Consider the following 55,815-nt stretch of genomic DNA (forward strand, 5'->3'; position numbering starts at 1 on the left):
TTCGTGGGGGTTTTTTGGCACGACGAATTTTTTGGGGGGGGTGCTGTTTCTCTTCGAGAGAATTCCGCCCCCCCTGGTGAGTTTTTTTCTGTGTTGGGAGCGAGCCTGCTCGCGAAGACGGCATCCCTGCCACCACAAAAGCTCTGGCTACCCTTTGCCTTTGGTCCGCGTCATATTCGGCCCGCCATTCTTCTCCAGGTGCTCAATGATGATTCCCGCCACGTTCTTGCCGGTGGTGGTCTCGATGCCTTCCAAACCTGGTGACGAGTTCACCTCCATCACCAGCGGCCCGTGATTGGAGCGCAGGATATCCACACCTGCGACCGCCAGTCCCATGACTTTCGCGGCGCGCAAGGCCGTCATGCGCTCCTCCGGGGTGATCTTGATCAGGCTGGCGCTGCCACCGCGATGCAGGTTGGAGCGGAACTCGCCGGGTTTGGCCTGGCGTTTCATCGCCGCAATCACCTTGTCGCCCACCACGAAGCAGCGGATGTCCGCTCCGCCGGCCTCCTTGATGTACTCCTGAACCATGATGTTTTGTTTGAGGCCCATGAACGCCTCGATCACCGACTCCGCCGCCGTGGCGGTTTCGCACAGCACCACGCCGATGCCCTGGGTACCTTCCAGCACCTTGATCACCAGGGGCGCACCGTTGACCATTTCGATCAGGTCGGGAATGTCGTCCGGTGAGTGGGCAAAACCGGTAACCGGCAAACCGATGCCGCGACGCGACAACAATTGCAGCGAACGCAGTTTGTCCCGCGAGCGGGCGATGGCCACCGATTCGTTGAGCGGAAATACCCCCATCATTTCGAACTGGCGCAAGACTGCGCAGCCATAAAACGTGACCGACGCACCGATTCGCGGGATCACCGCGTCAAAACCTTCCAGCGGCTTGCCGCGATAGTGGATCTGCGGTTTGTGGCTGGCGATGTTCATGTAGGCGCGCAAGGTATCGACCACCACCATTTCATGGCCGCGTTCGGTACCGGCTTCGACCAGGCGACGGGTGGAATACAGACGCGGGTTCCGCGACAGCACAGCGATCTTCATGCAACACCTGTGGAGAGGGTAGATACCGGGAACACCGGCTTGTCTTGTACATACTTGATGCCCGGGTTGACCACCAGCTGGCCATCAATCAGGGCTTTGGAACCGAGCAGCAGGCGATAACGCATGGACTTGCGGCAGGCAAGCGTGAACTGGACACGCCAGACCCGATCACCGAGGGCCAGGGTCGTGCTGATCACGTATCGCACCTGCGCGTGACCGTTCGAGCTTTTAATGGTTTTCATCGTCACCAGCGGCGCTTCACAGCGACGGTGACGCAGTTGCACCACCGTTCCCAAGTGCGCCGTGAAACGCACCCATTGCTCGCCATCGCGGTCGAATACTTCGATGTCGGTAGCATGCAGGCTGGAGGTGCTGGCGCCGGTGTCGATTTTTGCCCGAAGGCCCGCGACTCCCAAGTCCGGGAGCGCCACCCACTCGCGCAGACCGACAACGGTCAAATGATCAAATGTCTTCAAAATTGTTCAACCGGTAGAAACCACGGTGGCCGCAGGCGGCCGAATTCGCGGTATTCACGCAGAATAATGGTTAAAAGGCGACAGATATCTACGGCCCGGATTTCCAGCCTCACTGGGAGGTTATGGAATGTCAGCATTTTAATCCTGGGCGGTGGAATTCTTGGCACGACAGAAACGGTAGTACAGTTCACCAATATTTCAGAACGAGGAAATCCCATGGCACAAAAAAACGAAGAGGACGACAAAGTCCGTCTCGATAAATGGTTATGGGCCGCACGTTTTTACAAGACACGAGCCCTGGCCAAGGCGGCGATTGAAAGCGGTAAGGTGCATTGCCGGGGCGAGCGCTGCAAGCCAGGCAAAGAGCCACACATTGGCGATGAATTCGTGATTCGCACTGGTTTCGATGAGCGTACGGTGGTGGTCCAGGCGCTGTCGATCGTGCGCCGTGGTGCCCCGGAGGCACAGACGCTGTACGCCGAAACCGATGCCAGCATCGCCAAGCGCGAAAATGCCGCGGCTCAGCGCAAGGCAGGCGCCCTGGGCGTGAGCACCGATGGCAAACCGAGCAAAAAGGAGCGACGGGATCTGTTCAAGTTTCGTGGCAGCAACGAGTAACTATCCCAGACCGACTTGCAATTGTCCGGATGAGTAACCATATCGGGGGATTCCCCGACAGTGCAGCGAGCTGATAAATAGCCGCTCGTCGAAAATCACTACAGCATCCGACCCCATGGGCCATAAAGAGGGCCTATGGCGTTAGAGGCGTTGAAGCCCATTTTTTACAATTCAGATACCTAGACTTATGACCGACCTACCGGATACCGACTTCACCCAACGCTTCATCTTCGATGACAGCGACACCCGTGGCGAGATGGTCTCGCTGGAGCTCAGCTATGCCGAAGTCCTGGCCAAGCACGCCTATCCGGAGCCGGTTGCGCAATTGCTCGGTGAACTGATGGCGGCTGCGGCGTTGCTGGTTGGCACCTTGAAGTTCGATGGATTGCTGATCCTTCAGGCCCGTTCCGAAGGCCCGATTCCGCTGCTGATGATCGAGTGCTCCAGCGAGCGCGACATTCGTGGTCTGGCCCGTTACGAGGCGGACCGGATCGCTGCCGACGCGACACTGTCCGACCTGATGCCGGAAGGCTCGTTGACATTGACCATCGACCCTCGGCAGGGCCAGCGCTATCAGGGCGTCGTCGATCTCGACGGCGAAAACCTGTCCGAGTGCTTTACCAACTACTTCGTCATGTCCCAGCAGATAGGCACGCGAATCAAGCTCTGCGCCGATGGCCGCCGTGCCCGTGGCATGCTGCTGCAGCAATTGCCTGCCGATCGCTTGAAAGACGAAGAAGAACGCGCCGCCAACTGGCAGCACCTCACCGCGCTGGCCGGGACGTTGAGCGCCGATGAACTGCTGAGCCTGGACAATGAAACCGTACTCCATCGTCTCTATCACGAAGAGCAGGTGCGGCTGTTCGATGTGCAAAAACTGCGCTTCCGTTGCAGCTGCTCGCGCGAACGTTCGGCCAATGCACTGGTCAGTCTGGGTAAGGAAGATGCACAACAACTGGTGGTTGAACACGGTGGCCACATCGAGATCGACTGCCAGTTCTGCAACCAGCAGTACCTGTTTGACGCCGCCGATGTCGCTCAATTGTTCGCCGGCGCGGGTGTCGATTCGCCGTCAGATACCCGTCACTAAAACGATTCAGCGCAGGTAAATTCACTGGTAAGTGCCGGAATAACGCCGTTACGACGGGAGGGCCCTACTCTTTTTGGGCTTTTCTGGCATAATCCGGCCCACTTTTTTCGCGGTAGTAGTGCACGACTTTCTACTACAAAACGTTTGGAGCACACTCGGCCACTGGCCGACGGGGAACCTCATGACGCAAGCCAATAACGCCGTGTACACCGATCTGAGTGTTGATGATCTGGTTAAAGAAGCCTTGAACCGCGGTGAAGGCGAGCTTGCCGATACCGGCGCACTGGTTGTTCGCACCGGTCACCGTACCGGCCGTTCGCCAGTCGATCGTTTCATCGTTGAAGAGCCGACCACTCAGGCTGCTATCGCCTGGGGCCCGATCAACCGCAAGTTCCCGGCCGACAAGTTCGATGCCCTGTGGGCTCGCGTTGAGGCATTCAACAACGCGCAAGAGCATTTCGTTTCCCACGTGCATGTAGGTGCGGCTGCCGACCACTACCTGGCCGTGAAGATGACCACCCAGACCGCCTGGCAGAACCTGTTCGGCCGTTGCCTGTTCATCAACCCTGAACAGTACAACCCGGCGGGTCGTGAAGAGTGGCAGGTCCTGAACGTTGCTAACTTCGAGTGCGTGCCAGAGCGTGACGGCACTAACTCCGACGGTTGCGTGATCATCAACTTCGCCCAGAAGAAAGTGCTGATCGCTGGCATGCGTTACGCCGGTGAAATGAAGAAAGCCATGTTCTCGGTGCAGAACTTCCTGCTGCCGGCCGCCGATGTGCTGCCAATGCACTGCGCTGCCAACATCGGCGAAGCAGGCGACGTGACCCTGTTCTTCGGTCTGTCAGGCACTGGCAAGACCACTCTGTCCGCCGATGAAAGCCGTTACCTGATCGGTGACGATGAACACGGTTGGGGCGAAGGCGTTGTCTTCAACATGGAAGGCGGCTGCTACGCCAAGTGCATCGACCTGTCCGAGAAGAACGAGCCGGTCATCTGGAAAGCCATCAAGCACGGCGCGGTCCTGGAAAACGTCGTGATCGACGAAGCCAAGCACGCCGACTACGCCGATGTCAGCCTGACCCAGAACAGCCGCGCCGCGTACCCGCTGGAGCACGTTGCCAAGCGTTCCGAAGCGAACCTCGGTGGCGAGCCGAACGCTGTGATCTTCCTGACCTGCGACCTGACCGGCGTACTGCCGCCAGTGTCGATCCTGAACAACGAACAGGCGGCCTACCACTTCCTGTCCGGCTACACCGCGCTGGTCGGTTCGACCGAAATGGGCTCGGGCAGCGGCATCAAGTCGACCTTCTCCACCTGCTTCGGCGCACCGTTCTTCCCGCGTCCGGCCGGCGAATACGCTGAGCTGCTGATCAAACGTATCAATGGCTTCGGTTCCAAGGTCTACCTGGTTAACACCGGCTGGACCGGCGGTGGCTACGGCGTTGGCAAGCGCTTCAACATCCCGACCACCCGTGGCGTGATCGCCGCGATCCAGAGCGGCGCTCTGATCGGTGCCGAGACCGAGCACCTGGACACCATCAACCTCGACGTGCCGAAGGCCGTACCGGGCGTTGAGACTGGCCTGCTGAACCCACGCAACACCTGGGGCGACAAAGTCGCCTACGACGAAGCCGCCAAAGCACTGGCCGGCCTGTTCATCGAGAACTTCAAGAAGTTCGACGTGAGCGACGCGATCAAGGCTGCTGGTCCAAAGTTGTAAGTGTTAGTTTGAAGCAATGAAAAGGCCGCCCTCAGGGGCGGCTTTTTTGTGGGCGAGATTCAGGTTTTCAGATGCAGGACAAACGCCCCGATCAGCACCAACACCACCCCCAATACCTGCACCTTGCCCAACCGCTCCTTGAAAAACACAAACCCTAGAGTCGCCGCAATGGCACCGGACAACGTGCTGATCACCGTCACCACCGAAACCGATCCGGCCACTGCGCCCCAGGCGAATGCAGAAAAGCCGCCGAGATTCATCAAGCTTGCGCCGGTCAACGTCAGGCAGTTTTTCAACGGTGGGATTTTCAGTCCGTCGTCGATCCTGAGGACGATCGCTACCAATACGATCAGGCCTACCAGGTAGGCCAGCCATAGCATCGTCACCGGGCCAAGTTTTGGCAGGACGAATTGGCCTTGCAGCCAGAAACTGGTGCCGTAGAACATGGCCGCCAGCAGCGCAAAGGCAATGGAGGTGCTTGCCGAAGTGGTGTGTGGCACCTTCGGGTCGGAGTGAATGCTGGAGAGCACTACGCCAATCACGCACAGCGCAATGCACGACAACTGGAGCAGGCTGATGTGCTCGCCACTTGCCCAGGACAGCAGCGTGGTCACCACGCCGTAAGAGGTCACCAGCGGCGCCACAATCGAGGCTTTTCCGAGGGCGAAGGCCTTGGACAATGCCAGGGCGCCGGACACGGTCAGTGCTGCTGCCGCAACCCCGAAGAGCCAGGTTTCGAGTGGAGCGGCCATGGATCGGAGAATGGATGCAGGGAAGGCGATCAGCAACAGGCTCATGATGGTAAAACCCAGCGCCTGACCGAAGTAAACGGCGCGCTTGACACCGACAGCGCGGGCATTCAGGCCCACCAGAAAATCCGTGCCACCCCACAGCAAGGCGGCCAGCAAACCCATCAGAACGTCCACGCAATATCCTTATCGTGATGCGCCGGGGACGTTACAGGTCTTCAAGCGCCTGGGTGTCCCAGCGTTGGGCCTTGATAGCCCGGTAGAGCATGCCGATGGTCAATGGTTCCTTCTCGCCGCGACCCTTGGCTTTACGCTTTAAATACACATCGTAGCCGTCGGGCTGGAAATAGCGATAACTGTCGTAATCCACAAAATCGATGGCGAACTGCTCTTCCAGGGTTTCGATCAAATGCTGCGCGTCGGCGCCGTTGCAGCCGAGGTCGAAATTGATCGAGGTGGTGAGGTGGATGGTTTTGCGTTCGGGGAGGCCGATTTCTTCGTGGAGCAGCTGCAGGAGCTGGTGCATGGTGGGATCGTTGGGGAAGTTTGGGGCGAGCTGCATTGCGGGGTGTCCGAGGTTGGAGCGGAATGGGTTAATTCAGGAGAGTGGAGCGTTCAAAGGGTCACCAATGCAATGCTCGAAAATAGCTTCGAGAGCTCGGTAGTCGCAGGCCACCGCAGCTATGTTCGCAGGAACCCAGGCGGAATCTTTTATCAACCACCAATCAACTGCAAACCCAGCGTTAATGATGATTTGTTCGAACAGAATTCGCTGAGCGCGACCATTGCCTTCACGAAACGGGTGAACGACATTGAGGTCACCATACGACTCAGCAACTTTCTCGACCAATTCTGCTTTATTGGTTCCGACAAACCAGGACGCACGCTCCATGACCTTAAAAATTTTCTCGGCTTCAGGGGCGATACGCTCTGCGGTACAAAAGAGAGTGTCACCTTTACGGATGTTGACCGTTCTCAGCAATCCCGCCCATTCGTAGACATCTGAAAACAGCGTCTTATGAATATGTTGTAAAAGGTTAAGGTCGTATGGAGGAGGGAGAAGGCGAAAATTGCTTACGGCGATTTCAGAGAGTTCTCGCTCCGCTTTTTGTAGCTGTTCTTCGTCTTGAATATTCAACAGGTTGCGCAGAACGTCGCTACTTGGATAGCAATATGGGTCTTGTCCAACCCCATACTTATCCACCATTAACGCGGATTCTGACGGTATTTTTCGAGCACCGACTCCCGAGTCGGAAGCGGTTTTTCCGCGTCGGCACGGGAGGTGTCGAAGCCTTCAAGGCGCAAGCTCGCCAGATAGTTTGAGCGGCGCACCTTGTCGTAGTAATCCTGCTTTTGCTGAAAAGTCAGTTCGCTCATTACCGCTGCCTCTTTGTGCAATGTCCAAGTGTAGCGTAAAGGATCTGATCGATAGGTTGGTATTTCTGATGCAACGTGGGCGAGGAATGCTCCCGATTGGAGCTTGGGGGCCCTGATCGGGCGTGGTTTGTCCGCCTGGCATATTGTTTTTCATCAGGTGCACCGCGCTATCATTTTTTTCGCGAGCAGGCTCGCTCCCACACGGGGGGATAGCGGTCAACAGGTGGTTTTGGGCAGGCGTTGCCGGGCGATGTCGAGCAGGTCGTTGCCGTCCTGGGTGAGTAGGTACAGTGCGCTGACGATGTTGGGGATGTCGCTGGCGTCGGCTTGTTTGAAGCACAGGCAGTACAGGGTTTCGAGCAGGTTGCTGGCGGCGCGGATGCGTTGGCGGGCGGCGTCGAGGATTTCGAAGGGGTCGGCTTCGGTGTCGATGAGCAGCACCGGCGTTTCGCTGTAACTGGATTTGAGTGGATGGTAGCGCTTGGTTAGTGGATCGGTATTGTTCATCGAGTGCGTCCTGAGCGAAATCGGCAAGCGTTCCCGGCAGGCCGAGACGCTGTTTTCAGCTGCGGCGGAGACTATAGAAGGGTGTGTTCCGCTGCGACAAGACGGCAGTGATGGACAAGTTTTGTAGGGCTTTTGTCGGTTTTTGAGGACGGGGACTACGCATTATTGGCGGTTTTTTACTGCGTAACTGCCAAGGGTAAGAATACCTACGGGGTTGTCAGATAAGGCGCGGTGAGGCTCAGTCGAAGGTGCCTCAGAAATCGTAGGGCATTTCATTTCTTGCGGTGAAAGTACCGACGTCTTCGCGAGCAGGCTCGCTCCCACTGGAGGTATGCATCGCACACAATTCTTGTATTGAGTGAAGGTAATTTGTGGGAGCGAGCCTGCTCGCGAATGCAATCTGCCAGTCAGCCCATCTCCCAAGCCTTGCGATGCTGTCAGGCCATCCGCTGTATCATCCCGTATCGTTTTTACCCCCGACCTTTTCTCGACTCGCTGCCATCGCCATCTAGGCTTTGCCCATCGCAGCGGTCAACGGAGTGACAGCTTATGCACAACACCCTGGAACAGGTTTTCGGTTATCCACAGTTTCGACCTGGACAGGAGGCGACAGTTAGCGCAGTGCTGGCGGGGCGTTCGGCGGCGGCGATTTTTCCTACCGGTTCCGGCAAGTCCCTGTGCTACCAGTTATCGGCGGTCATGCTGCCGCACCTGACGCTGGTGGTTTCGCCATTGTTGGCGTTGATGCAGGATCAGTTGGCGTTCCTGCAACGCCACGGCATTGCAGCAGGCAGTATCGATTCGGCCCAGAGCCGGGATGACACCAGCGATGTCATGGCACGCGCCAGGTCCGGCGAATTGAAGATTTTGATGATTTCCGTGGAACGCTTGAAAAACGAGCGCTTTCGCAATTTTTTGCAGCAGGTGCCCATCTCCCTGTTGGTGGTGGACGAGGCGCACTGTATTTCGGAGTGGGGGCACAACTTCCGTCCGGACTATCTCAAGCTTCCGGACTACCAACACCAGTTCAACATCCCTCAGGTCCTGCTGCTAACGGCCACCGCAACTCCCAAGGTGATCGCCGACATGCAGGCCAAATTCGCCATCGCCTCCGCGGACGTGGTGACCACCGGCTTCTATCGGCCGAACCTCAATCTATGGGTAGAACCTGTGCGTGGGCAGGACAAGCGTCGCCGCCTCGTCGAGTGGATGAGCAGGCGTCCGGGCCAGCCGAGCATCGTCTACGTCACCCTGCAAAAAACCGCCGAACAGATTGCCGAACACCTGAGCCGCAGCGGCATTCAGGCCGAGGCTTATCACGCCGGTTTGCCCCACGATCAGCGCGAGGCTATCCAGACTCGGTTCATGGGCGGGCAGTCCAATTGCATCGTGGCCACCATTGCGTTTGGCATGGGTATCGACAAGAGCGACATCCGCAACGTGGTGCATTTCGACCTGCCCAAATCCATCGAAAATTACAGCCAGGAAATCGGCCGCGCCGGACGAGACGGGCAACCGTCCGATTGCCTGGTTCTGGCTAACCGCGACAGCCTCAACGTGCTGGAAAACTTCGTCTATGGCGATACGCCGGAGTGCGATGGCATACGCCGTGTACTCGACGAGTTGCAAGCCTGCGCGCCCGAAGGGCAGTGGGAGTTTCTGTTGGGGCCGCTGGCGGACAACAGCAACATTCGCCAGCTTCCGCTCAAGACCTTGCTGGTGCAGCTGGAGTTGCGTGGAGTCATCACCCCGCGCTACGCCTACTACGCTGAGTACCGTTTCAAATACCTTGAAGAGCCCGAGGCACTGCTGGCCCGTTTCGAAGGCGAGCGCAGGGATTTCGTTGCTGCGATCATCCAGACTTCCAGCCGCGCACGCACCTGGGCCACGGTGAATTTCGAGGCGTTGTACGAGCAGTATCAGGCGGAACGCGAAAGGGTGGTCAGGGCGCTGGATTACTTCCAGGAGAAGGGGGGGGTGGAGCTTGAAAGCAAGCTGATGACCGAGGTCTACAGCCTGCTGCAAACGGACTTTGATAGCGCCGCATTGAGTGAAAACCTGCATGCCTACTTTGTTCGGCATGAGCAAACCGAAATCGCGCGAATTCACGCCATGCTGGATCTATTCGCCACCGACCGCTGCTTGGGCTATCGTCTGGCCGAGTATTTCGGTGACCGAAATGCCCCCCGGCAGTGCGGGCACTGTTCAGTGTGCCATGGACAAGTGGCACGTTTGCCAGAACCACCGGTATTGCTCGCCCTTGTGGATAAAAATTTCGAGGCGCAGTGCGGTGGTTTTATCCACAGGCATGAACAGCACACGGGCAGTGTGCCGTCCGCCGAGCGCGTGACACGGTTTCTGTGCGGGATCAGTGTGCCGTTATTCACCAAACTCAAGGTTCGTTCGATTTCCGGGTATGCGAGCCTGGAGGATTATCCCTATGCCGAGGTGCGCGCGTGGGCTGAACAACATTTGTTGAATTGAATGTGGGAGCGAGCCTGCTCGCGAAGAACGATTACACGGTTTTCGCAATTAACCGGCCAATTACTACAGGAACCGTAGCCAATGTCCAACCCGATGCCTCAACGCACCGACTACCCGCACTTCCAACCCATTACCACCCGATGGCACGACAACGACGCCTATGGTCACGTCAACAACGTCACCTACTACAGCTTTTTCGATACGGCAGTGAATACCTACCTGATCGACGTCGGTGGGCTGGACATACATGATGGCGAGGTGGTGGGCTTCGTGGTGAGTTCGGCGTGCGATTACTTTGCTTCCATTGCCTTCCCGGACCGGATCGAAATCGGTTTGCGGGTCGGCAAATTAGGCAACAGTTCGGTGCAGTATGAGTTGGCGGTGTTCAAGCAGGGGGAAGACGAGGCCCGTGCAGCGGGGCGCTTTGTCCATGTGTTTGTCGACCGTGCATCAAACCAGCCGGTGACAATTCCAGCTGGATTGCGCAACGCCATGGAGCGTCTGGTGGTTTAGCCAGGGCAAAAAAAATCGCAGCCCTCGGGCTGCGATTTTTCACCTGCCAGCGAAACCGTTCCGGTCTCAGTGGCGATGACGGTAGTACTTGTGATGCTTGCGATGGCCGTAGTGGTGGCCACGATCGTGACGATAGTCATCACGGTAGTAGCGGCGACCACCGCGATGATCATCATCATCGTCGTCATCATCGGCCTTGTTGCCCATGTAGTTACCCAGCGCACCGCCAGCGCCGCCGCCTGCTGCGGAGCCGATCAGGCTGCCGGTGGTGCCGCCCATGCTGCGGCCGACCACGTTACCACCTGCCGCGCCCAACGCACCGCCAATGGCCGCTTCGCCACGGCTGTGTTTGTCTGCGCCGACGGCGCTACCGCCCGCGCCACCCAGGGCCGCGCCGATAGTGGAACCTGTGCTACCGCCAAGCGACTGGCCGACGACCGAGCCTAGAACCCCGCCCAATGCGCCGCCCACACCTGCTTCGGTGGTGCCGCCAGCAGAGGCAATGCCACTGACAAGGCCAAGGGACAACAAGAGAATCGAGGAGAACTTCATGGGGGAACCTCAAGGGGATGACGTCGCGATCCTGAGGCTGTGGCATGGGCGTGACAATCGAAATCCGACGAGTAACACGACTTGAGCACATTTCTATAAGTTGCTGTTTTTTAGACGGAACTTAATGGTTTTTCGCCGGTCTTTAGCTACTTCGGAATGGCCGTTTTTGTGAAAAAACGGCCTTTTTTGTGGGCGTTTGAAAAGTGTTCGGCTTGGATGATTTGTTGAATGTTCCAACGCTTTCGCGAGCAGGCTCGCTCCCACAATGGATTTTGGTCGAACACAAAAGTTGTGACTACTGAAGATCAAATGTGGGAGCGAGCCTGCTCGCGAAGAGGCCGGATCAGGCGACACTTTAAGCCGATCTGGCCAGGATCAACCCACTTTCGCTCGCGGCCTCCAAGCGGATCGCCACGAACTTCGAAGTCGGTGTATGGCTGCCATCCCCAGTACTTTCCAGCGGCACCAGCGGGTTCACTTCCGGATAGTACGCCGCCGCCTGCCCAGCCGGGATATCGAACGCCAGCAGTGTAAAGCCTTTTACCCGGCGCTCAACGCCATCGTCCCAGAGCGAAACAATGTCGGCTTTCTGCCCAGGCTTGAAGCCCAGGCGAATAATGTCGGCTTCATTGACGAACAACACATCACGTTGACCTTTCACTCCGCGATAGCGGTCATTGAGGCCATAGATCGTCGTGTTGTACTGATCGTGGGAGCGCATCGATTGCAGGATCAAGTCCGGCAATTTGCCCGTGGCGCGGGTGCGTTCGTGCACCAGGTCCTTGGGTAATACGTTCGGGCGGAAATTGGCCCGGCCTGAAGCGGTATTCCACTTGCGTGCACCGGCGCTATTGCCCAGGTAAAAGCCGCCCGGATTCTTGATCTTCTCGTTGAAGTCTTTGAAGTTGGGGATGGTGTCGGCGATCAGGTCGCGGATGCGCCTGTAGTCCGCCACCAGCCAGTTCCAGTCCACCGGGTGGTTGCCCAGGGTCGCTGCCGCGATACCGGCAAGAATCGCCGGCTCCGAGCGCATCTGGTTCGACAGCGGTTCCAACTGGCCATTGGAGGCGTGGACCATACTGAACGAGTCCTCGACGGTCACCGCTTGTGGCCCTTCGGTTTGCCGGTCGATATCGGTACGGCCCAGGCACGGCAGGATCAGCGCCTCTTTACCGTGCATCAGATGGCTGCGGTTGAGCTTGGTGCTGATCTGCACGGTCAGGTCGCAGTTGCGCAGGGCCTGGAACGTGCGTGGGCTGTCAGGGGTGGCTTGGGCGAAGTTACCGCCCAGGGCCATAAACACTTTGGCTCGACCTTCGGCCATGGCGTGAATCGCCTCAACCACGTTGTGGCCGTTCCCGCGGGGCACCTTGAACTGGAAACGACGCTCCAGCGCATCGAGGAACGCCACGGGTGGGCGCTCGTTGATGCCCATGGTCCGGTCGCCCTGCACGTTACTGTGGCCACGCACCGGGCACAGGCCAGCACCCGGTCGGCCAATGTTGCCACGCAGCATTTGTAGATTGGCGATTTCCTGGATGGTCGCCACCGAATGGCGATGCTGGGTGATGCCCATGGCCCAGCACATGATGACGCTCTTGCCTTTGGCGTACATGCGCGCCGCTTGCTCGATTTCAACGAGGGACAGGCCTGACTGCTCGACGATCTGCTCCCACGGCGTATCGTCAATGACGGTCAGGTAGTCCAGCACGTTGACGCTGTGTTCATTGAGAAAGGCGTGATCGAACACCGCCGGTGCACCAGCCTTCTGTGCATCGCGCTCCCATTGCAGCAGGAACTTGGCCATGCCGCGCATGATCGCCATGTCGCCACCCAGCGCCGGACGGAAATACGCGGTGTTGGTTGGCCTGTCGCCGTTGGTGAGCATTTCGATCGGGTGTTGCGGGTGCTGGAAGCGTTCCAGGCCCCGTTCTTTGAGCGGGTTGATGCACACCACTTGCGCACCGCGTTTCACCGCCTCACGCAGTGGTTCGAGCATCCGAGGGTGGTTGGTGCCAGGGTTCTGGCCCCAGACGAAAATCGCATCGGCGTGTTCGAAGTCGTCGAAGGTCACAGTGCCTTTGCCGACGCCAACACTCTGCGACAACGCGACACCGCTGGCCTCATGGCACATGTTCGAGCAATCGGGGAAGTTGTTGGTGCCATAGGCGCGCACGAACAATTGATAGAGAAATGCTGCTTCGTTACTGGCGCGCCCCGAGGTGTAGAACTCGGCCTGGTCCGGGCTCGACAGAGCGCGCAGGTGCTTGGCGATCAAGGCAAAGGCATCGTCCCAACTGATGGGGCGGTAGCGGTCGGTTTCGGCGTTGTACACCAACGGCTCGGTCAGGCGGCCTTGGTACTCAAGCCAATAGTCGCTCTGCTCCAACAGCGAGGTGACGCTGTGTTTGGCGAAGAACTTGCCATCGACACGGCGTTTGGTCGCTTCCCAGTTCACCGCTTTGGCGCCGTTCTCGCAGAACGCCACCATGCCGCCTTCCAAAGAATCGCCCCAGGCGCAACCGGGGCAATCGAAGCCGCCGTTCTTGTTGGTCTTGAGCATCATGCGCAGGTTTTTCAGCGCGTTGTCGCTGGTCAACCAGGCCTGGGCGACGCTGATCAGCGCGCCCCAACCGCCGGCCGGGCCTTTGTAGGGTTTATAACGGGGAATGGGTGTCTGGTCGGCTTGACGGTGTTGACTCACGCGTGGTTCTCCAACGCTGGGCTGTAGACCCGCGGCGCATTCTTTTGTGGCAGATGGATGAGATTGAGGTTGTGGCGACGAGCCCATTGCACGGCAAGGCCCGTGGGCGACGACAGGCTGACCAGGGTCTGGATGCCGGCGCGCAACACTTTCTGGATCAATTCGAGACTGCAACGGCTGGTGACAATCACCAGGCCGCCCTCGGTGGGGATGTTGCGACGGATCAAGCCGCCGATCAGCTTGTCGAGGGCGTTATGCCGGCCGATGTCTTCACGTCCGAGCAACAGCTCGCCTTTGTCGTTCATGAACACCGCGGCATGTACTGCGCCGCTGTACTGACCCAGCGGCTGGAACGCGCCGATTCGCTGGCGCAGGCCGTCGAGCCATTCGGCCGGCGGAAGTGGCGCGCCGGGCAGCACGTTGAGCTCTGGCAATGCCTGCTCTACCGCTTCGACACCGCAGAGCCCGCAGCCACTGGTGCCGGCCAGTTGTCGGCGCTGCTGCTTGAGGTTCCAGAAGGCACGGTTGGCGATGGTGACCTGCGCGTATTGCGCGGACCCCGAGCCGCTGAGTTGCAAGTCATAGATGTCGGTGGCGTCCTGGATAATGCCGCTGCCCAGGCTGAATCCGACGATGAAGTCTTCCAGGTCCGTGGGGGTGATCAGCATGACCGCCTGATTGATGCCGTTATAGGAAATCGCCAACGCCACTTCCTCGGCCAACGCAGTGCTGTCCGATTCGCAGGATTCAATATTGCTGTAGCTGTAGGTCTGGCTGGCAGCAGGCGCTGGCGTTTCGGGGGCAGGCGCCGCGCAGGCCGGGCGCTTGTCGTTCATGGCATCACCGACGGTTTTGATCAGCTTTAAGACTAGGCGCGGCAAAGTGTCGCGTCTAATCGCTAATACTGATCTACCGATAGATGCCGTCGATCAACTGCCCGCGAGCGATTGCTGATAAATCGCGAAGCACGCCTCTGCCAATGCTGAACGCGGCGCGCTGCGACGCATGATCAGTCCCAACCGACCGAGCGTCTGGGCGTTTTCGATCGGTTGCAGGCGTAAATCCTCCGTCAGGCCTTCCAGGCTACTGTCCAATGGCATGACGGCGCAGCACAAACCGCCGTGCACGGCTTGTAACAGTTGATGCACGGCATCGGTCTGCAATAAAGGCTGTGGGGTCAAGCCACGACTGTGGAAGTTATGGTCGATGGATTGGCGGAAGTGCATGCCGCTGGTGAGCATGCCCAGTGGCAGCTCGATCAAGGATTCCCAGCTCAACGGCGCCTCGCCGAAAGTGAAGAAGCGCTGATCGTAGAGCAGGCCCATGCGGGTTTCGCTGAAGGTGAGCGATTCGAAGTGGTCGGCGTCCAGGCGTTCCAGGTAAGACACACCAAGGTCCAGGCGATTGTTCGCCAGCTGTTCGAGGATTTGCTCCGAGCTCAGCGAGGAGAGCTCGAAGCGAAGGTTGGGATGCTGTGCGTGCAAGCGTTGCAGCAGTGGCAGTGGGTCGAAGCTCGACAGTGGCACCACCCCCAGACGCAAGGTGCCGACGAGATTGCCTCGACAGGCTGCCGCTTCGGCGTACAAGCCGTCATAAGCCGCCAGCACGGTGCGTGCCCAGGCCAGTACGCGCTCGCCCGGTGCGGTGAATCCTTCGAAGCGCTGACCGCGATTGACCAGTGGTAGATCGAGTTCTTCTTCGAGGCTGCGCAGGCGCATGGACAAGGTCGGTTGAGTGATGTGGCAACGCGCGGCGGCCTGGCCGAAGTGCCGGGTTTCGTCGAGAGCGATGAGGAATTTCAGTTGCTTGATGTCCATCTTCGCTCCTGGGGGACGAGAAAGGTGCGGATTCTATCGTTGGGGCGAAGCGGCGTCATTGGTCGGGTTGGATCCGTGCTTTGCGAGGGTGGTCTAGGCTTTTACGTCTGGACAACTAACTTTCCAGGGAGAGCAAACGATGAGTCTTTTAAGCTTTGTGAAAGAGGCAGGCGAAAAACTGCTGGATTTGTTGACGCCCGGTAATGCCAATGCCAGTGAGCAGTTGAAAGATCACATCAGTAAGGTTGGCCTGGGTAATCCGAATGTACAGGCGACGGTTGATGGCGACAAAGTCACTGTGACCGGCGAGGTAGGCAGTCAGGAGGAGAAAGAAAAAATTCTGCTGGCCGTGGGCAATATTGCCGGCGTCGGCAGTGTGGATGATCAGATCACCGTGACTGGGCCGGTCGTGAAGGCTGCCGTATTTGTCACCGTTGTGAAGGGCGACACCCTCAGCGCCATTTCCAAGCGCGTGTATGGTGATGCCAACCAGTACAACAAGATCTTTGAAGCCAACAAACCAATGCTGTCCCATCCGGACAAGATTTATCCGGGGCAGTCGTTGCGGATTCCCGAGTAGCCTTCAGGACCGCATTCGCGAGCAGGCTCGCTCCCACATTTGATCTGCAATAAACACAGAGTTTGTGCAGGACATCGATCCATTGTGGGAGCGAGCCTGCTCGCGAAGCAGACGCCGCGGTCTCACAGGCCTGCAATCAAATCCCGATAATCCCCCACCGCCGCAAACTCTGCGGTGTCCTTCGGCCCCTTGCGGCTGTCCGGCTCGCTCACGGCCAGCAAATGCGCCACGCCGAAATTCCGCGCACTGCGCAGGATCGGTAACGTGTCGTCGATAAACAAACTGCGCGCCGGGTCGAAATCGATGTCCGCCTGCAATGCTTCCCAGAACTGCGGGTTTTCCTTGGGGAAACCGTAATCGTGAGAGCTGATCAAGCGCTCGAAGTAGGGCGCCAGTTCGATTTTCTCGAGCTTCAATGACAGCGAGTCACGGTGGGCGTTGGTGATCAGCACCACGCGTTTGCCGGCTTGCTTGATGGCGGCCAGAAAGGTGTCCGCGTCCGGGCGCAAGGCAATCAGGTGTGCGGTTTCCAGTTTCAGTTCGCGCACCGGCAGCTTCAACTCGGCACTCCAGAAATCCAGGCAGTACCACTGCAATTGGCCGGCGTTGCGTTCGAACAATGGCTGCAACTCCAGTTCAGCCATGGCCCGGCTCACCCCGTGCAGGTCTGCGTAGCGCTGGGGCAAGTGCTCCAGCCAGAAATGGTTGTCGAAGTGCAGGTCCAACAGCGTGCCGTCCATGTCCAAAAGAACGGTGTCGATGTCGTGCCAAGGCAGCGGGAACATAAAACTTCTCCAGCGATAAAAAAGGTATCCGGGGACAACAATCAGGATAGGCCGGGTATAGTAACCCGCTATCGCTCAGGAGCCGCTCATGCGCCAGAAACCCACCATACTCGCCCGCGAGATCGTCGCCACCAGCCGTTTGTTTTGCGTCGAGGAGCTGAAGCTACGCTTTTCCAATGGTGTGGAGCGCACCTATGAGCGCCTGGTCGGCAAAGGCGCAGGCTATGGCGCGGTGATGATCGTGGCGATGCTCGATGCCGATCACGCGGTGCTGGTGGAAGAGTATTGCGGCGGAACGGATGAATACGAACTGTCGCTGCCCAAGGGCCTGATTGAACCGGGTGAAGATGTGCTGGCGGCGGCGGAGCGTGAACTCAAGGAGGAGGCCGGTTTTGGTGCGCGGCAGCTTGAGCATTTGACGGAACTGTCGTTGTCGCCCGGTTACATGAGCCAGAAGATCCAGATAGTGCTGGCGACCGATTTGTATGAGGAACGACTGGAAGGTGATGAGCCGGAGCCGATGGGCCTGGGCAAAGTCAACCTGCGCGAGTTGTCGGCGCTGGCGCAAAACCCCCAATTCACTGAAGGCCGTGCCTTGGCCGCGTTGTACCTGGCCCGTGACCTGTTGACCCAACGCGGAGTGTTTCTGCCATGAATTTTCCCCATCCATTGATGGCTCCGGTGGTTGAGCTGGCCTTGAAGGCGGGTGACGCGATATTGCCGTTCTGGCGCACGGGTACGGCCGTCACTGCCAAGTCTGACGACTCGCCTGTCACTGCCGCCGACCTGGCCGCTCATCACGTGATTTTGGCAGGGCTCACGGCGCTGGACCCGAGCATCCCGGTGCTGTCCGAGGAAGACGCCGGTATTTCCCAGAGTGTACGGGCCGGGTGGCAGCGCTGGTGGCTGGTAGATCCGCTGGACGGCACCAAGGAATTCATCTCCGGCAGTGAAGAGTTCACCGTCAACATTGCGCTGATCGAGCAAGGGCGTGTGGTGTTTGGCGTGGTTTCGATGCCGACCAATGGGCGCTTCTACGTGGGCGGTTCCGGATTGGGCGCCTGGCGTGGCGACAAGGGTGCCGAGCCGCTGCCGATTCAGGTTCGTGAAGTGCCGCCATCGGATGCCGCGTTCACCGTGGTCGCCAGTCGCCGCCATTCCAGCCCGGAACAGGAACGCCTGCTGGCTGGGTTGAGCGCCAGCCTGGGCGAACTGGAGCTGGCCAATATTGGCAGTTCGCTGAAGTTTTGCCTGTTGGCCGAGGGGGCGGCGGATTGTTATCCGCGTCTGGCACCGACTTCGCAGTGGGACACGGCGGCGGCGCAAGGTGTGCTGGAGGGAGCGGGCGGTGAAGTGCTGGATTTGAATGGTGCGCCGTTCTGTTATCCGGCGCGGGAGTCTCTGCTGAACGAGTTTTTCCTGGCGTTGCCGGCTAAAGCGGCATGGCGGGAGAAACTGCTAGAACTGGCGCGTTCCTGAACCCAACATCATTTTGTGGCGAGGGAGCTTGCTCCCGCTGGGTTGCGCAGCGACCCCAAAACCAGCCACCGCGCAGTATCAGATAGACCTTGTAGCGGGAATTGCGACTGCTGCGCAGTCGAGCGGGAGCAAGCTCCCTCGCCACAGGTGTTGTGCAGGTTCTGATAATTACCGGTGCAGGACGTACTGCCCGACAAACCTCACCGCATCCTCATCGCTCCCCGCATTCACCACCCGCGTAGGCAAGGTCAACCGTGCCCGCCCATAGCGCTGATACATCGCCAGGAACTTCTTCCACACCTGTGCACTGGGTGCCTGGCAAATGGCGTGTGCATCGCCGGTCACCGGCAGCGGGTAGTTGATCTGTCCTTCCTGGATCACGATGTGTCCGTCCGTGATGCCTTCTTCTTTCAGGCGCAAATGCAGCCAGCCCCAACCGGCCAGCACCGCGCCGCAATAGAGGCTGCCGCCGAACATGGTGCTCTTGTGGTTGACGTTGGCCTCCAGCGGCAAGTGCAGACGCAGTTGCTGGTCGTGCCAGTCGAGCACTTTGAGGCCCATGTCCCGGGTGAGGGGAATGTCGTGGTGGAGGATGGATTCCAGTTGACGACTGTCGCGGCTCATTCAGTGGCCTCTATGTGGTGGTGGCTCAATCGAGTTCATCGGTGTGGCTGGCGGCGCCGCTGTCGGCGAAGCTCAGGCCATGCTTGCGCAGTTTGTCGTGCAGGGTCTTGCGCGGAATGCCGAGGGCTTCGGCGACGCTGCGCACCGAGCTGTGGGAGCGCGCCAGTTCCGCGGCAATCAGGGTTTTTTCGAAGTTTTCCACCTGTTCGCTCAGGCCACCGCTGACCACGTCTACCACCGTACCGGTGGTGCCTTGCGATTCGCTGTTGTCCAGCGCCAGTTCCAGGCCGAGGGCGAAGCGTTCGGCGGCGTTTTGCAGCTCGCGCACGTTGCCCGGCCAGGCGTGGCGCAGCAGCAGGGCGCGTTGGCCGGGTTGCAGCTCATGGGGCGGCAAGCCGTGACGGGTGCTGGCCTCGTCGGCGAAATGCTGGAACAGCACCAACGCATCTTCACCTCGCTCACGCAGCGGCGGAATGCGCAGTGGCGCGACGTTGAGGCGGTAATACAAGTCGGCGCGGAAGCGGCCCTGATCGGCGGCCTGGCGCAGGTCTTCCTTGGTGGCGGCGATGATGCGGATATCCAGCGGAATCAGCTGATTGCCACCCAGGCGCTCGACCACCCGTTCTTGCAGCAAACGCAGCAATTTCACCTGCACGTCCAGGCTCATGCTTTCGATTTCATCGAGGAACAGCGTGCCGCCGTTGGCGAACTCGAACTTGCCGATGCGTCGTTTCTGTGCACCCGTGAAGGCGCCCGGCTCATGACCAAACAACTCGCTCTCGACCACCGACTCGGCCAGCGCCCCGGCGTTGATCGCCACGAACGGACCGTTCCTGCGGCTCGATAAATCGTGCAGCGCCCGGGCCACCACTTCTTTACCGGCGCCGGTCTCGCCGAGGATCAGCACGTCGGCCTTGGTCGCCGCCAGGGCGCCGATTTGCTCGCGCAGGCGCAGCATCGAAGGTGATTGCCCGACCAGACGGGTACTCAACTCATTGCGATCGCTCAGGGCCAGGCGCAGGCTGCGGTTATCCAACACCAAGCGGCGCAAGGCGAGGGCACGGCGCACGCTGTCGAGCAGGGCGTCGCTGGCGAAGGGTTTTTCCAGAAAGTCGTAGGCACCGGCGCGCATGGCTTGCACTGCCAGCGGCACGTCGCCATGGCCGGTGATCAGCAGCACCGGCAACTCCGGGTCCTGGGCGTGTAGCTCGGTCAGCAATTCGAGACCGTCCATGCCGGGCATACGAATGTCACTGACCACAACGCCCGGCCAGTCGCGCTCCAGTTGCCCGGCCAGGCCCTTGGCTTCGGCCAGCGGCAGGATTTTCAGACCGGCCAGATCGAGCGTCTGGCCCAGGGCCTGGCGCAGGTGGGGATCATCGTCGATCAACACGACCTGGATGCGATTGTCGATGGTCATGCACTTCGGTCCTCGGACGGTTGCAGGCTCACACCCGGCGCGCCTGCGCGCAGTTTCAGGGTAATCAGGGCGCCGCCCTCCTTGTGGTTGGCGAACGACAGTTCACCGCCGAAGGCGCGCATCAGGGTTTCGCAAATCGCCAGTCCCAATCCAAGCCCCTGGGTCCGGGTCTTGGTGGTGTAGAACGGCTCGCTGGCACGACCAAGAGCCTCCATGCAGAAACCGGGGCCATTGTCGCGAATGTACAGATTGACGCCATCGGCGGTGGATTGGGCACTCAACCAGAGTTTACGTGGCGGGCCTTTTTCCGTCAGGGCGTCCAGGGCGTTGGCCAGTAGATTGCCGAGTACTTGGCGCAGGCGGGTTTCCCCGGCCTCGACCCACAAGGTCGCGGCGGGCAAGTCGCGGATCAATTCGACTTCCATGCTGCGCCGGCGCTTGGCCAGCAACGCCAGCGCGTCGTCCAGCGCCGGTTGCAGGGCCACGCTTTCCGGGGCGTGGCGATCGCGCCGGGCAAAGGCGCGCAAGTGGGCGATGATCGAGGCCATGCGCCCGGTCAGTTCGCTGATCAGCTTGAGGTTGCCCCGGGCATCATCGGTGCGCTGGTGGTCGAGCAGCACTTCGGCGTTTTCCGCATAACTGCGAATGGCGGCCAGTGGTTGGTTAAGTTCGTGGCTGATGCTCGCCGACATCGTCCCCAGGGCCGACAGTTTGCCGGCCTGAACCAGATCATCCTGGGCGCGCACCAGTTCTTGCTGGGCTTGTTCGCGCTCCAGCACTTCCTGTTTCAGTCGACGGTTGAGGCCTTCCAGATCGCTGGTGCGTTCGGCGACCCGCCCTTCGAGTTCGCGCCGGGCCTTGGCTTCGAAGGCGATCCGTTCCAGGTAATGACGGCGGCGCTGCATCATCAAGCCAAGCAGCAACATCACAACCAACAACATCGCGCCTCCGACGGCCACCACCGTGCGCACGGGGCGGTCTATCAGCGTGCGGGGGGCGAGGATGCTGACATTCCAGCCGGTTTCGGCAATGGCCTGGGTTTGGGTCAGCCAGGCATTGGGGTTGAGCTTCAGCGGCTTCGGATCGCGGGTCGGGTAGGGCTGGATCGCGCTGATGGCCTTGCGCTCGTCTTCACTTAACGGGCGGGTCGAGCGGAAGCGCCATTCAGGCCGCGACGTGAGGATGACCACGCCGTTGTGATCGGTCAGCAGCAGTTGTTCGGGGGTTTTGCCCCAGAGACTTTCGGTGTGGTCGAGGTCAACCTTGACCACCAGCACCCCGGTGATTTTCTCGCCGCTGCGCACGGCCGCAGCGAAGAAGTAACCCCGTTTGGCGGACGTGGTGCCGAGCCCGAAAAACCGTCCCAGCCGCCCGGCCATGGCTTCACTGAAGTACGGCCTGAACGAAAAATTGCGCCCGACAAAACTGTCGTGCTTGTCCCAGTTGGAGGCCGCCAGGGTCTTGCCCGTGGTGTCCATCAGGTACATGACTTCGGCGCCGGTCTGGGTGCTGATGTTTTTTAACAGGCGGTTGGCGTTGCCCTGGGTGACGCCATCATCCGGCGCACCAAGCACGGCACGCAGGGCCGGCAGGTCGCCGAGGATCTGCGGCAGCACTTCATAGCGGTGCAGGGTGCCCAGCAGGTTGGCGACGTAGAGGTCGAGGGTCTGGCGGTTCTGCCCAGCCAGTTCGCTGCGGTAGTAGCGCTCGGCCAAATGCTCCAGTGGCCACAGCAACGGTGCCAGGCACAGTGCGAGCAGGGCCAGGCTGCGCCAGCGGGGTCTGCGGGGGAGGGTCGGAGTCATGAGCATCGAACGCCTGTGGGTACGGGCACATTATGCCTAGGCTTGCTGGCGCAGTCTGCGAACCGTTGATGCCGCCGGTTGTTCATCTGGCAGGTGAAGGAGGGGGGTTGCGTATCGGCTCGCGCAGTGGCGATATAGGCGCCTAATAAATTTAACACCTTCATTGAAGAGGTTTGTTCCATGCCGCTCGCCACGTTGATTCATCGCGCCAGTTTGCCCAGTCCGCAGGTCTCTGCGGAACAAGCGCTTGAGCTGTTGCAGGAGCATTACGGGCTGGGCGGTCGGTTGCAGGCCCTGGGCAGCCAGCAGGATCTGAACTACCGCGTCGACAGCGAGCAGGGTCGTTTTGTCCTGAAAATCTGCCGGGGCGATTATTCGGCGCTGGAGTTGCAGGCCCAACATGCCGGGCTCAAGCATTTGGCGCAGCACCCTGACGTGCACGTGCCGCGAGTGATTCCGGCGAAGAACGGTGCAGACCTGCTGTCTCTGGACGTCGGCGGCCAAGCGGTGCATGTGCGCCTGCTGGATTACATCGAGGGGCAGTCCTTGACGCATCTCGACCATTTCAATCGCACTGTAGTGGCCGGCTTCGGTCGCTTGTGTGGCGAGATGGACCTGGCGCTGGCAGATTTCGATCATCCGGGGCTGGAGCGTACGTTGCAGTGGGACGCGCGCCACGCACAGGCACTGATCGCACATTTGTTGCCGGTCATCCAGGATGACGCCCAGCGCAAACTGATTGCCGAAGCGGCGGAACGCGCCGAGCGTCACTTGCAAGCCTTGGTGGACAAGTTGCCGGTCCAGGCGATCCACATGGACATCACCGACGACAACGTGGTGTGGCAGCGCGATGCCGAGCGTCAATGGCAGTTGCAAGGCGTGATCGATTTTGGCGACTTGATCCGCACCTGGCGCATCACCGATCTGTCGGTGACCTGCGCTGCGTTGCTGCACCATGGCGATGGCGATCCCTTCTGCATATTGCCGGCGGTGCAGGCTTATCACGCGGTCAATCCGCTAACCCATGAAGAACTGCTGGCACTGTGGCCGCTGATCGTCGCCCGTGCGGCGGTGCTGGTGCTCAGCGGTGAGCAGCAGGTCAGCATTGATCCGGGTAACCAGTACAGTCGCGACAATCTCACTCATGAGTGGGAGATTTTCCGCGTGGCGACCTCGGTGCCGTTGGCGCTGATGGACGCCGCCATTCTGAGCGCGGTCGGTCAGTCTTTGCCGGGCATCGTCAGCGAAGGTTTCGCGCCGCTGCTGCCGAGCCTGGTGGGGCGTGAATTTGCCTTGATTGATCTGGGCGTGCTCAGCCCGCACTTCGAGGCGGGCAACTGGGAGCAGGAAGGTGTTGACCAGCGCCTGTTGGACGAGGCCGCTGCAGTCCATGGTTTGGCGGCCAGCCGTTATGGACAATACCGTCTGTCCCGTACCCGGCCAGACAGCGCCATCGAGCCGGACACTTGCCCACTGCACGTCGAATTGCGCGTGCCCGATGGCACTACGGTCGAGGCGCCGTTTGCCGGGGTCCTGCACCAGCCGCTACCGGGCGTGTTGCAACTGGATGGCCCGCAATTGAGCGTGCGCCTGTCGGGTGTGACTCCATCGCTGCACGCAGGCGCCGCACTGGTCAAAGGCCAGGTGCTGGGTACAGTCAGCGGGCCGTTGATCGTGCAGTTGTGCCGGGGAGCGTCATTCTCCGCACCACTGTTTTGCACGCCTTCCCGCGCGGCGGCCTGGCAAGCGCTGTGCCCGTCACCGGCGGCGCTGCTGGGACTGGCTTGTGATGCTGAACAGGAACTCGACGCGACCACCTTGCTGGCCCGTCGCGACGCCAGTTTCGCCCGTACGCAAAAACACTATTACGTCGACCCGCCGCGCATCGAACGTGGCTGGCGCAACCACCTGATCGACATGCAGGGCCGCTCCTACCTCGACATGCTCAACAACGTTGCAGTGCTCGGTCACGGCCATCCGCGCATGGCCGCGGTCGCCAGCCGACAGTGGTCGCTGCTTAACACCAACTCTCGGTTCAACTACGCGGCAGTCGCTGAGTTTTCCGAGCGCCTGCTGAAGCTGGCGCCCGACTCCATGGACCGCGTGTTCCTGGTCAACAGCGGCAGCGAGGCCAATGACCTGGCGATCCGCCTGGCCTGGGCCTACAGCGGCGGGCGCGACATGCTCAGCGTGCTAGAGGCCTATCACGGCTGGACCGTGGGCGCGGATGCGGTGTCGACCTCGATTGCCGACAACCCCAAGGCGTTGGAAAGCCGTCCGGACTGGGTGCATCCGGTGACGGCGCCGAACACCTATCGCGGCGAATTCCGTGGCCCGGACAGCGCGCCGGATTATGTGCGCAGCGTCGAGCACAACCTGGCGAAAATCGCCGAGCAAAAGCGCCAACTGGCAGGCTTCATCTGCGAGCCGGTGTACGGCAATGCTGGCGGCATCTCGCTGCCGGCGGGCTACTTGAAAGAGGTCTATGCCAAGGTGCGCGCCCAGGGGGGCGTGTGCATCGCCGACGAAGTGCAGGTCGGCTACGGTCGCATGGGCCATTTCTTCTGGGGTTTCGAAGAGCAGGGCGTAGTGCCGGACATCATCACCATGGCCAAGGGCATGGGTAACGGCCAGCCGCTGGGCGCGGTGATCACTCGCCGGGAAATCGCCGAAGCGCTGGAGGCCGAGGGTTACTTCTTCTCGTCGGCCGGTGGCAGTCCGGTCAGTTGCCAAATCGGCATGGCGGTGCTGGATGTGATGGAAGAAGAAAAGCTTTGGGAAAACGCACAAATCGTCGGCGGGTATTTCAAGGAACGGCTTGAAGCGCTGATCGATATTCATCCATTAGTGGGCGCGGTACATGGTTCCGGTTTCTATCTGGGCGTGGAGTTGATCCGCAACCGCGAAACCCTGGAGCCGGCGACCGAAGAAACCACCGCGTTGTGCAACCGCTTGCGCGACCTGGGCATCTTCATGCAGCCGACCGGCGATTACCTGAACGTGCTCAAGATCAAACCGCCGATGGTCACGTCGCGCCAGAGCGTGGATTTCTTTGTGGACATGCTGTCGAAGGTGCTCTCGGAAGACCTGTAAACATATACCCCTTGTGGGAGCGAGCCTGCTCGCGAAGGCGATTGTACAGTCGACATCGATGCTGACTGGCACACCGCTTTCGCGAGCAGGCTCGCTTCCACAGTGTTTTTGCCGGGTATAAAATTCGATTGTTATCGGAATTAAGTGCGGATTTTAAGATGGAAGGCAAATATATCGCTTCAAAAGCCGATTTTTATCGGATATAAAGTCGCCAATGCCAGGGCGCGGATTAGCCATGCCCGACCGTTACGCACTTGCCCGGAGATGATCCATGAGCCGTATCGTTACCGTTGCCGCCACCCAGATGGCCTGTTCCTGGGACCTTGAAGGCAACATCGAGGTCGCTGAAAGACTGGTCCGTGAAGCCGCCGCCAAAGGCGCGCAGATCATTCTGATCCAGGAACTGTTCGAGGCGCCGTACTTCTGCCAGAAGCCGAATCCGGACTACCTGCAACTGGCCACGTCGGTGGAAGACAACGTGGCGATCAAGCATTTCCAGAAAGTCGCCAAAGAGCTTGAAGTGGTGTTGCCCATCAGCTTCTACGAGCGGGCGGGCCGTGCGCGTTTCAACAGCATCGCGATCATCGACGCCGACGGCAGCAACCTCGGGGTTTATCGGAAAAGCCACATCCCGGACGGCCCTGGCTATCACGAGAAGTACTACTTCAACCCGGGCGATACCGGCTTCAAAGTGTGGAACACCCGCTATGCGAAAATCGGCGTGGGCATCTGCTGGGACCAGTGGTTCCCTGAGGCTGCGCGCAGCATGGCGCTGCAAGGCGCGGAAATCCTGTTCTACCCGACTGCCATCGGCAGCGAGCCACACGACAAGACCATTTCCTCCCGCGATCACTGGCAGCGCGTGCAACAAGGCCATGCCGGCGCTAACCTGATGCCGCTGATCGCCAGTAACCGCATCGGCAACGAAGAACAAGACGGCTACGACATCACCTTTTATGGTTCGTCGTTTATCGCCAACCAGTTCGGCGAGAAGGTGCAGGAGCTCAATGAAACCGAAGAAGGCATTCTGGTTCACACCTTTGACCTCGACCAACTCGAACACATCCGCAGCGCGTGGGGCTCGTTCCGTGACCGTCGTCCGAACCTGTACGGCGCGCTGAAAACCCTCGACGGCACCCTGGAGTCCTGATCGACATGACCACTTTGAAAAGCACCCCTCGCGCAGACGGCTTCTACATGCCGGCCGAGTGGGCACCCCAGACCCAGACCTGGATGATCTGGCCCGAGCGTCCGGACAACTGGCGCCTGGGCGGCAAGCCAGCGCAAGCCGCGCACGTCGCGGTAGCCAAGGCGATCGCCCGTTTCGAACCGGTCACCGTGGCGGTATCCGCCGGCCAGTACGAAAACGCTCGTGCCCGCCTGGACGTGCCGAACATCCGTGTGGTGGAAATGTCCAGCGATGACGCTTGGGTCCGGGATACCGGCCCGACATTCGTCATCAATAACAGCGGCGAAGTCCGTGGCGTGAACTGGGACTTCAATTCCTGGGGTGGTTTTGACGGCGGCCTGTATTCGCCGTGGAACCGTGACTCCCAGGTGGGCGGCAAGATCCTCGAAATCGAGCGCAGCCCACGCTACCGCACCGAAGGCTTCGTGCTCGAAGGCGGTTCCATTCACGTGGATGGCGAAGGCACGCTGATCACCACCGAAGAATGCCTGCTCAACCGCAATCGCAATCCGCACCTCAACCGTGCCGAAATCGAAGCGGTGCTGAAAGACAATCTGGCTGTGGATAAGATCATCTGGCTGCCGGACGGTCTGTTCAACGACGAAACCGACGGCCATGTGGATAACTTCTGCTGCTACGTGCGTCCGGGCGAAGTGCTGCTGGCGTGGACCGACGACCCGAAGGACCCGAATTACCCGCGCTGCCAGGCAGCGATGAAAGTGCTGCAAAGCAGCACCGACGCCAAGGGACGCCCGTTTACAGTGCACAAAATGCCGATTCCGGGGCCGTTGTACGCGACCGAAGAAGAATGCGCCGGCGTCGATCCGGTCGATGGCACTCAGGAGCGCAATCCGTCTGTGCGTCTGGCCGGTTCCTACGTGAACTTCTTGATCGTCAATGGCGGCATCATTGCGCCGAGCTTCGACGATCCACTGGATGGTCCGGCCAAGGAAATCCTGCAGTCGCTGTTTCCGCAACACGAAGTGGTCATGGTTCCCGGCCGCGAACTGTTACTGGGTGGCGGTAACATTCACTGCCTTACCCAACAGCAGCCAGCGCCGCACAAGGAATGAGTGAGCTCGTAACAGCCTGAGTTGATTGCGAAAAAAATCAGGCAAACGTTTTCGTTCATAGCCTCGCATACAGCCCGCATTCCGTAAGGATTGCGGGCTTTTTTGTATCGGTTTCCCAACAATTCAGACACGTTGGCATAGCTCTTGTATCGCTTCGTGGGCAACACGGGGAGGGGGGAGAACTTAGTCGTTCTGTCATAAACCTTGGATAAGTTAGGCCGCTCACAAACCAGGAGAGAGCGCTGAAATGAACGCCGAAGTGAATGTGGTGAGCGAGCGGGCGTTGCATCCCCTGGCAGTCAATGGTGAATCGCTCCAGATCCTGGCGCACTGGTTCAAGTCCAATGGAACGCGTCCGATCAGCGAGACTGATCCGCGCCGGACGATGATCGAGCGCTACCCCGCTGGTTTATTCAGCGAAGCGGAACTGGAAGCGTTGTGGGATGTGATGGAAGGATAAGAAGAAAAACAACGGATTGATCAAACGAAAGCGCTGCCGGGATGGCAGCGCTTTTTTATGGGCGCAAGATTTGTAGTTGCCTTTGCCTATTGTGGGAGCGAGCCTGCTCGCGGAGGTGGACTGATCGTCAACATCGATGTTGATTTGATGCCCTCTTCGCGAGCAGGCTCGCTCCCACAGCTTTTCCAGCTTTTCTTATGTCGCAACACGTTAAAAGTTGAACATTTCTGCTACGTAAAGGTTTTTCTTAGACGCTTTTTAGCTAATTACAGACGATTCATGAAATTGACACATCATTAAGGGCGCGGCTACGATTCGGCCAACGCCTGTGGCAGACCGCCACGACTCCCAAAATAATAAAAAGGCCCGCCGCGATTAATCGTGGGCGGGCTTTTTTGATTGCGGAATGAAAAAAGAGCGCAAAAGTGCCGTTTCAGTCGTTCGACACAGCGCGTTTCAACCCGTAATAAGGAAAACAAAATGTTGAACAAGCGAATCAGCCTGATCGCTCTGGGGATTTTGAGCGCTTCACAGGCCATGGCTAACGACCAGGCCGAATCCAAGGGTTTTGTCGAAGACAGCAGCCTCAAAGTGTTGCTGCGCAACGCCTACATGAACCGTGATTACAAGGACGGTAAAGACGATAAATCCGAGTGGGGTCAAGCCGCCATCGGTACGTTCTCGTCCGGTTTCACCCAAGGCACCATCGGTGTGGGCGTGGATGCCTTCGGCCTGTACGCACTCAATCTGGAGCGCAACGAAGGCCGTAGCGGCGCGCAAGGTATCGACTTCTTCAAACAAGGCAATAGCGGCGAGCCGGCTGACGATCTCGCCAAGGCTGGCGCCGCCGTTAAATTCCGTCTCTCCAGCACCACCCTGACCTATGGTGACCAGATGCCGGCCCTGCCGGTGCTGAGCTACGACAACGGGCGTCTGCTGCCGGAAAGCTTTACCGGTACGCTGATCACCTCCAAGGAGATCAAGGGCCTGCAACTGGATGCTGGTCGTTTCACCGCCGAATCGCGTAAAAGTGCCGAGGGCCATGACAGTGGTGGCCTGAAGTCGATCAACGTGTTGGGCGGCAGCTACCAGTTCACCGAACAGTTCAAGGCTGCGCTGTACGCGTCCGACGTTGAAGACGTGTTGAAGAAGCAGTACGTCAACGCCAACTACGTGTTCCCGCTGGCCAAGGATCAATCCCTGACCCTGGACTTCAACGGCTATCGCACCAAGCTGGACGATGCTTACGAGCGCGAACTCGGCGCTACCGGCGACGACAACAAGATCTGGAGCCTGGCAGCCATCTTCGCCACCGGCCCACACACGTTCACCCTCGCGCACCAACGCAGCACCGGTGACAGCAACCTGGGCTACCCGTACGGTGGTTACCAGAAAGACCAGAACCGCGTCGGCGACGGTGGCAACACCATCTACCTGGCCAACTCCTACTGGTCTGACTTCAACGCCGAAGACGAACGCAGCTGGCAGCTGGGCTACGGCCTGGACTTCAGCACCTTCGGTGTTCCGGGCCTGAGCTACAACTTCGCCTACGTGCGCGGTGACAACATCACCACCTCCACCAGCGAAGGCGGTACCGAGCGCGAAATCTTCAACCAGTTCAAGTACGTCGTACAAAGTGGCCCGGCCAAAGACCTGAGCGTGAAACTGCGCAGCTCGATCCTGCGTGTGTCGCAGAAGTCGAGCGAGTACAACGTCAGCGGTAACGAAGTGAGAGTGTTCGTGGATTACCCGATCAACATTTTCTGATGATCGGTTGCGATATCGAGGCCTGATTCAAGGCTGGGAAAAAAGAAACCCCGACGTGTTCGGGGTTTTTTTATGGACGCTACAAGGCTCTGGCCTGCCCCTCAGGAAGAAATCAGTTGTTTGAAAGCGTCAATGTGCATCACTTCGAATGCTCAAAATGAGCATGCCTGATGATTGGTTTGCGCAAAATAAGCCAATGACATAAGATTATTTTGACTGAATCAATCACTTCTTGATCAGTTCAGTCAGTTTCGAGGTGATGCACGTCTTACCAAACAATTATAAAAGGAGACCCTCGTGGCCCAGATTCCTATCAAGCGCACCATTGAACGCATCCCCGGCGGCATGATGATCGTGCCCCTGCTGATCGGCTCGCTGGTGGCAACCTTCCTGCCTGACACTCCCAAGTTTTTCGGTTCCTTCACCAACGCGTTGTTCACCGGTGCACTGCCCATTCTCGCGGTGTTCTATGTGTGCATGGGTGCAAGCATCAATATCAAGGCCACGCCCTACCTGCTCAAAAAGGGTGGAACGCTACTGGTCACGAAAGTCGGCATTGCTGTACTCATCGGCATTGTGCTCGGGCACTTCCTGGGCGAACAGCCGATTTCCTCAGGCCTCTTCGCCGGCATTTCCACCTTGGCGGTAGTCGCCGCAATGAACGACACCAACGGCGGTTTGTACATAGCGTTGATGGGGCAGTACGGCCGTTCCGAAGATGTCGGGGCCTATTCGGTGATGTCGCTGGAATCCGGACCTTTTTTGACCATGGTCACCTTGGGCATTGCCGGTCTATCGGCGTTCCCCTGGCCGACATTGGTAGGCAGCATCCTGCCGCTGGCCCTCGGCATGCTGTTGGGTAACCTCGACCGTGACATGCGCGACTTCCTGGCCAAGGCCGTTCCGGTGATGATTCCGTTCTTTGCCCTGGCCCTAGGTGCAAGCCTGGATCTGCATAACGTCTGGCAGGCTGGTTTGTTGGGACTCGCGATGGGTGTGGCGGTGGTCGTGCTGACTGGCATTCCGTTGTTCTTCGCTGATCGATTGACCGGCGGCACTGGTGTCGCGGGTGTTGCAGCAGCTACGACAGCCGGCAATGCCGCAGCGGTTCCAGCGCTGATTGCAGCGGCAAACCCTGTGTACGCCGAGGCTGCCAAGAGCGCGACCATACTGGTAGCGGCCTGCGTGGTAGTCACCGCGATCCTGGCGCCGGTGCTCACCGCCGCGGTTGCCAAACGTGTGCAACAACGTAACCCCGTCTCGGTCACCGAGCCGAGCCCAGAACTGCAAAAGCAGGAAGCCTTGCGATGAGCATTCTGATCATCGCCGACGATTTGTCCGGTGCGGCGGATTGTGCCATCGGCTTTGCCAGCGCCGGACTGCAGGCCGTGGTCACGCTCGACGCCTTGCATGATCAGCCCGATGCGCAGGTGATTGCCGCTGATACCGACACCCGGCGCCTGTCACCCGGGCAGGCTGCCGAGCGTACCGTTGCTGCATTCAAGGCGCTGCACAAGCCTGGTCAGCGGTTGTACAAAAAGATCGATTCGACCTTGCGCGGTAACTGGGCCGCCGAAGTCGCCGCACTGCAACCGCTGGCGGGGCTGGCCATCGTCGCCCCGGCGTTTCCTGCTACCGGGCGTACATTGCGCGGCGGTCGGGTATTTGTGAACGGTCAGCCACTGGAGTCCACCGACACCTGGAAACTGGAAAATGCCGACCGCCCGGCGGATATCCAGTCCATGCTCGTCGCCGCCGGCCTGGATACGGCCAAGGTGGACCTCGACACCTTGCGCGGCAACCCGGATGCACTCGTCCATCATTTCGCCGAACTTGCCCGCAGCGGTACGCAGGCGGTGATCGTCGACGCGCAAACCGAAGATGACTTGCTGACACTTGCGCGGTCGACCGCGATGCTGGACCAGGCGCTGTTCTGGATTGGTTCGGGTGGTCTGGCGCGGGAGATCGCCCGGCTGCCCGACTTTTTCGACCCTCAAACCCGGCCTATCGAAACCACCGACAGTGAATACAACCAAGCACCGATTCTGGTGCTGGTTGGCAGCCTCTCCGGCGTCTGTGAGCGGCAGTGTACGGTGCTGAAAGAGCAGGGTGGACTGAGCGAATTGATCGTACCGCCAACGGTGCTGCGCCAAGGCAGCCAGCATCGAGACTGGGCGACCTGGCAGGCCCGCATCGCTGAACAGCTCGAAGGCTGGAGTGACCTGCTCCTGCGCATCGGCCGCGATGAAGCGTTCGATCCGCAGGAGGGGGCGCACCTCTCAACGATGTTGGCTGAACTGGTCGAGCCACACTTCGCCAAGGTTGGCGGCCTGATCGCCACGGGTGGCGAGACGGCGCGGGCCATCCTGACCACTGTCGGCATCGACAGCCTGCAACTGCTGGCGGAGGTCGAAGCGGGGGTGGCTTTCGGTCGACCCTCTGCCTCCCGCCACGGCTATCGTCCGGCAATCATTACCAAGGCTGGCGCGTTCGGCACCGACCGCGCCTTGTATGCGGCATGGCAACACCTGAGCGAAATCAACGATCGCTCCCAGCCCAAACGCCCACGAATCCAAGGACTCGAATGAACACTATGAGCAACTATCTCCCCATCATTGGCATCACCATGGGCGACGCTTCGGGTGTCGGTCCGGAAATCATCGTTAAAAGCCTGACCCACGACATCGTCTACCAGCAGTGCCGGCCATTGGTGATCGGCGATGCGCGACGCCTGGAGCAGGCCAATCTGATTGTCGGCGGCAGCGCCAAAGTGCGCCGCATTGAGGATGCCACCCAGGCGCGGTACGAGGCCGGCACCATCGACTGCATTGACCTCGACCTGATCCCCGATGACTTACCGTTCGGTGAGCTGTCGCCGATTGCCGGTGATGCCGCCTACCAATACATCGCTCGAGCCGTGGAGCTGGCCGAGGCCAAGCAAATCGATGCGATCTGCACCGCGCCGCTGAACAAGGAAGCGTTGCACGCCGGTGGTCACAAATACCCCGGCCACACCGAAATGCTCGCGCACCTGACCCACGTCGACGAAGTGTCAATGATGCTGGTAGCGCCGCAGCTGCGGGTGATTCATGTCACGACCCACATCGGGATCATCGACGCGATTCGCAAGATCGAGCCGGGCCTGGTCCAGCGCACCATCGAGCGTGGCAACGCCACACTGATCAAGGCCGGCATCGCCCGCCCGCGGATTGGCGTGTGCGGGATCAACCCGCATGCCGGTGAAAACGGCCTGTTCGGTTATGGCGAAGAGGAAGAAAAAATCATTCCGGCGGTGAAGGTGCTTCAGGAGCGCGGCCTCGATGTGACCGGCCCGTTGCCGGCCGACACGCTGTTCTTCCGTGCCGGACGCGGCGACTTCGATCTGGTCGTGGCGATGTATCACGATCAGGGGCACGGTCCCGTTAAAGTCCTCGGTCTTGAAGCCGGAGTGAACGTAACCGTTGGCCTGGAAGTGATTCGCACCTCGGTCGACCACGGCACGGCTTTCGATATCGCAGGCAAGGGCATTGCCGATGAGCGCAGCCTGCTCGAAGCATTGCGTCAGGGCGCCGAGCTGGCCACGCGACGGGGATGAGCGGCGACGGTGCTGTCGTGTAAGATCGACCACCGTCCAAACAACGAGACCCGTCATGAAAGTGTCCGAACGCCACCGTGCCATCCTCGAACTCGTTCGCATCGGCGATGCCAACGTCGAGCAATTGAGCGCGGCGCTAGGGGTTTCGGAAGCAACCGTGCGACGTGACCTGACCATGCTCGCCAAACAGCGGCACCTGGTCCGTACCTATGGCGGTGCCACCGCCGTGGTGGGCGTGCATGAGCCGGAAGCCTCGCTGGAAGAACGCAAAACCAGCCAGTGGGAACAGAAAGACGCCATCGCCCTTGCAGCGGCGGCCCATGTTCAGGACGGCGATACCGTCCTGCTCGATGGCGGCACCACCTGTGCCGCACTGGCCCATCACCTGTGCTCGCGCCAGGATGTGCACGTGGTCACCAACAACTTGCTCGCCGTGATGACCCTGGCCAACGCAACGGGCGTGCGCCTGACCTTGATCGGCGGTGACTTGCGCGGCTCAAGCATGAGCACGTTGGGGCCCTTGGCGGAACTGACGTTGAGCCGGTTGAGCGTCGACAAAGCTTTTCTCGGTGCGGACGGCGTCGTCGCGGAATTCGGTTTGTGCGAAGCGAGTGCGCAGCAGGCGTATCTCAAGGAGTGCATTATCAAGCGCGCCGCTCAGATTGTGGTGTTGGCCGATACCGACAAACTGGGCCGGGCACGGCAGCAGCACTGGACGCCGATTGAGCGGGAGTGGCGGTTGATCACTTGCGCGTCGGCCGATGAAGCCGCGCTTGCACCGTTTCACGCGATTGCACAGATCACTGTGGAAACCGTGTCGGTCGATTGACCACTGCCCATTCGTGGCGAGCGAACTTGGTCCGGGCGGCGTTCCGACGATGGGCTGCATAGCGGCCCCAAAAATCTGATTTCCAACGCGCAGACTTCCTCGACCTGGCACTCATGTCGCCAACATCCAATTTAGAAGCCCGACGAACCAATTACACCACGTAACTAATGATGTTCCCGCCCCCACCTTTATCCCCTCCAGTGAACTCCCTACATTGAGCTCCAACGCCTCTCCCATCATCCCGACGGGAAGGTCACTGGAGATTTTTCAATGCCATTCGTAAGCGTCCGCATTACCCGCGACGGCGTGACCACTGAGCAGAAAGCTCAGGTGATCGCCGAAATCACTGAAACACTGGAACGCGTCCTCAACAAGCGCCCAGACCTGACCCACATCGTGATCGAGGAAGTCGACACCGATAACTGGGGTTACGCCGGGATCACCACCACCCAGTACCGCCAGCAACTGGCGCAAGAGGGGCAGTCATGACGACGTCGGTGACCATCGATTTCGTCTCCGATGTGGTGTGCCCATGGTGCGCCCTGGGCGCCACCGCGCTGGAGCAGGCGATCGAGAACGTGGCGGGTGAGGTTTCGGTGGAGTTGACCTACAAGCCTTTCGAACTGAACCCGAACATGCCGCCCGAAGGCGAGAAAGCTGTCGAGCACTTGATGCGCAAATACGGGCGCACAGCCGAAGACGTGGCTTCCGGCAAAAAGATGCAAATCGAACGCGGCGCGGCCATCGGCTTCAAGTTCGACCTGGAGAAGCGCACTCACTTCTACAACACCTTCGACGCTCACCGTTTGTTGCTGTGGGCGCTGGAAGAGGGGCGTCAGGTGCCGCTGAAGAAGATCCTGCTGCGCGCTTACTTCAGCGAAGGCCAGAACCCGAGTGATCAGCAGACGCTGGTGTGGCTGGCAGGAGAAGCCGGACTGGACGAGACCCGTGCACGTGAAGTGTTGGTGTCTGGAGCCTTTGCCGAGGAAGTGCGTGAGCTTGAGGTGTTTTACCAGCAGCGTGGCATCAATTCGGTCCCGGCCCTGGTACTGAACGGCCGTCATCTGGTGTCCGGTTCACAGTCGGTCGAGTACTACGAACAAATGCTGAGACAAATGGTGACGGCCGCCGCCGAAGCCTGATTCATCGGATTTCAAACCCCATTATTGTTAGAGGTAGTCATCATGAGCCATTCGAAAAAAGTCATCGTTATCACTGGTGCATCCCAAGGTCTCGGCGACGGCATGGTCAAGGCCTTCCGTGAACTCGGTTACCAGATTGTCGCCACTTCGCGCTCGATCAAGCCGTCCACCGATCCGGACATCCTCACCGTGGCCGGCGATATCGGCGAACCAGCGACCGCACAGCGCGTGATTCGCGAAGCCATCGCACGCTTCGGCCGTATCGATACCCTGGTCAACAACGCCGGGATCTTCATCGCCAAGCCATTCACCCAGTACACCGCCGAAGACTACGCCAATGTGTTGTCGGTGAACCTCAACGGCTTCTTCTACATCACGCAACTGGCCATCGCCGAGATGGAAAAACACGGCAGCGGTCACGTGGTCAACATCACCACCAGCCTGGTCGATCACGCCATCGACGGCGTGCCATCGGTGCTGGCATCGCTGACCAAGGGTGGATTGAACGCGGCAACCCGCTCCCTGGCCATCGAATACGCCAAGCGTGGCATTCGGGTGAACGCGGTGTCGCCAGGCATCATCAAGACCCCGATGCACGGCGAAGAAACCCACGCCGCACTGGGCGCTCTGCACCCGGTCGGACACATGGGCGAAATCGACGACATTTCTCAGGCAGTGGTGTACCTGGACAGCGCCAAGTTCGTTACCGGTGAAATCCTGCACGTCGATGGTGGTCAGAGTGCGGGTCACTAAGACCCGGTTCTTCAAACTGCAGTAACTACAAAGCCCTCGCATTGCTACGGGGGCTTTGTTTTTAGAGCAGTGATGGACATCATTTTCAGAAGCATCCGACATACGCAGAAGTGAATTCATGGTGATCTTTGATCCTTTCGTGGCATGGGGCCGCGCAACGATCACATGAAGGATAGCGAGTGGAGTATTTGAAGCGGTATCGCAATCAGGTCCACGAAAGTGTGTGGACCTTCCTGCCAGAGGTGGACCGTCATTGATGGGGTCCACAATGGATAAAGTCACTTTCGATGTAGATCGTGTGTTCTGTATTTCGTTGAGTGAGCGTGAAGACAGGCGCGCGCTGTTCCAGCAGACGGTTGCAACCCTGATTGCCAATCCGATTGAGTTTTTCTTGACGGAACGCTGCAGCGACCCGGTATGGGGTTGTTATGAATCACATCAGGCACTCGCCAACCTCGCGCTTGCTGAACATTGGCAGCGGATTCTGATTTTCGAAGACGATGCAAAACCCTATAAGTTGTGCGCCAGGCAGATCCGCTGGGTGAATCGGTTTGTCCGCGCTAAGAAATTCCAATCGCTGCATCTTGGATACAGCATGGGCCGTACCTGGCTGACGTGGTTCCCATTCGTTGCAAGAGGCGAAGTCGTGGCGCTTCATGCCTACATCCTCTCTCGCGAAGGCTGTCAGACCCTGGCCGCAACGCCTTATTCCGGTGTGCCGGTCGATGTCGTGTTCAAGCAGCGGATCAAGCAACATTGCGTATTTCCCATGCTCTTTCGTCAGCAGGGGGCAGCCGTGGCAGGCAGTGATATTCTGTCGGTCGCCATCAATGAGGATGAATGGTGGGAGCGCAACTGGAAAAAGCACCGGCGATCGTTGCTCAAGAATATTTGGCGGACGGTACTGAGGCTAAGATTCTGAAACCCAACCGCGCCGAGCCTTGGCCGTTGCGCAATTCCCATGGGCGGAATGAATAAGGGGCTGAATTCAGTGTGGACGTTTTCACTTTTGAAGTGAGGGCGTTCCGAAGCCCGGAAACAACAAAGCCCTCGTATTTCTACGAGGGCTTTGTTTTGTATGGTGCCGGCACCAGGAATCGAACCCGGGACCTACTGATTACAAGTCAGTTGCTCTACCATCTGAGCTATACCGGCGTGTCAGGGCGACGATTATAGCGATTGGACAGGTTCTGTAAACCCCTGAATTCTGACTATTTTTGCGCAGGTTGCTGCCGACGGTTTCTGATGCGCCTCGGGCGTCATCGAGCGTTGTAAAACGTGGTTCCCTGCGCGATGTCCTTGTTGACGAAAGACATGGCACCGATCGTGACGTTATCTCCAATCCTCAAGGTGTCCGCGATGATGCAACTGTTGGCGCCCACGCTGACATTGTCGCCAATCACCAGATCGTAGCTGTCCAGCCCGAGGGTCTTGATGCCAATCGTGGTGTTTTGGCGAATGAAAAAGTTGCGGCCGATTTTGACTTCGCCGGTGATCACTACGCCAGGCAGATGGGCGATGCGAAAGCCTGGACCTATTTGGGCATGGATGCTGATGTCGACGCCGTACTTGAGGTTGAGCTTTCTCTCCAGGCGCTTGGCGTACCAGCGCGCAAAACGGTTTCCCGAGTAAAAGTACTGGGCCAGTCGAAACATGAACAAGTAGCGCAGGGTGTTGTTCTTGCGGGTCCGCTTGAGGATGTTGCTGATGAGCCCTGTGCGGCTTCCGCGTTTTTTCTTGTTCGAGACTTCCGACTGCCAATGTTCTAACAAGGTATCCAGATTCAAAACGTGGCCCCGTTTATCGTGCGGTGTTGTAAAGACCTCGATAGTAGCTGCTTGCCATAACGATTCCTACGCGCGTTCAACGCCTCTATTCCAACAGTTATGCCCTTTAGAGCGAATGCTTATGCACAACGGAATTTGTAATGCACGGGTGACATGACGAATTTGTGGATCCGTTCTCATCTGTGCGCAAATCACTGTTTTTCGGGTTTTTTATTCAGGTGTATGAAAACTGAACAGTGCCGTTTCACCCTTGAAACAGCTGTAAATATTGGATCCACGAATTTTCATCAACAGAGTTATCCACAGGTTGTGGCGTTTAAGTGCATTCCGCCAGCATCAAGAAATTGCGCGGTGTGAGTGGCGTTTCACAGAAGGTGCCGAGGCGAACCGTATAACCCTGCTCGAACAGGAAAAGTGCTCGATCGAGTACCAGCCAAAGCTCCAGTGGGCGTCGGAAAAGTCCGCGCAGCAGCTCCAGATTGCGCACTTGCGCCAAGCGCCGCCAACCGGAGGTTTCCAGTGCTGGCCAATCCTGCGGGCCGATTGTGGATAACTCTTTGAGCCTGGCCAAGTGATGGCAATAGTCGGAAAACGGTTTGTCCAACCAGGTGCTGGACAGGGACGGTGTCGGCAAGTACTCGTCAACGCCACGCAGCTGCCGTTGCAGCAAGTCGAAGGCCAAGCGTCGGGCCATGGAGGTGTCGCGTTGCCGTCGCACGCGAGCACCCGCGGTGACGGTTTCGCTCATTGGTAACGCTAGATCGTCGAGGGATAGCTGCAGCTCGGATGCCTTCGCGACCGAGGACATCGGCGAGTTGTGAGCAAGACTGATCCGGTTGTAACAGCAGGGGGCGATGGCGAGTTGTTGGCAGCCTGCTGCAGTGGCGAGTCGAATCAATTGCACATGGAGATCGCCGCAGGCATGCAATGCAACAGGCGTGTGTTCGGCTTTCAATAAAGATGCGGTGTTTGCCACGAGCACATCCTGCTCGACATGCAGTGCATGCAGTTGATGACGCTGACTGAGGGCCTGGCCGCTGGCGACCAGCGCCGGATCGTATTCCAGGCAGGTCAGCTGCTGGCCGGCTTGCAGCAGACGTCGTCCCAGGTGCCCTTTGCCCGAACACCAGTCCAGCCAATGCTTCGGTGCATGGGCAAACTGCAAACGACTGGCAAACGCTTCGATCTGCTGCCACTTGCGCCCTGGCACATCGACATTTAACCGATGCCTCGCCGCATTCAGCCAAATCGTTGGCAATTCACCGACTGCACTCAGCTCAAGCGACAACGCCGCCAATGAGGCGAACGGCTCCGGCGCATCCGCGAGTTCGGCAGGCTGATTGTGAGCATTTTCCGCATCCTCCAGCGATCGCCCGCGTAGCCAGGTAGCCAGCTCGGGGTAGGAGGTTTCCCAAGGAAGCTGTAGATGAGTGAATGGCCTTGGCTTCCATAGCGCCTGATGTTTGTTCAGAAAAGCATCCAGCGCGGTGAAACGGGCGAGCAGGGCCTCGCCCGTCAGCACCTGAGGATCAACGCCCTTGGCAGGCATCGACGCGCAGCCAGCGCTCCAGCAGCTTGAAGCCGCGCACGAGCACAAAAGCCATCAGCAAATAGAACATCCCGGCCGCGAAGAAGATCTCCACCGGCAGGTAAGTCCGGGCAATGATGGTGCGAGCCATGCCGGTCAGCTCCAGCAAGGTCACGGTACTGGCCAGGGCGCTGGCCTTAAGCATGAGGATCACTTCGTTGCTGTAGGCCGGAAGGCCGATGCGCGCGGCCCGTGGCAGCATGATGTAGAACAGCGCCTTGGCCTTGGACATGCCCAGCGCGCGCGCCGCTTCGATCTCGCCTGGTGGTATCGCCTGAATGGCGCCGCGCAGGATTTCAGCGATGTAGGCCGCGGTATGCAGGGTCATGGTCGCCGTGGCGCACCAGAATGGATCGCGCAGGTAAGGCCACATCGAGCTGCTACGGATCACGTCGAACTGCGCCAGGCCGTAGTAGACGAGGAACAGTTGAACCAGCAACGGTGTACCACGGAAAAAGAAGATGTAGCCGTAGGGGAATGCCCGCACCCACCACAGGCGCGATGAGCGGGCGATACCCAGTGGAATCGCCAGCAGCAGGCCGGCGATCACGGCGATGGCCACCAGTTCCAGGGTCAGGGTTGCGCCCTGGGCCAGTTTCGGTAGCCACTTGATGATGACTTCCCAGTTCATTGGGCGCTCCTCGCGAAGCCGCGAGCGGCGCGTTTTTCCAGGAAGTGCATACCGGTCATGGCCAGAATCGTCAGGCCCAGGTACATGAACGCGGCCACCATGTAGAAGGTGAACGGTTGCTTGGATACGGTCACGCCGATTTGGGCGTGGCGCATGATTTCTTCCAGGCCGATCACGGACACCAGCGCGGTGTCCTTCATCAGGATCATGAAGAGGTTGCCCAGGCCGGGCAGGGCGATGCGCCACATCTGCGGCATGATCAACTTGGTGAAGATGCGCCATTTCGACAGGCCCAGGGCCACACCGGCTTCACGGTGCCCTTTGGGAATGGCGAGGATCGCGCCACGAAACACTTCCGTGGCGTAGGCGCCGAAGCACAGGCCCAGCGCGATCACGCCAGCGGCGAAGGCGTTGAGTTCCAGTTCGGGATTGCCGAAGAGCTCACCCAGGGCACGCATCAGGTTGACCGTACCGAAGTAGATCAACAGGACCCAGAGCAATTCCGGGATACCGCGAACCAGGGTCGAATAAGTACCGCCAAGCCATTGCAGCGGCTTGTACGGGGAAGTCTTGGCCAAGGCGCCAAGCAGACCGAGCACCAGCCCCAGGCACAGGGCCGAGAGTGCCAGTTTCACAGTCATCAGCGCGCCAGCGGCGAGCGCCGGGCCGAATCCGTAGAGGTCGATAATCATGGATTTCTTTTCAAATCGCGGCAGGCAAGGCCAGGGACCGGCGCCGTCACAAGGCGGCACCGGTCCGGCAGGTCAGTATCAATAGATGCTGAACGGGAAGTACTTGTCGTTGATCTTCTTATAGGTGCCGTCAGCGACGATTTCTTTCAACGCGACGTTCAGCTTCTCGCGGATCGGGTCGCCTTTACGTACAGCGATACCGATCTTGTCGCTTTCTTCCACCGGGTCGCCCTTGAACTCGTAGGAACGGCCAGCGTCGCTTTTCAGCCACTCGTAGTTGACGTACTTGTCGGCCAGGATGCCGTCCAGGCGACCGGAGGTCAGGTCGAGGTAGGCGTTTTCCTGGGTGTCATAGAGCTTGATGGTGATGTCGTCACCGTAGGTGTCTTCCAGGAAGGTACCGGCCAGCGTCGCGCGCTGGGCACCGATCACTTTACCTTTCAGCGCAGCCTTGTCGGTTTTGAAATCGACGTTTTTCGGCGCGATGAACTGCAGCTTGTTGGAGTAGTACGGGTCGGTGAAGTCCACCGCTTGCTTGCGCTCGTCAGTGATCGACATCGAAGAGATCAGGAAGTCGAACTTTTTGGCGTTCAGGGCGGGGATGATGCCGTCCCAGTCGGAGGTGACCACGGAGCATTCGACTTTCATCTTGGCGCACAGGGCGTCGCCGATTTCCCTGTCGAATCCAACGACCTGGCCACTGGCATCTTTGTTGTTGAACGGCGGGTAGGCCGCTTCGATGCCCATCTTCAGGGTTTCGGCCATGGCACTGGCGCTGAACGCCAGGGTGACGGCGGCGGCCAGGAAGACCTTTTTGTAGTTCTGCATGTGGGTAGCTCCGTTAGCGGTTGCTGGACATGAATTGTTTGCAGCGCGCCGAAAGCGGGTTTTCAAACACCTGCTGTGGCGATCCTTGCTCTTCTACCAGGCCCTGGTGGAGGAACACCACTTCGCTGGAAACCTGACGGGCGAAGCCCATTTCATGGGTGACCAGAAGCATGGTGCGGCCTTCTTCGGCCAGTGCGCGGATGACATTAAGTACTTCCTGGACCATTTCCGGGTCAAGCGCGGAGGTCGGTTCGTCGAACAGGATGACCTTGGGCTGCATCGCCAGGGTGCGGGCAATGGCCGCACGTTGTTGCTGGCCGCCGGACAGTTGCGCAGGGTAAGCGTGTCGCTTGTCGGCAATGCCGACCTTGGCCAGCAAGGCTTCGGCCACTTCGATGGCTTCGGCTTTGCTCTGGCCGAGCACGCGACGTGGGGCTTCGATAATGTTGTCGAGCACGCTCATGTGCGGCCACAGATTAAAGTTTTGAAATACAAAACCGATTTCGCTGCGCAGGCGATTGATCTGCTTGCCATCGGCAGCGACCAGTTCACCGTTCTTCGCGGCCTTGAGCTTGAGTTCTTCGCCGGCCACCAGGATCTGACCCTGGTGCGGGTTTTCCAGCAGGTTGATGCAACGCAGGAATGTGGACTTACCGGAACCGGAGGAGCCCAGGATCGAGATCACATCGCCGTCGCGGGCGGTCAGCGAGATGCCTTTGAGCACCTCCAGCGAACCGTAGCGTTTGTGCAAGTTGCGGATTTCAAGCGCGGGCGTGGCCTCAGCCATGTGCGTTCCTCATATATGTTGCGCTCCTGCTGTTGGCGGCCTTCCTGGCGAGGCGGCCAAGCTAGCATAGCGTTTCAAGGGCAGCCAACAGCGCTACGGGCAGCAAGCAGGTGGCATGTGGCAGGTTGTCGCATCGGCACAGCAGACTGTCGCCCCATCAACAACCGAACAGCCGTTTGAACCCAGCTTGCAGGTAAAAGCGCGGTGGCTGTCGCGTAAAAAAGGGCGCGATGGTGCCAGCTTTAGCGGGGTGTTGGAAGCGCAAACCGGCCAAACGCACTTTTAATGTGCGTTGAGCATTTTTTGGGTGTGTTTCCGGTGCGCTATTTTCGTTCCTCAAGTGGGTCGCAGGGTAACGCTTTGGCAAAGTGCCATTACTTTCAATGACTTGCGATGACTGTCCGGTCTGGATGAGATCGCCGGGCTAGAGGGTTTTGAAACATTTTGGCGCAATAATTGCGTGCAGATTCCGGAACGCCCCGTTGGTTTCTTTTTACAGAAAGGAAATTCCTACGGGATGCATGCATTCGCTTTTCCTTACAAAGGTAGTTTCAATGAGCAGTACCCAAAGCTCTAACGGCCTCGAACAGGGGCTTAAACCGCGTCACGTGACCATGCTGTCGATTGCCGGGGTTATCGGCGCCGGCTTGTTCGTTGGCTCGGGCCACGCAATCGCTGCAGCCGGCCCGGCCGTGCTGTTGGCTTACGCCGCCGCCGGTATGCTGGTGGTGTTGGTTATGCGCATGCTGGGTGAAATGGCTGTTGCCTCGCCAGACACCGGCTCCTTCTCTACCTATGCCGATCGCGCGATCGGTCACTGGGCCGGTTTCACCATCGGCTGGTTGTACTGGTGGTTCTGGGTTCTGGTAATCCCGCTGGAGGCCAACGCCGCCGCTACCATCCTGCATGCCTGGTTCCCGGGCGTGGACATCTGGGCCTTTGCCCTGGTCATCACCATGCTGCTGACCGTGACCAACCTGTTCAGCGTGAAGAACTACGGTGAGTTCGAGTTCTGGTTCGCCCTGCTCAAGGTTGTGGCGATCATCGGTTTCATTATTCTCGGCATCGCGGCGATCTTCGGCTTCCTGCCGAACAGCCAGGTCAGCGGCGTTTCGCACCTGTTCGACACCCAAGGCTTCCTGCCGAACGGCATGGGCGCGGTACTGGGTGCGATCCTGACCACCATGTTCTCCTTCATGGGTACCGAAATCGTAACCATCGCGGCCGCGGAATCGAAGAACCCTGGCAAGCAAATCTCCAAGGCCACCAACTCGGTGATCTGGCGTATCGGTTTGTTCTACCTTGTATCGATCTTCATCGTCGTGGCCCTGGTGCCATGGAACGACCCGGTTCTGGCCAGCCTTGGTTCTTACCAGACCGTGCTTGAGCGCATGGGCATCCCGAACGCCAAGATGATCGTTGATATCGTGGTGCTGGTTGCTGTTACCAGCTGCCTGAACTCCGCGCTCTACACCTCTTCGCGCATGCTGTTCTCTCTGGGCAAGCGTGGTGATGCACCGGCCATGTCCACTCGCACCAACAAGAGCGGTACGCCTTACTGGGCAGTGATGATGTCCACTGGCGCAGCGTTCTTGTGCACATTCGCCAACTACGTAGCCCCGGCTGCGGTATTCGAGTTCCTGCTGGCCAGCTCCGGCGCCATCGCGCTGCTGGTGTACCTGGTGATCGCGATCTCGCAACTGCGCATGCGCAAGCAGCGCATGGCTCGTGGCGAGAAGATCGTTTTCAGCATGTGGCTGTTCCCGGGCCTGACCTATGCAGTGATTATCTTCATCGTCGCAGCCCTGACCATCATGGGCTTCCAGGACGCCCACCGCGTGGAAATCCTGGCGACCGGTCTGCTCAGCATTCTGGTGGTTGCAGCCGGCCTGCTGGTGGCCCGCCGTCGTCGCAACGAAGGCGGTGTTGCCGCGGTTGCGCGCTGAGCCTTTTGGCTTGAGTTAGCGTCATCGAAGTAAAAAAACGGCCGCTGTCAGTGATGACAAGCGGCCGTTTTTGTTGGTGCAGGAACCCTTACTCGGCTTTTTCTTCCTGCGCATCCTGCGACTGACGGTAGACGTCCAGCGCGTCGCCGAAGTCAGTGATGAATTGCGGGTCGCTCAGCCACGCCTGGGCGGCGTCGCGGTCCATGCCATCGGCCCACATGCGGTAGTCGATCAGCATGTCGGCGGCCAGATGGGTGGCGGCCATGCCTTCGTCGTCGGCGTTTTCCATGTCCAGCAGTTCTGGATGGTCAACGATGATAAAGGCCAGATCCGACAGCAGCACGGAGAGCATTTCACTGCGGCTCGTGGCTTCCGCATCGCGCATTTTGCTGAACATCGCCAGGGTGTATTCCGGGATCGGTTCCGGAAGATCCAGGTCACTGTCCAGTGCCAGGGATTTGCGGCCGACCATGCGGATTTGCTTGGCTTTGGCTTTTGCACGCTTGGCGCGTTTCTGTTGCTTGTTCAGGGAGGCCATGGGAACTCAGTTCGGTTTCGGTTGGTTTTGGTCTTGGATGTATTTGGATGCGGCCACGTAGTCCGCCTGGAATTCCGGGGATTCGATCCATGCCAGCGCACCGTCTTCGTCGGTTTCAGTGGACCACTGGCGGTACTCGAGCAGCGCACCGATTATGAAGTCAGTCGCCGTTTCTTCGCCTTCCTGCTCCAGTACCAGTGCGAGCAGCGGATGCTCCAGAAACGCCTTGCACATGTCCTGCTGGCTGATCTTCTGCGCGTCGATCATTTCTTTGAACATATCGGTCAGGTCCACCGATTCGAAATCGATGCGGTTATCGTTCGGGTCCAGCTCGATCGGCGCGGCGGCACGTTGGGTGCGGTTCTGCTTGGCTTTGGCCTTGGCGCGGGAGGCGCGTTTTTGCTGCTTGTTGGCGGAGGCCATGGGCTTCGTTCCGTTATTCGTTGAAAGGGCAGTGGCTCAGTTGCGTGGCACGGTCCGCCCGGGAGTATCGGGGGCCAGTTTGCCGTTTTGCAGCCAGGACAATGCAATGGGCCATAGTGTGGCTTGGTATGCGCTGCGAAAAAAGGCGAAATGTCCGACTTCTTTTTCGCCAATGTCTTCGGGCCTGATACGCAGGTGCATATTGGAGCTGCCGCTGAAGTAGCCCAGCAGGCGTTCGATGGCTGCGATGGTGCCGTAAGGGTCATCGCTGAGGCTGATCGCGAGGATATTCGCGTTGACCGTGGCAAAGGGTAGGCGACCGGTGGTTGCCTGCAGGAGGCGACCGCTGGGGCGTTTTTCGTAGCGCGGCGTGGGTGTGGCCCAGTCGCGGACCACGCCGGCAGGGGTGTCCTCAAGCCAGCCAAGGCGCTTGCCAGGAAAGAAACCGCATAGCAGCGTCACGATCGGCATCACCACATGCCATTTACCGAACATGCGCCAGCGCTGAGCGGGCGCGTAATCGCGCCAGTAGGCGAACTGCGCGCCGACCGTCACCAGGCGTCGAATAAGCGGCCCCGAAGCTCCCAGTCCTGCTGCACAGCCTCCAAAGCTGTGGCCGACCACATCGACAGGCTGGCCGGGAAATTCCCTGTGTGCCCGCTGGAGCATCGCCTCGAAATCCAGGGCGCCCCAATCGGTCCATGACGCCTCCAGCCCCTTGAGCGAAGCCGGGCGCGATTCACCGATGCCGCGGTAGTCATAGGTGATGACATCGAAATCGTTGGCGAACAGGTAATCGGCGAAACGTGAGTAGTGCCGACAGCGAACCGAGGTGGCGGCGTTGATGATGACGACCGGACGGGAAGGTTCCTGGGCAGCATGCCGCCAGGTGAAACCGCCAAGGATGAAACCGTCGGCGGCAGCTTGCTTGAAAGGCTCCGCCACGACGTCCGTCGTCAGCGGCAACTCGATTTGAGTGGGGGCCAGAGGTGGCATGTCCTGCAAATTCATGGGCGCTGAACCTTTGCGGGTAGCTGCCAACGATAGTCTTCGTGCTGCGGATGAACAATCCATTGCCATTATCACGGTTCCTGATGGAGCCGTTCTTCAAGTAACGCCTGCTCTCGCTCCAGCTCCGCTCGTAGTTCCTCTTCGGAGGGAAGTACGAGTGGGTACTTGCTGGCGAATAGTTGCTCGTTGCCCTTCAGTGGCGATTAGGGCACCACGGAGTCATCTTTTGTTCGTTGGGGCCCCCAGCCCAATTCGGGGCGCACTGCGTCCCAAATTGGAAAAGTCCGAGGAGATACCGGACTGATTGGCATGGACAGTCTGATGGTAGGAGAGATATTGGCAGCACACCGTGTAGTACGTTTCGTACTGGGCTCAATTACGAATCCATCTAAAACCCGACCACTGCACCCGGTATCCAAATTACGTAACGATTGGGTTCTTTGTAGCCCGGGAGTCGTCATCATGAAGCGTTTCCATTCACTGATGTTCCCCCTCGCCACGGTTGGCATTCTGATGTTTCCCGCCATGTTGCCAGCCGCCAGTCTTGAGCCTGTCGACAGCATGGGTGTGCAGGTTCAGCGGCAGGAGCAAAACGGGATTGCTTATTTGAACGGCGGTATCGGCGAGGATGAGTCGAAAGCGATTCAGCAAACCACCGGCTACAACCTGCACATGACGTTTTCTACCGGTCCGCAAAACGAATATGTGCCCGATGTGGATGTGGTCGTTCAGAAAGCGCCGGGGCAGGTGGTTTTGACCTTGAGCCAGGCTGGCCCTCTGGTCTACGCCCAGTTGCCTCCTGGCAAGTACACCGTTGTCGCGACTCGAAATGGGGTAGAGCGACATGACACCGCGAATGTGGGCGGTGGCGCGGCGCGCAATCTGGTCTTTCACTGGAATGACCTTAAATAACCATTTCTCTGGCATCAATAGATACAAGGCGGGCGGTATGACCTTACCAAGCCATATCGCCTGTCTTGAAACTGGTGATTGTTAAATCCCTCAATGCAAAAGGCTGGAAGGGTATTGCCTTGCGGCTCGGAGCAAGCACAACTCAGCTCCCGAGCCTACAAAGTGTTGTTCCTCACGACTGTGTTGATCATGACGACGCCAATGATTGGATGATCGCAACGCGTAAAGGGTTAGTCTCGATGCTCAGCAGTTTTATGGCTAAGGCGCAGCAGACCACGATCAACATGGGTTTGATCAGTCGAGGGCCGACTCGAACGGCGGTTCGTGCACCCAATTGAGCGCCGGCGAAGGCTGCCACAGCCATGGCGATCGCTACCGGCCAGATAATCACCCCTTGGAAAATGAAAACCGAAAGAGAACCAAGATTGCAGGACGCATTGGCAAGTTTGGTAAAGCCCATGGCCCGCATCATGCCAAAGCCGCAGAGAAGTACAAATCCGGCAATGAAGAAGGAGCCCACACCTGGGCCAAATATACCGTCGTAGAAACCAAGCAGCGGCGCTACGGTAAATGAAAAAAGCAGGATGCCAATTCGCTTGCATCTATCTTCATTCGCTAACTTTGGAGAGAAAGCAAAATAGATAGCTACCAGAATTAGCATGATAGGTACGCAAACTTCCAAGTAACGCTTATCAATGGAGCTGACCAGAAAAGCTCCACTGGCTCCGCCAATAAATCCGCAGACAATCAGGGAACGGCCTTCGCGCCATTCGATCATTCCTTTACGAGCAAAGGTCGCAGTTGCAGAAACAGTTGCCGAAGCAGCCTGTAGCTTGTTGGTTGCGATTGCATTGATGGGGTCAACCCCAGCTAGAAACAATGCAGGCAATGTAATCAGTCCGCCGCCACCGGCAATCGCATCAAAAAAGCCGGCACAAAAAGCGACGAGCGCTAACATGCTAATCAGATCCCAAGTCATAACGTCCTTCTTTTCAAGTTTTCGGCAAGATGTCTAGCTGATTAATCATTCAAGATATTCTGAAAATTCAGCCTTGCAGCAGTAACGGATCCTCCGAAACAACAATTGGAGAGGAGAATTTTGACAGGCCGAAAATACGAATCAGGACGCGTCTATTGTCTTTGATTACATCCCGACAGTGCAGCGCACGAACGTTATTGATCACCATGGCCGACTCTTGTGTCAGCGAGTATTCGATCGGTGTTGCTCTGTCTATGCCCTGACAGAGAGCGGTGTATGCTGTTTTAACAAAATGTGAGGCTTTATCGTTGACTGAAAAGCGGTAGGAGTTAAAGCGGGCCGCGAATCCTATATGTTCGTTGAACTCAAGAATTGAAGCGTCGCGACCGTCTTCGCCCATACCATTTACGAAGGAGTCACTACGGGTGAAATGAAAATTTTCCGTAGTGAGCGCGAGGCAGTTGGTTATGCCGATTTTTTCGAGAATGGGTGGTAGTGGAATGACGCGCGTGGCTTCTAGGCTCGGGTTCCACAGGGCTGAAAGTATGAGAGAAGAAGGTGACGGGGAATGTCCGTTTTTTGCTTTCACAGCGCACCAGTAAGGCGCCTCGGTGTGCGGGCCAAGCGCTAGGCCGGAATGGGAGCTCAGTTCCTTGGTTTCCGGCTCGGCATCAATTTTGATAAGTCCGCCCCCCTTGAAGTTGGCAACCAATCGAACCAGTTTTCCTTCGTTATCCATGTCATAGGCAAAGGCACTGTTATCCACCAGGCTCAATAAGATCTGACTGCGGACGGCCAGGCAAAGCACGTCGTACCGATTTTCCAGAGAAACGAGGCCTGGCAATTCATTTGGAAGGCTGGAGTCGTTTATTTTTTGCAAGCCGTCAAAGATCAGCAAGGAAATGAGGCCGTTGGAGTAGGCGCCCAGTAATTCGCACTGGTGTTTCGAAAACGAGAGCTTTAATTCGGCGGCAGCCAAAGATGCTTTGAACTTGACTCCTGGTATCTGCGGTCCGCCAATAGCGGCCAACTCTTCGGCGCGTTTGTGTAGCAATGATGCCTGCCGCATATCAAAGCTGAACGTTCTGATTTCTTGTCCTGCAACAAGGTCGGTCGTTCCGACGTTTGGTTTGATAGTGCTGGTCATTGACTGCTTCCGTGTCATTTCTCTGTTCCCGGTGTTGGGTGCAGATCCTCCTTCAATTCTCACCAGTCTTCTTTTCTGCGTATGTCATCCATTTCCGGTAAAGCTTACAGAGCCTTCCGAAGGTTTCGAGAGATTGCGAGCAGGGCTGATCGGCAACGCGCAGCCCTTACTCAGTCCGAGGTTTAGCAGGTGATGCAGGTAGTGGCGGGGGGGGGGGGCGGCAGGGATAGGATGCTTTGCAGGGCGACTCAATGGTGACTTGAGCAAGTCCGCTCAAATCGCAGGCATAAAAAAACCCTGAATCTTTCGATTCAGGGTTTTCGGTATTTGGTGCCCAGAGACGGAATCGAACCGCCGACACGGGGATTTTCAATCCCCTGCTCTACCGACTGAGCTATCTGGGCAACGGGGCGCATTAAACGGGTTTTTAAGGGGGTCGTCAAGCAAGTTTTCAAAAAAAATTTAATTATTACCGTCGCTTACGTTCCGACCCCCGCAAAAGCGGGTTATTCCGACGGCGGCACGTAGCCTTCGGCCTTGGCGTATTCCTCGCCGGAGAAGTACTTGTCCATTTCGCCCTGAAGGTATTTGCGATCTTCGGCGTTCATCATGTTCAGGCGTTTTTCGTTGATCAGCAGGGTTTGGTGCTTCTGCCAGTCGGCCCAGGCCTTGGCCGAGACGTGGTCAAAAATGTCCTGGCCTTTGGCGCCCGGGAAGGGAGCGCGCTCCAGGCCTGGCAATTCTTCTTTGTACTTGCGGCACATGATGGTGCGGGTCATGACGACTCTCCTGCGTTCAATTCGACGGCCGCGCGTTCGAGCAAGGTCTTGACCGGGGCGGCGAGGCCCAGGCGCGGCGGGGTGGCGAGGTTATACCAGAGCCAGTCGGCCTCGGCCACGTGATGGCCGGTCTCCTGGACCTGAACCAGCCAGGGTTCGATGGACAATTGAAAATGGCTGAAGGTGTGCACCAGGTTCGGCAACGCCTGCTGGGCGCCCAGTTGCAGCGAGTGCTGCGAAGCCAGATGTTGCAGGTCGTCGAGGTCGTCGAGTTCCGGCAGGCTCCAGAGACCGCCCCACAGGCCCGTGGAAGGGCGACGGTAAAGCAGGATCGCGCCTTCACTGTTGGCGAGCATCGGCATCAGCGTGCGCTTCTGCGGAATGGCTTTGCGCGGCTTGGGGATCGGGTAACGGGTTTCCAGGCCCAGCATGTGTGCTTCGCAACCAATTTTCAGTGGGCAAAGCAGGCAACTGGGTTTGCTTCGAGTGCAGAGCGTCGCGCCCAGGTCCATCATCGCCTGGGTATAGGCATTGACCCGATCCTGTGGCGTGAAGCGCTCTGCGTTCGCCCACAGCTGTTTGGCGACCTTCGGCTCACCGGGGTAGCCCTCTTGCGCGGTAAAGCGCGCCAACACCCGTTTGACGTTGCCATCGAGGATCGGCGCGCGCAGGCCCATGCTGATACTGGCAATGGCGCCGGCGGTCGACAGGCCGATACCCGGCAGGTCGGTCAGTTTTTCCACGTCACGGGGAAATTCACCGCCGTACTGCTCGACGAGAATCTTCGCGGTCTTCTGCAGGTTGCGTGCGCGGGTGTAGTAACCCAGGCCGGTCCACAGGTGCAGCACTTCGTCCTCCGGCGCGGCTGCCAGGGCTTCGACCGTTGGCAGCGAAGCCATGAAGCGGTCGAAGTAGTTCAGCACCGTGCTGACCTGGGTTTGCTGCAACATGATTTCCGAGACCCACACCCGGTAGGGGTTGATGTCCTGTTGCCAAGGCAGGTCGTGACGGCCGTGGCGGTCGTACCAGTCCAGCACCGCCGTTGAAAACTGCTCGGCTTTCATCGTTTGAACAGCCCCTTGAGTGCGTCTTTGAGTTCCGGGCTGACCTTGTCGCCTAGTTTTTCGTCGATTTTCTCGCTGATCCGCTCGCCAGCCAGTTTGCTGGCGACCTGACCCATGCGCTCGTTATCCAGCCGGCAGGCCTTGGCGCCCAGTTCCAGCGGCCCACGGCAACGCAATGGCCACTCGATGCCGACGAATTTTTCGCCCACTTGGCAGGCCGGGTCCGGCATGTCGCTCTTGTCGCCTTCGACGATGATGCCTACGCGGTAGTCCATGCCCAATACACGCAGATCCACATCGCCGTCGCCGTTGACTGTCATGCCGGGGATGCGCACTTTCAGGTCCGGGTTGCTGGCCACACCGTTACGGAAATTCAGGTTGCCCTTGAGTTCCTGAAACGGCGTGTCTTTGCCCCGTGGCTCGCCACTGAGGGTTTTGCGGTTGAGCGTGGCGATGCCCTTGCACAGCTGTTGCTCAAGGTTGGCATTGAGCAGCACACCGTTGTTGATGACGAAGCTGGCGTTGCCGTTGAGGGTTTCGATCAGCGCCTTCTGGCTGTTGCCACTGCCGGTCAGGGTACTGTTGAGCGTGACCAGGCCTTTGACCGGTGGATTTTTACCCTGGCTTTCGAGGATTTTTTCCGCCGGGACATGGTTGATCTGCGTCTGCATGTTCAATACAGGCGTCTGCTGGCGCACATCGAGGGTGCCTTTGGCTTCGAAGTTGCCTTCGTACAGGTCGCCGCGCAGGTTCGCCAATGTCAGTAGCCCGCCCTGACCGTTGGCCTTGAGGACGGCGTTGTGGATCGGCAGTTTTTCCAGGGTCAACTGACCGAAAGTCAGGTCGGCATCCACATCCAGTTTGCTCAGGCGTTCTACCGGCAACAGGCGCTCATTGCTCCACGCTTCTTTGGTTGGCGCTGGCGGCAGCGGTGTGCTGCCGGCGCCCGCCATGGCATCGGCTTCGGTGCTGGCGACTTCGGCTTGTCGCACTTGTTTCGCGTTGTTGGCCTCGGCCGACTTCGGCGGCAGGTAACGGTCGACGTTAAAGGTGTCAGCCTTGAGCGTGGCGCGCAGGGATTGTTTGGCAAAGTCCTCGACGGCGATGCGCCCGCTGAAGGTGCTGTCGTCAACTTTCAGGTTTATGTCATCCAGCGTGAGACTGGTCGGGGTGCCGGCCAGGCGGCTGACCAGCTCGACCTTGGTCAGGCTGCCTTCGGCCATCGTTGGCAGTTGCTGGCCGATGCTGTCGACGAATTTCGCCAGGTCGAACTGGGCAATCGACAGGCCACCGCTGACCTGCGGGGTCTTGTCGAGATCGTTGACCTTCAGTTCACCCAGCGCGCGCAGTTGGTTGGCGGAGATCTTGATACCGGTCCATTCCGCGACATTGGCGGCCTTGTCCAGCAGCAACTGGCCCTGGGCGGCGAAGATCATGGTTTTGCCTTGCAGCGGATCGCCGGCGACTTCACCGGAAAGTTTCATGTCTTCGAGTTTGTAACGCTGCAATGCGCGTTCGAAACGCAGTTCGCCATTGAGCTCGGTGCGCACCCGCAGAACCGGCTGGTTGGTGCCCAGGAACGCGGTGAGCTTGACCGGAATATTGGTGGAATCATGTACCGGGCCAGTGCTCAGTTGAATGCTTTCCGCACTGAATTGCTTGCCGGTTTTTTCGTCGTTGTATTCGACCCGGGCGTTGTTGACGGTCAGGCTGTCGATGTCCAGGCGAATGGGTTGCGCCGGTTTTTCCACTTGAGCGGTGGTTTGTTGTTCAGGCTCGCTGGTAGCGGCAGGAGGCGTGCCAGCCGTGTTCGGAGTGGCGGGGACCTTGCCGACGTCTTCCCAGTTGCCGTGACCATCCTTGTCGCGGCTCAGGCGCAGGTTCAGACCCTCAACGCGCACGTCGCTCATCTGCACCTCGCGACGCAACAGCGGCAGCACGCGGACCGACAGGCCGAGCATCTGCAAATCGGCGAACGGCTCGGCTGGCTTGGCCAGGGTCGCCACGGCGGCGTCGTGCAGCTCCAGGCCGAGCCACGGGAACAGGCTCCAGCCGATATCGCCATTGAGCGTCAGCTCGATGTGGGCCTTGTCGCGGGCAATCTGGCGGATCTCGTCTTTGTAGTCGTTGGGATCGAAGAGGTGGGTCAGGGCGAAGCCCAGCGCCACAATGATCAGCAGCAACCCGAGAAGTACCAGACCCAGGATTTTGCCGAACGCTTTCATGGGCGAGTCCTTGTAGTTAATCGAATTCGAAATTTAGCCGACGAGTATAGCGCTCCGAAACGGACGACCGGTCAGCGATCACTCGGGCAGTGTATCCAGTGGTACGTTCAATTTGACCGCCAATGCCTGAGCATCCAGGTGTCCGTCGGGCGCCAGCAGGTGCAGGGTTGCGCCGGATTGTGCAGCCATGGACTGTGCTTCACGCACCAGACGTTCCGCGACGCCACGACGTCTGGTGATTTTTCGTACGCACAATTGGGACAAGTGCCAGACATCCGGGTGCCGCTGCAGGCGCGCCGCACCCAGCAATCGATCATTGAAGCGTCCAGCAATCAACGAGCCCTCTTGCAGGCAGGTTTCAATCAAATGCGCATCCCCCGCAAATGGCGCAAACAGCCACTGTGGCGCATCACGGTAGATTTTCTGCAGGTCCTGCTGATCCTGGTGAGTGGCTTCGTTCAGTGATTCGACAACGATGGGCATGGAGAATCCTTCAGAGGTACGAGAACAGACAACATCGAAAAACGTGATATCACTTTGGTTTTTCTGTCACGTGCAAATGGTAACCTTCCCCCGTTCGTCCGTCCTTCTGCGATCCGATGTCGCACCGAAGTGAAGCTTTACCGAAAAAACAGTCGTGCCTGCGTGCGCCAAGGCTGGGGGTGAAGAGTGGCTGGCGAACCATACTAATAATTGGGGGATACAAAATGACCACGAGTATTGCGGCGGACGGCTATGCCGACCAGCCCTCGTTCCTGTCCAAGGAGCGGATCATCGCCAAGCCCGGTTTCAACCGTTGGCTGGTGCCACCGGCCGCGCTGGCCATCCACCTCTGCATCGGCATGGCCTACGGTTTCTCGGTGTTCTGGCTGCCACTGTCGAAGGCCTTGGGCATCACCAAGCCACTGGCCTGTGCTCCGGACATGAGCTTCATCGCTCAAGTCTTTTCTTCGCAATGTGACTGGCCGATTTCGATGCTCGGCTGGATCTACACCCTGTTCTTCATTTTCCTGGGTTGCTCGGCAGCCATATGGGGCGGCTGGCTGGAGCATGCCGGGCCACGCAAGGCTGGTGTCGTGTCGGCCCTGTGCTGGTGTGGCGGTCTGCTGATTTCGGCGCTGGGTATCTATACCCACCAGATCTGGCTGATGTGGATCGGCTCCGGGGTTATCGGTGGTATCGGTCTTGGCTTGGGTTACATCTCGCCGGTGTCGACCCTGATCAAGTGGTTCCCGGACAAGCGCGGCATGGCGACCGGCATGGCGATCATGGGCTTCGGCGGTGGCGCGATGGTCGGTGCACCACTGGCGACAGCCCTGATGAGCCATTTCGGCTCGGCAGACGGCGTTGGCGTGTGGCAGAGCTTCGTGGCCATGGCCGCGATCTATTTCGTGTTCATGATCGGTGGCGCGCTGTCCTACCGCGTTCCGCCGACCGGCTGGAAGCCTGAGGGCTGGACCGCTCCGGCGAAAAAAGCCTCGAACGCGATGATCACCAACCGTCACGTACACGTTAACGTGGCGTGGAAGACGCCGCAGTTCCGCCTGGTATGGCTGGTACTGTGCCTGAACGTATCGGCCGGTATCGGTATTCTCGGCATGGCTTCGCCGCTGTTGCAGGAAGTTTTTGGCGGTAAGTTGCTGGGCAATGACCTCGCTTTCGGTCAACTGGACGCTTCGCAACTGGCTTCGATCGCCGCGATTGCTGCTGGTTTCACCGGTTTACTGAGCCTGTTCAACATCGGTGGCCGGTTCTTCTGGGCATCGTTCTCGGACTACCTTGGCCGTAAAAACACCTATTTCGTGTTCTTTGCCCTGGGTTTTGCGCTGTACGCGCTGATTCCGAACCTCGGTCATCTGGGTAATATCGCGCTGTTCGTGGCGGCGTTTTGCATCATCCTGTCGATGTACGGCGGCGGTTTCGCGACCGTTCCTGCGTATCTGGCTGACTTGTTCGGCACACAAATGGTCGGCGCGATCCACGGTCGTCTGCTGACCGCATGGGCGGCAGCGGGGGTGCTGGGTCCGGTGCTGGTGAACTACCTGCGTGAGTATCAGCTAAGCATCGGCGTAGAACGTGCGGCGGCTTACGACATCACCTTGTACATCCTCGCTGGCTTGTTGGTGTTGGGTTTCATCTGCAACCTGTTGGTGCGCCCGGTGGCGGATAAATACTTCATGACCGACGCTGAACTGGCTGCCGAACAGGCGCTGGGCCACGA

The 55,815-nt window shown here is 58.8% G+C and carries 54 protein-coding genes, 2 tRNA genes and 1 pseudogene (1 of these 57 only partly in view); 24 read left to right on the forward strand and 33 right to left on the reverse strand.

Going from position 1 to position 55,815, the window contains the following annotated elements; all coding sequences use genetic code 11:
* Positions 1-147: 147 nt before the first annotated feature.
* Together rimK and ACSFE6_RS12170 are read right to left on the reverse strand one after the other, a co-directional pair.
* A complete protein-coding gene (gene rimK, locus ACSFE6_RS12165; RefSeq protein ID WP_007972871.1) occupies positions 148-1,053 on the reverse strand; it encodes a 30S ribosomal protein S6--L-glutamate ligase in 906 nt (301 codons plus the stop codon).
* Positions 1,050-1,511, reverse strand: a complete 462-nt coding sequence (locus ACSFE6_RS12170) for an ATP-dependent zinc protease family protein (RefSeq protein WP_435427891.1) — start codon at positions 1,509-1,511, stop codon at positions 1,050-1,052. Before ACSFE6_RS12170 ends, rimK begins: the two co-directional genes overlap by 4 nt.
* Before the next feature lie 234 nt (positions 1,512-1,745).
* Here ACSFE6_RS12170 and ACSFE6_RS12175 point away from each other — a divergent pair, with 234 nt between their 5' ends.
* The 3 genes from ACSFE6_RS12175 (at position 1,746) to ACSFE6_RS12185 (ending at position 4,960) form a co-directional block, all read left to right on the forward strand.
* Entirely contained in the window at positions 1,746-2,147 is a 402-nt protein-coding gene (locus ACSFE6_RS12175; RefSeq protein WP_435427838.1) for an RNA-binding S4 domain-containing protein, read from the forward strand.
* Positions 2,148-2,334: 187 nt separating this feature from the next.
* Positions 2,335-3,237, forward strand: a complete 903-nt coding sequence (gene hslO, locus ACSFE6_RS12180; protein ID WP_435427839.1) for an Hsp33 family molecular chaperone HslO — start codon at positions 2,335-2,337, stop codon at positions 3,235-3,237.
* Between the two features lie 181 nt (positions 3,238-3,418).
* Positions 3,419-4,960, forward strand: coding sequence for a phosphoenolpyruvate carboxykinase (locus ACSFE6_RS12185; protein WP_435427840.1), 1,542 nt, complete (start codon positions 3,419-3,421; stop codon positions 4,958-4,960).
* 59 nt (positions 4,961-5,019) lie between these two features.
* On the opposite strand, the gene ACSFE6_RS12190 is transcribed toward ACSFE6_RS12185, so the two are convergent.
* From ACSFE6_RS12190 to ACSFE6_RS12210, 5 genes are all read right to left on the reverse strand, one after another.
* Positions 5,020-5,874 carry an EamA family transporter gene (locus ACSFE6_RS12190; RefSeq protein ID WP_435427892.1) on the reverse strand — a complete coding sequence of 285 codons (855 nt, stop codon included), beginning with the start codon at positions 5,872-5,874 and terminating at the stop codon, positions 5,020-5,022.
* A 43-nt stretch (positions 5,875-5,917) separates the two neighbouring features.
* Positions 5,918-6,271, reverse strand: coding sequence for a DUF1493 family protein (locus ACSFE6_RS12195; protein WP_435427841.1), 354 nt, complete (start codon positions 6,269-6,271; stop codon positions 5,918-5,920).
* A 36-nt stretch (positions 6,272-6,307) separates the two neighbouring features.
* Positions 6,308-6,916: a putative adenosine monophosphate-protein transferase Fic gene (locus ACSFE6_RS12200; protein WP_435427842.1), complete on the reverse strand. Its 609-nt coding sequence runs from the start codon at positions 6,914-6,916 to the stop codon at positions 6,308-6,310.
* Positions 6,916-7,086 (reverse strand): YhfG family protein, encoded by a 171-nt coding sequence (locus ACSFE6_RS12205; protein ID WP_433738162.1) that lies wholly within the window; start codon positions 7,084-7,086, stop codon positions 6,916-6,918. The genes ACSFE6_RS12200 and ACSFE6_RS12205 overlap by 1 nt, the downstream gene beginning before the upstream one ends.
* 216 nt (positions 7,087-7,302) lie before the next feature.
* Positions 7,303-7,593, reverse strand: a complete 291-nt coding sequence (locus ACSFE6_RS12210; protein ID WP_435427843.1) for a hypothetical protein — start codon at positions 7,591-7,593, stop codon at positions 7,303-7,305.
* A gap of 549 nt (positions 7,594-8,142) precedes the next feature.
* Here ACSFE6_RS12210 and ACSFE6_RS12215 point away from each other — a divergent pair.
* Both ACSFE6_RS12215 and ACSFE6_RS12220 read left to right on the forward strand, forming a co-directional pair.
* Positions 8,143-10,077 carry a RecQ family ATP-dependent DNA helicase gene (locus tag ACSFE6_RS12215; RefSeq protein WP_435427844.1) on the forward strand — a complete coding sequence of 645 codons (1,935 nt, stop codon included), beginning with the start codon at positions 8,143-8,145 and terminating at the stop codon, positions 10,075-10,077.
* 81 nt (positions 10,078-10,158) lie between these two features.
* Complete coding sequence (locus tag ACSFE6_RS12220; protein WP_435427845.1) at positions 10,159-10,590, forward strand: acyl-CoA thioesterase; 432 nt, start codon at positions 10,159-10,161, stop codon at positions 10,588-10,590.
* A gap of 66 nt (positions 10,591-10,656) precedes the next feature.
* Here the strand turns inward: ACSFE6_RS12220 and ACSFE6_RS12225 are convergent, their stop codons facing one another.
* The 4 genes from ACSFE6_RS12225 to ACSFE6_RS12240 all read right to left on the reverse strand — a co-directional run bounded on the left by ACSFE6_RS12225 (position 10,657) and on the right by ACSFE6_RS12240 (position 15,663).
* Complete coding sequence (locus ACSFE6_RS12225) at positions 10,657-11,142, reverse strand: glycine zipper domain-containing protein (protein WP_435427846.1); 486 nt, start codon at positions 11,140-11,142, stop codon at positions 10,657-10,659.
* A 355-nt stretch (positions 11,143-11,497) separates the two neighbouring features.
* Positions 11,498-13,846 carry an FdhF/YdeP family oxidoreductase gene (locus ACSFE6_RS12230; RefSeq protein WP_435427847.1) on the reverse strand — a complete coding sequence of 783 codons (2,349 nt, stop codon included), beginning with the start codon at positions 13,844-13,846 and terminating at the stop codon, positions 11,498-11,500.
* Positions 13,843-14,682 (reverse strand): formate dehydrogenase accessory sulfurtransferase FdhD, encoded by an 840-nt coding sequence (fdhD, locus tag ACSFE6_RS12235; RefSeq protein WP_435427848.1) that lies wholly within the window; start codon positions 14,680-14,682, stop codon positions 13,843-13,845. Before fdhD ends, ACSFE6_RS12230 begins: the two co-directional genes overlap by 4 nt.
* Before the next feature lie 93 nt (positions 14,683-14,775).
* Entirely contained in the window at positions 14,776-15,663 is an 888-nt protein-coding gene (locus ACSFE6_RS12240) for a LysR family transcriptional regulator (protein ID WP_435427849.1), read from the reverse strand.
* A 139-nt stretch (positions 15,664-15,802) separates the two neighbouring features.
* Between ACSFE6_RS12240 and lysM the strand changes: the two genes are divergently transcribed.
* Positions 15,803-16,243, forward strand: coding sequence for a peptidoglycan-binding protein LysM (gene lysM, locus ACSFE6_RS12245; protein WP_433768067.1), 441 nt, complete (start codon positions 15,803-15,805; stop codon positions 16,241-16,243).
* Positions 16,244-16,365: 122 nt separating this feature from the next.
* On the opposite strand, the gene yrfG is transcribed toward lysM, so the two are convergent.
* A complete protein-coding gene (gene yrfG / locus ACSFE6_RS12250) occupies positions 16,366-17,028 on the reverse strand; it encodes a GMP/IMP nucleotidase (protein ID WP_435427850.1) in 663 nt (220 codons plus the stop codon).
* 88 nt (positions 17,029-17,116) lie between these two features.
* Between yrfG and nudE the strand changes: the two genes are divergently transcribed.
* Both nudE and cysQ read left to right on the forward strand, forming a co-directional pair.
* Positions 17,117-17,683, forward strand: a complete 567-nt coding sequence (gene nudE, locus ACSFE6_RS12255) for an ADP compounds hydrolase NudE (protein WP_435427851.1) — start codon at positions 17,117-17,119, stop codon at positions 17,681-17,683.
* Complete coding sequence (cysQ, locus tag ACSFE6_RS12260; protein ID WP_435427852.1) at positions 17,680-18,507, forward strand: 3'(2'),5'-bisphosphate nucleotidase CysQ; 828 nt, start codon at positions 17,680-17,682, stop codon at positions 18,505-18,507. Before nudE ends, cysQ begins: the two co-directional genes overlap by 4 nt.
* Positions 18,508-18,675: 168 nt before the next feature.
* On the opposite strand, the gene ACSFE6_RS12265 is transcribed toward cysQ, so the two are convergent.
* Genes ACSFE6_RS12265 through ACSFE6_RS12275 form a run of 3 tightly spaced genes read right to left on the reverse strand, consistent with a single transcriptional unit; the run spans position 18,676 to position 22,356 of the window.
* Entirely contained in the window at positions 18,676-19,131 is a 456-nt protein-coding gene (locus ACSFE6_RS12265) for a YiiD C-terminal domain-containing protein (RefSeq protein WP_435427853.1), read from the reverse strand.
* Between the two features lie 25 nt (positions 19,132-19,156).
* A complete protein-coding gene (locus ACSFE6_RS12270; protein ID WP_435427854.1) occupies positions 19,157-20,551 on the reverse strand; it encodes a sigma-54-dependent transcriptional regulator in 1,395 nt (464 codons plus the stop codon).
* Positions 20,548-22,356, reverse strand: a complete 1,809-nt coding sequence (locus ACSFE6_RS12275) for a sensor histidine kinase (protein WP_435427855.1) — start codon at positions 22,354-22,356, stop codon at positions 20,548-20,550. Before ACSFE6_RS12275 ends, ACSFE6_RS12270 begins: the two co-directional genes overlap by 4 nt.
* Positions 22,357-22,536: 180 nt before the next feature.
* Here ACSFE6_RS12275 and ACSFE6_RS12280 point away from each other — a divergent pair, with 180 nt between their 5' ends.
* From ACSFE6_RS12280 to ACSFE6_RS12340, 13 genes are all read left to right on the forward strand, one after another.
* A complete protein-coding gene (locus ACSFE6_RS12280; RefSeq protein WP_435427856.1) occupies positions 22,537-25,449 on the forward strand; it encodes an aminotransferase in 2,913 nt (970 codons plus the stop codon).
* A gap of 271 nt (positions 25,450-25,720) precedes the next feature.
* Positions 25,721-26,599 (forward strand): N-carbamoylputrescine amidase, encoded by an 879-nt coding sequence (gene aguB, locus ACSFE6_RS12285; protein WP_435427857.1) that lies wholly within the window; start codon positions 25,721-25,723, stop codon positions 26,597-26,599.
* A gap of 5 nt (positions 26,600-26,604) precedes the next feature.
* Positions 26,605-27,711 carry an agmatine deiminase gene (aguA, locus tag ACSFE6_RS12290; protein WP_435427858.1) on the forward strand — a complete coding sequence of 369 codons (1,107 nt, stop codon included), beginning with the start codon at positions 26,605-26,607 and terminating at the stop codon, positions 27,709-27,711.
* Between the two features lie 247 nt (positions 27,712-27,958).
* Positions 27,959-28,171, forward strand: coding sequence for a hypothetical protein (locus ACSFE6_RS12295; RefSeq protein ID WP_435427859.1), 213 nt, complete (start codon positions 27,959-27,961; stop codon positions 28,169-28,171).
* Between the two features lie 480 nt (positions 28,172-28,651).
* A complete protein-coding gene (locus tag ACSFE6_RS12300) occupies positions 28,652-29,938 on the forward strand; it encodes an OprD family porin (RefSeq protein ID WP_435427860.1) in 1,287 nt (428 codons plus the stop codon).
* Positions 29,939-30,235: 297 nt separating this feature from the next.
* Entirely contained in the window at positions 30,236-31,249 is a 1,014-nt protein-coding gene (locus ACSFE6_RS12305) for a 2-keto-3-deoxygluconate permease (RefSeq protein ID WP_435427861.1), read from the forward strand.
* On the forward strand, positions 31,246-32,526 hold the full coding sequence (locus tag ACSFE6_RS12310; protein ID WP_435427862.1) for a four-carbon acid sugar kinase family protein: 1,281 nt from the start codon (positions 31,246-31,248) through the stop codon (positions 32,524-32,526). Before ACSFE6_RS12305 ends, ACSFE6_RS12310 begins: the two co-directional genes overlap by 4 nt.
* 5 nt (positions 32,527-32,531) lie before the next feature.
* Positions 32,532-33,533 (forward strand): 4-hydroxythreonine-4-phosphate dehydrogenase PdxA, encoded by a 1,002-nt coding sequence (gene pdxA, locus ACSFE6_RS12315; protein WP_435427863.1) that lies wholly within the window; start codon positions 32,532-32,534, stop codon positions 33,531-33,533.
* Between the two features lie 55 nt (positions 33,534-33,588).
* Positions 33,589-34,362 carry a DeoR/GlpR family DNA-binding transcription regulator gene (locus tag ACSFE6_RS12320; protein WP_435427864.1) on the forward strand — a complete coding sequence of 258 codons (774 nt, stop codon included), beginning with the start codon at positions 33,589-33,591 and terminating at the stop codon, positions 34,360-34,362.
* A 270-nt stretch (positions 34,363-34,632) separates the two neighbouring features.
* Positions 34,633-34,851, forward strand: coding sequence for a tautomerase family protein (locus ACSFE6_RS12325; RefSeq protein ID WP_008058469.1), 219 nt, complete (start codon positions 34,633-34,635; stop codon positions 34,849-34,851).
* Positions 34,848-35,504, forward strand: coding sequence for a DsbA family oxidoreductase (locus ACSFE6_RS12330; RefSeq protein ID WP_435427865.1), 657 nt, complete (start codon positions 34,848-34,850; stop codon positions 35,502-35,504). Before ACSFE6_RS12325 ends, ACSFE6_RS12330 begins: the two co-directional genes overlap by 4 nt.
* 42 nt (positions 35,505-35,546) lie before the next feature.
* Positions 35,547-36,257: an SDR family NAD(P)-dependent oxidoreductase gene (locus tag ACSFE6_RS12335; RefSeq protein ID WP_435427866.1), complete on the forward strand. Its 711-nt coding sequence runs from the start codon at positions 35,547-35,549 to the stop codon at positions 36,255-36,257.
* A gap of 268 nt (positions 36,258-36,525) precedes the next feature.
* Positions 36,526-37,179, forward strand: coding sequence for a hypothetical protein (locus tag ACSFE6_RS12340; RefSeq protein ID WP_435427867.1), 654 nt, complete (start codon positions 36,526-36,528; stop codon positions 37,177-37,179).
* 157 nt (positions 37,180-37,336) lie between these two features.
* Here ACSFE6_RS12340 and ACSFE6_RS12345 read toward each other — a convergent pair.
* The 7 genes from ACSFE6_RS12345 to ACSFE6_RS12375 all read right to left on the reverse strand — a co-directional run bounded on the left by ACSFE6_RS12345 (position 37,337) and on the right by ACSFE6_RS12375 (position 42,570).
* Positions 37,337-37,412 (reverse strand) — tRNA-Thr (locus ACSFE6_RS12345).
* Positions 37,413-37,516: 104 nt separating this feature from the next.
* Positions 37,517-38,044, reverse strand: coding sequence for a serine acetyltransferase (locus ACSFE6_RS12350; protein ID WP_435427868.1), 528 nt, complete (start codon positions 38,042-38,044; stop codon positions 37,517-37,519).
* 316 nt (positions 38,045-38,360) lie between these two features.
* Positions 38,361-39,593, reverse strand: coding sequence for a methyltransferase (locus ACSFE6_RS12355; RefSeq protein WP_435427869.1), 1,233 nt, complete (start codon positions 39,591-39,593; stop codon positions 38,361-38,363).
* Positions 39,574-40,263 carry an ABC transporter permease gene (locus ACSFE6_RS12360; protein ID WP_435427870.1) on the reverse strand — a complete coding sequence of 230 codons (690 nt, stop codon included), beginning with the start codon at positions 40,261-40,263 and terminating at the stop codon, positions 39,574-39,576. The genes ACSFE6_RS12355 and ACSFE6_RS12360 overlap by 20 nt, the downstream gene beginning before the upstream one ends.
* A complete protein-coding gene (locus ACSFE6_RS12365) occupies positions 40,260-40,955 on the reverse strand; it encodes an ABC transporter permease (protein WP_435427871.1) in 696 nt (231 codons plus the stop codon). Before ACSFE6_RS12365 ends, ACSFE6_RS12360 begins: the two co-directional genes overlap by 4 nt.
* Positions 40,956-41,033: 78 nt before the next feature.
* Entirely contained in the window at positions 41,034-41,783 is a 750-nt protein-coding gene (locus ACSFE6_RS12370) for an ABC transporter substrate-binding protein (protein ID WP_435427872.1), read from the reverse strand.
* 13 nt (positions 41,784-41,796) lie between these two features.
* A complete protein-coding gene (locus tag ACSFE6_RS12375) occupies positions 41,797-42,570 on the reverse strand; it encodes an ABC transporter ATP-binding protein (protein WP_007972784.1) in 774 nt (257 codons plus the stop codon).
* A 554-nt stretch (positions 42,571-43,124) separates the two neighbouring features.
* On the opposite strand from ACSFE6_RS12375, the gene gabP reads away from it, so the two are divergent.
* Positions 43,125-44,516, forward strand: a complete 1,392-nt coding sequence (gene gabP / locus ACSFE6_RS12380; RefSeq protein WP_435427873.1) for a GABA permease — start codon at positions 43,125-43,127, stop codon at positions 44,514-44,516.
* An 88-nt stretch (positions 44,517-44,604) separates the two neighbouring features.
* On the opposite strand, the gene ACSFE6_RS12385 is transcribed toward gabP, so the two are convergent.
* The 4 genes and pseudogenes from ACSFE6_RS12385 to ACSFE6_RS12400 all read right to left on the reverse strand — a co-directional run.
* Complete coding sequence (locus ACSFE6_RS12385; RefSeq protein WP_435427874.1) at positions 44,605-45,054, reverse strand: hypothetical protein; 450 nt, start codon at positions 45,052-45,054, stop codon at positions 44,605-44,607.
* Between the two features lie 6 nt (positions 45,055-45,060).
* Positions 45,061-45,477: a hypothetical protein gene (locus ACSFE6_RS12390; protein WP_435427875.1), complete on the reverse strand. Its 417-nt coding sequence runs from the start codon at positions 45,475-45,477 to the stop codon at positions 45,061-45,063.
* Between the two features lie 36 nt (positions 45,478-45,513).
* Positions 45,514-46,488 (reverse strand): alpha/beta hydrolase family protein, encoded by a 975-nt coding sequence (locus ACSFE6_RS12395; RefSeq protein WP_435427876.1) that lies wholly within the window; start codon positions 46,486-46,488, stop codon positions 45,514-45,516.
* Between the two features lie 71 nt (positions 46,489-46,559).
* Positions 46,560-46,691 (reverse strand): annotated as a pseudogene (locus tag ACSFE6_RS12400) (PDDEXK nuclease domain-containing protein); the annotation flags it as partial.
* 259 nt (positions 46,692-46,950) lie between these two features.
* On the opposite strand from ACSFE6_RS12400, the gene ACSFE6_RS12405 reads away from it, so the two are divergent.
* Positions 46,951-47,400, forward strand: coding sequence for a carboxypeptidase regulatory-like domain-containing protein (locus tag ACSFE6_RS12405; protein ID WP_435427893.1), 450 nt, complete (start codon positions 46,951-46,953; stop codon positions 47,398-47,400).
* Between the two features lie 187 nt (positions 47,401-47,587).
* On the opposite strand, the gene ACSFE6_RS12410 is transcribed toward ACSFE6_RS12405, so the two are convergent.
* From ACSFE6_RS12410 to ACSFE6_RS12440, 7 genes are all read right to left on the reverse strand, one after another.
* The gene (locus ACSFE6_RS12410; protein WP_435427877.1) at positions 47,588-48,379 is read right to left on the reverse strand and encodes a TSUP family transporter; all 792 of its coding nucleotides are present in this window, start codon (positions 48,377-48,379) and stop codon (positions 47,588-47,590) included.
* A gap of 67 nt (positions 48,380-48,446) precedes the next feature.
* Complete coding sequence (locus ACSFE6_RS12415) at positions 48,447-49,526, reverse strand: hypothetical protein (protein WP_435427878.1); 1,080 nt, start codon at positions 49,524-49,526, stop codon at positions 48,447-48,449.
* 328 nt (positions 49,527-49,854) lie between these two features.
* Positions 49,855-49,930, reverse strand: a tRNA-Phe gene (locus ACSFE6_RS12420).
* 102 nt (positions 49,931-50,032) lie between these two features.
* Positions 50,033-50,305 carry an oxidative damage protection protein gene (locus ACSFE6_RS12425; protein ID WP_110965884.1) on the reverse strand — a complete coding sequence of 91 codons (273 nt, stop codon included), beginning with the start codon at positions 50,303-50,305 and terminating at the stop codon, positions 50,033-50,035.
* Entirely contained in the window at positions 50,302-51,369 is a 1,068-nt protein-coding gene (gene mutY / locus ACSFE6_RS12430) for an A/G-specific adenine glycosylase (protein WP_435427879.1), read from the reverse strand. Before mutY ends, ACSFE6_RS12425 begins: the two co-directional genes overlap by 4 nt.
* A complete protein-coding gene (locus tag ACSFE6_RS12435; RefSeq protein ID WP_435427880.1) occupies positions 51,366-53,594 on the reverse strand; it encodes an AsmA family protein in 2,229 nt (742 codons plus the stop codon). The genes mutY and ACSFE6_RS12435 overlap by 4 nt, the downstream gene beginning before the upstream one ends.
* 78 nt (positions 53,595-53,672) lie before the next feature.
* A complete protein-coding gene (locus ACSFE6_RS12440; protein ID WP_435427881.1) occupies positions 53,673-54,077 on the reverse strand; it encodes an acetyl-CoA sensor PanZ family protein in 405 nt (134 codons plus the stop codon).
* Between the two features lie 224 nt (positions 54,078-54,301).
* Between ACSFE6_RS12440 and ACSFE6_RS12445 the strand changes: the two genes are divergently transcribed.
* Positions 54,302-55,815 carry the 5' portion of an OFA family MFS transporter gene (locus ACSFE6_RS12445; protein ID WP_435427882.1) on the forward strand. It continues 148 nt past the right edge of the window, so only the first 1,514 of its 1,662 coding nucleotides appear in the window; the start codon lies at positions 54,302-54,304; its stop codon lies beyond the right edge, outside the window.

The sequence above is a fragment of the Pseudomonas baetica genome (assembly GCF_051216495.1).
Classification (GTDB): Bacteria; Pseudomonadota; Gammaproteobacteria; order Pseudomonadales; family Pseudomonadaceae; genus Aquipseudomonas; species Aquipseudomonas baetica_B.

Bases quoted from the DNA above. Each gene is read 5' to 3' on its own strand.
- rimK (WP_007972871.1), bottom strand. From the start codon at position 1,053: ATGAAGATCGCTGTGCTGTCGCGGAACCCGCGTCTGTATTCCACCCGT.
- ACSFE6_RS12175 (WP_435427838.1), top strand. From the start codon at position 1,746: ATGGCACAAAAAAACGAAGAGGACGACAAAGTCCGTCTCGATAAATGG.
- hslO (WP_435427839.1), top strand. From the start codon at position 2,335: ATGACCGACCTACCGGATACCGACTTCACCCAACGCTTCATCTTCGAT.
- ACSFE6_RS12185 (WP_435427840.1), top strand. From the start codon at position 3,419: ATGACGCAAGCCAATAACGCCGTGTACACCGATCTGAGTGTTGATGAT.
- ACSFE6_RS12190 (WP_435427892.1), bottom strand. From the start codon at position 5,874: ATGGGTTTGCTGGCCGCCTTGCTGTGGGGTGGCACGGATTTTCTGGTG.
- ACSFE6_RS12195 (WP_435427841.1), bottom strand. From the start codon at position 6,271: ATGCAGCTCGCCCCAAACTTCCCCAACGATCCCACCATGCACCAGCTC.
- ACSFE6_RS12200 (WP_435427842.1), bottom strand. From the start codon at position 6,916: ATGGTGGATAAGTATGGGGTTGGACAAGACCCATATTGCTATCCAAGT.
- ACSFE6_RS12205 (WP_433738162.1), bottom strand. From the start codon at position 7,086: ATGAGCGAACTGACTTTTCAGCAAAAGCAGGATTACTACGACAAGGTG.
- ACSFE6_RS12210 (WP_435427843.1), bottom strand. From the start codon at position 7,593: ATGAACAATACCGATCCACTAACCAAGCGCTACCATCCACTCAAATCC.
- ACSFE6_RS12215 (WP_435427844.1), top strand. From the start codon at position 8,143: ATGCACAACACCCTGGAACAGGTTTTCGGTTATCCACAGTTTCGACCT.
- ACSFE6_RS12220 (WP_435427845.1), top strand. From the start codon at position 10,159: ATGTCCAACCCGATGCCTCAACGCACCGACTACCCGCACTTCCAACCC.
- ACSFE6_RS12225 (WP_435427846.1), bottom strand. From the start codon at position 11,142: ATGAAGTTCTCCTCGATTCTCTTGTTGTCCCTTGGCCTTGTCAGTGGC.
- fdhD (WP_435427848.1), bottom strand. From the start codon at position 14,682: ATGAACGACAAGCGCCCGGCCTGCGCGGCGCCTGCCCCCGAAACGCCA.
- ACSFE6_RS12240 (WP_435427849.1), bottom strand. From the start codon at position 15,663: ATGGACATCAAGCAACTGAAATTCCTCATCGCTCTCGACGAAACCCGG.
- lysM (WP_433768067.1), top strand. From the start codon at position 15,803: ATGAGTCTTTTAAGCTTTGTGAAAGAGGCAGGCGAAAAACTGCTGGAT.
- yrfG (WP_435427850.1), bottom strand. From the start codon at position 17,028: ATGTTCCCGCTGCCTTGGCACGACATCGACACCGTTCTTTTGGACATG.
- nudE (WP_435427851.1), top strand. From the start codon at position 17,117: ATGCGCCAGAAACCCACCATACTCGCCCGCGAGATCGTCGCCACCAGC.
- cysQ (WP_435427852.1), top strand. From the start codon at position 17,680: ATGAATTTTCCCCATCCATTGATGGCTCCGGTGGTTGAGCTGGCCTTG.
- ACSFE6_RS12265 (WP_435427853.1), bottom strand. From the start codon at position 19,131: ATGAGCCGCGACAGTCGTCAACTGGAATCCATCCTCCACCACGACATT.
- ACSFE6_RS12270 (WP_435427854.1), bottom strand. From the start codon at position 20,551: ATGACCATCGACAATCGCATCCAGGTCGTGTTGATCGACGATGATCCC.
- ACSFE6_RS12275 (WP_435427855.1), bottom strand. From the start codon at position 22,356: ATGACTCCGACCCTCCCCCGCAGACCCCGCTGGCGCAGCCTGGCCCTG.
- ACSFE6_RS12280 (WP_435427856.1), top strand. From the start codon at position 22,537: ATGCCGCTCGCCACGTTGATTCATCGCGCCAGTTTGCCCAGTCCGCAG.
- aguB (WP_435427857.1), top strand. From the start codon at position 25,721: ATGAGCCGTATCGTTACCGTTGCCGCCACCCAGATGGCCTGTTCCTGG.
- aguA (WP_435427858.1), top strand. From the start codon at position 26,605: ATGACCACTTTGAAAAGCACCCCTCGCGCAGACGGCTTCTACATGCCG.
- ACSFE6_RS12295 (WP_435427859.1), top strand. From the start codon at position 27,959: ATGAACGCCGAAGTGAATGTGGTGAGCGAGCGGGCGTTGCATCCCCTG.
- ACSFE6_RS12300 (WP_435427860.1), top strand. From the start codon at position 28,652: ATGTTGAACAAGCGAATCAGCCTGATCGCTCTGGGGATTTTGAGCGCT.
- ACSFE6_RS12310 (WP_435427862.1), top strand. From the start codon at position 31,246: ATGAGCATTCTGATCATCGCCGACGATTTGTCCGGTGCGGCGGATTGT.
- pdxA (WP_435427863.1), top strand. From the start codon at position 32,532: ATGAGCAACTATCTCCCCATCATTGGCATCACCATGGGCGACGCTTCG.
- ACSFE6_RS12320 (WP_435427864.1), top strand. From the start codon at position 33,589: ATGAAAGTGTCCGAACGCCACCGTGCCATCCTCGAACTCGTTCGCATC.
- ACSFE6_RS12325 (WP_008058469.1), top strand. From the start codon at position 34,633: ATGCCATTCGTAAGCGTCCGCATTACCCGCGACGGCGTGACCACTGAG.
- ACSFE6_RS12330 (WP_435427865.1), top strand. From the start codon at position 34,848: ATGACGACGTCGGTGACCATCGATTTCGTCTCCGATGTGGTGTGCCCA.
- ACSFE6_RS12335 (WP_435427866.1), top strand. From the start codon at position 35,547: ATGAGCCATTCGAAAAAAGTCATCGTTATCACTGGTGCATCCCAAGGT.
- ACSFE6_RS12340 (WP_435427867.1), top strand. From the start codon at position 36,526: ATGGATAAAGTCACTTTCGATGTAGATCGTGTGTTCTGTATTTCGTTG.
- ACSFE6_RS12355 (WP_435427869.1), bottom strand. From the start codon at position 39,593: ATGCCTGCCAAGGGCGTTGATCCTCAGGTGCTGACGGGCGAGGCCCTG.
- ACSFE6_RS12360 (WP_435427870.1), bottom strand. From the start codon at position 40,263: ATGAACTGGGAAGTCATCATCAAGTGGCTACCGAAACTGGCCCAGGGC.
- ACSFE6_RS12365 (WP_435427871.1), bottom strand. From the start codon at position 40,955: ATGATTATCGACCTCTACGGATTCGGCCCGGCGCTCGCCGCTGGCGCG.
- ACSFE6_RS12370 (WP_435427872.1), bottom strand. From the start codon at position 41,783: ATGCAGAACTACAAAAAGGTCTTCCTGGCCGCCGCCGTCACCCTGGCG.
- ACSFE6_RS12375 (WP_007972784.1), bottom strand. From the start codon at position 42,570: ATGGCTGAGGCCACGCCCGCGCTTGAAATCCGCAACTTGCACAAACGC.
- gabP (WP_435427873.1), top strand. From the start codon at position 43,125: ATGAGCAGTACCCAAAGCTCTAACGGCCTCGAACAGGGGCTTAAACCG.
- ACSFE6_RS12385 (WP_435427874.1), bottom strand. From the start codon at position 45,054: ATGGCCTCCCTGAACAAGCAACAGAAACGCGCCAAGCGTGCAAAAGCC.
- ACSFE6_RS12390 (WP_435427875.1), bottom strand. From the start codon at position 45,477: ATGGCCTCCGCCAACAAGCAGCAAAAACGCGCCTCCCGCGCCAAGGCC.
- ACSFE6_RS12395 (WP_435427876.1), bottom strand. From the start codon at position 46,488: ATGAATTTGCAGGACATGCCACCTCTGGCCCCCACTCAAATCGAGTTG.
- ACSFE6_RS12405 (WP_435427893.1), top strand. From the start codon at position 46,951: ATGAAGCGTTTCCATTCACTGATGTTCCCCCTCGCCACGGTTGGCATT.
- ACSFE6_RS12410 (WP_435427877.1), bottom strand. From the start codon at position 48,379: ATGACTTGGGATCTGATTAGCATGTTAGCGCTCGTCGCTTTTTGTGCC.
- ACSFE6_RS12415 (WP_435427878.1), bottom strand. From the start codon at position 49,526: ATGACCAGCACTATCAAACCAAACGTCGGAACGACCGACCTTGTTGCA.
- ACSFE6_RS12425 (WP_110965884.1), bottom strand. From the start codon at position 50,305: ATGACCCGCACCATCATGTGCCGCAAGTACAAAGAAGAATTGCCAGGC.
- mutY (WP_435427879.1), bottom strand. From the start codon at position 51,369: ATGAAAGCCGAGCAGTTTTCAACGGCGGTGCTGGACTGGTACGACCGC.
- ACSFE6_RS12435 (WP_435427880.1), bottom strand. From the start codon at position 53,594: ATGAAAGCGTTCGGCAAAATCCTGGGTCTGGTACTTCTCGGGTTGCTG.
- ACSFE6_RS12440 (WP_435427881.1), bottom strand. From the start codon at position 54,077: ATGCCCATCGTTGTCGAATCACTGAACGAAGCCACTCACCAGGATCAG.